Source organism: Mesorhizobium sp. 131-2-1, from assembly GCF_016756535.1.
GTDB lineage: Bacteria > Pseudomonadota > Alphaproteobacteria > Rhizobiales > Rhizobiaceae > Mesorhizobium.
Map to the genome: position 1 here is coordinate 4,873,846 of NZ_AP023247.1, position 56,772 is coordinate 4,930,617.

54 protein-coding genes and 1 tRNA gene (2 of these 55 cut by a window edge) are annotated in these 56,772 nt (G+C 63.3%); 28 read left to right on the forward strand and 27 right to left on the reverse strand.

Annotated features, from left to right (window positions below):
* Positions 1-1,809 carry the 3' portion of a putative bifunctional diguanylate cyclase/phosphodiesterase gene (locus JG743_RS23925; protein WP_202293178.1) on the forward strand. 330 nt of this gene lie to the left of the window's left edge, so only the last 1,809 of its 2,139 coding nucleotides appear in the window; its start codon lies off the left edge, out of view; the stop codon is at positions 1,807-1,809.
* 10 nt (positions 1,810-1,819) lie between these two features.
* On the opposite strand, the gene JG743_RS23930 is transcribed toward JG743_RS23925, so the two are convergent.
* Positions 1,820-2,710 carry a fatty acid desaturase family protein gene (locus JG743_RS23930; protein ID WP_202293179.1) on the reverse strand — a complete coding sequence of 297 codons (891 nt, stop codon included), beginning with the start codon at positions 2,708-2,710 and terminating at the stop codon, positions 1,820-1,822.
* 110 nt (positions 2,711-2,820) lie between these two features.
* On the opposite strand from JG743_RS23930, the gene JG743_RS23935 reads away from it, so the two are divergent.
* Entirely contained in the window at positions 2,821-3,753 is a 933-nt protein-coding gene (locus tag JG743_RS23935) for a LysR substrate-binding domain-containing protein (RefSeq protein ID WP_202293180.1), read from the forward strand.
* Between the two features lie 13 nt (positions 3,754-3,766).
* Here the strand turns inward: JG743_RS23935 and JG743_RS23940 are convergent, their stop codons facing one another.
* The 5 genes from JG743_RS23940 to JG743_RS23960 form a co-directional block, all read right to left on the reverse strand.
* Positions 3,767-4,039 (reverse strand): DUF3303 domain-containing protein, encoded by a 273-nt coding sequence (locus JG743_RS23940; protein WP_202293181.1) that lies wholly within the window; start codon positions 4,037-4,039, stop codon positions 3,767-3,769.
* A 19-nt stretch (positions 4,040-4,058) separates the two neighbouring features.
* Entirely contained in the window at positions 4,059-5,522 is a 1,464-nt protein-coding gene (locus tag JG743_RS23945) for a RimK family protein (protein WP_202293182.1), read from the reverse strand.
* Positions 5,523-5,526: 4 nt separating this feature from the next.
* Positions 5,527-6,624, reverse strand: coding sequence for a peptidase C39 family protein (locus JG743_RS23950; RefSeq protein WP_202293183.1), 1,098 nt, complete (start codon positions 6,622-6,624; stop codon positions 5,527-5,529).
* Between the two features lie 207 nt (positions 6,625-6,831).
* Positions 6,832-7,623, reverse strand: a complete 792-nt coding sequence (locus JG743_RS23955) for an anti-sigma factor family protein (protein WP_202293184.1) — start codon at positions 7,621-7,623, stop codon at positions 6,832-6,834.
* Positions 7,620-8,138 (reverse strand): sigma-70 family RNA polymerase sigma factor, encoded by a 519-nt coding sequence (locus tag JG743_RS23960; protein ID WP_202293185.1) that lies wholly within the window; start codon positions 8,136-8,138, stop codon positions 7,620-7,622. The genes JG743_RS23955 and JG743_RS23960 overlap by 4 nt, the downstream gene beginning before the upstream one ends.
* 217 nt (positions 8,139-8,355) lie before the next feature.
* Here JG743_RS23960 and JG743_RS23965 point away from each other — a divergent pair, with 217 nt between their 5' ends.
* Complete coding sequence (locus JG743_RS23965; protein ID WP_202293186.1) at positions 8,356-8,607, forward strand: prevent-host-death protein; 252 nt, start codon at positions 8,356-8,358, stop codon at positions 8,605-8,607.
* Entirely contained in the window at positions 8,600-8,995 is a 396-nt protein-coding gene (locus tag JG743_RS23970; RefSeq protein WP_202293187.1) for a hypothetical protein, read from the forward strand. Before JG743_RS23965 ends, JG743_RS23970 begins: the two co-directional genes overlap by 8 nt.
* A gap of 10 nt (positions 8,996-9,005) precedes the next feature.
* On the opposite strand, the gene JG743_RS23975 is transcribed toward JG743_RS23970, so the two are convergent.
* On the reverse strand, positions 9,006-11,753 hold the full coding sequence (locus JG743_RS23975; RefSeq protein WP_202293188.1) for a DUF2339 domain-containing protein: 2,748 nt from the start codon (positions 11,751-11,753) through the stop codon (positions 9,006-9,008).
* A 254-nt stretch (positions 11,754-12,007) separates the two neighbouring features.
* Here JG743_RS23975 and JG743_RS23980 point away from each other — a divergent pair, with 254 nt between their 5' ends.
* Complete coding sequence (locus tag JG743_RS23980) at positions 12,008-12,472, forward strand: NUDIX domain-containing protein (protein WP_202293189.1); 465 nt, start codon at positions 12,008-12,010, stop codon at positions 12,470-12,472.
* A gap of 9 nt (positions 12,473-12,481) precedes the next feature.
* On the opposite strand, the gene recO is transcribed toward JG743_RS23980, so the two are convergent.
* The gene (gene recO / locus JG743_RS23985; protein WP_202293190.1) at positions 12,482-13,231 is read right to left on the reverse strand and encodes a DNA repair protein RecO; all 750 of its coding nucleotides are present in this window, start codon (positions 13,229-13,231) and stop codon (positions 12,482-12,484) included.
* Positions 13,232-13,487: 256 nt separating this feature from the next.
* Here recO and JG743_RS23990 point away from each other — a divergent pair, with 256 nt between their 5' ends.
* A complete protein-coding gene (locus JG743_RS23990) occupies positions 13,488-14,288 on the forward strand; it encodes a CPBP family intramembrane glutamic endopeptidase (protein ID WP_202293191.1) in 801 nt (266 codons plus the stop codon).
* Positions 14,289-14,340: 52 nt separating this feature from the next.
* On the opposite strand, the gene era is transcribed toward JG743_RS23990, so the two are convergent.
* The 9 genes from era to rpoZ all read right to left on the reverse strand — a co-directional run bounded on the left by era (position 14,341) and on the right by rpoZ (position 21,901).
* Complete coding sequence (gene era / locus JG743_RS23995) at positions 14,341-15,267, reverse strand: GTPase Era (protein ID WP_202293192.1); 927 nt, start codon at positions 15,265-15,267, stop codon at positions 14,341-14,343.
* Complete coding sequence (gene rnc / locus JG743_RS24000) at positions 15,264-15,992, reverse strand: ribonuclease III (RefSeq protein WP_202293193.1); 729 nt, start codon at positions 15,990-15,992, stop codon at positions 15,264-15,266. The genes era and rnc overlap by 4 nt, the downstream gene beginning before the upstream one ends.
* 3 nt (positions 15,993-15,995) lie before the next feature.
* Complete coding sequence (lepB, locus tag JG743_RS24005; RefSeq protein ID WP_202293194.1) at positions 15,996-16,745, reverse strand: signal peptidase I; 750 nt, start codon at positions 16,743-16,745, stop codon at positions 15,996-15,998.
* 76 nt (positions 16,746-16,821) lie between these two features.
* Positions 16,822-17,235: a holo-ACP synthase gene (acpS, locus tag JG743_RS24010; RefSeq protein ID WP_202293195.1), complete on the reverse strand. Its 414-nt coding sequence runs from the start codon at positions 17,233-17,235 to the stop codon at positions 16,822-16,824.
* Positions 17,232-17,825, reverse strand: a complete 594-nt coding sequence (locus tag JG743_RS24015) for a DUF2062 domain-containing protein (RefSeq protein WP_202293196.1) — start codon at positions 17,823-17,825, stop codon at positions 17,232-17,234. Before JG743_RS24015 ends, acpS begins: the two co-directional genes overlap by 4 nt.
* 244 nt (positions 17,826-18,069) lie before the next feature.
* Complete coding sequence (locus JG743_RS24020) at positions 18,070-18,468, reverse strand: VOC family protein (protein WP_202293197.1); 399 nt, start codon at positions 18,466-18,468, stop codon at positions 18,070-18,072.
* An 81-nt stretch (positions 18,469-18,549) separates the two neighbouring features.
* A complete protein-coding gene (pyrE, locus tag JG743_RS24025) occupies positions 18,550-19,128 on the reverse strand; it encodes an orotate phosphoribosyltransferase (RefSeq protein ID WP_202293198.1) in 579 nt (192 codons plus the stop codon).
* Positions 19,129-19,147: 19 nt separating this feature from the next.
* Complete coding sequence (locus JG743_RS24030; protein WP_202293199.1) at positions 19,148-21,376, reverse strand: RelA/SpoT family protein; 2,229 nt, start codon at positions 21,374-21,376, stop codon at positions 19,148-19,150.
* A gap of 123 nt (positions 21,377-21,499) precedes the next feature.
* Positions 21,500-21,901 carry a DNA-directed RNA polymerase subunit omega gene (gene rpoZ, locus JG743_RS24035; protein WP_202293200.1) on the reverse strand — a complete coding sequence of 134 codons (402 nt, stop codon included), beginning with the start codon at positions 21,899-21,901 and terminating at the stop codon, positions 21,500-21,502.
* A 306-nt stretch (positions 21,902-22,207) separates the two neighbouring features.
* On the opposite strand from rpoZ, the gene JG743_RS24040 reads away from it, so the two are divergent.
* Entirely contained in the window at positions 22,208-22,789 is a 582-nt protein-coding gene (locus JG743_RS24040) for a LabA-like NYN domain-containing protein (protein ID WP_202293201.1), read from the forward strand.
* Positions 22,786-23,457: a uracil-DNA glycosylase gene (locus JG743_RS24045; protein ID WP_202293202.1), complete on the forward strand. Its 672-nt coding sequence runs from the start codon at positions 22,786-22,788 to the stop codon at positions 23,455-23,457. The genes JG743_RS24040 and JG743_RS24045 overlap by 4 nt, the downstream gene beginning before the upstream one ends.
* On the opposite strand, the gene JG743_RS24050 is transcribed toward JG743_RS24045, so the two are convergent.
* The 3 genes from JG743_RS24050 to dapA form a co-directional block, all read right to left on the reverse strand.
* Positions 23,426-24,172: a glycoside hydrolase family 25 protein gene (locus JG743_RS24050; RefSeq protein ID WP_202293203.1), complete on the reverse strand. Its 747-nt coding sequence runs from the start codon at positions 24,170-24,172 to the stop codon at positions 23,426-23,428. The two genes, JG743_RS24045 and JG743_RS24050, sit on opposite strands and share 32 nt — an antisense overlap.
* A gap of 159 nt (positions 24,173-24,331) precedes the next feature.
* Entirely contained in the window at positions 24,332-24,811 is a 480-nt protein-coding gene (gene smpB, locus JG743_RS24055; protein WP_202293204.1) for an SsrA-binding protein SmpB, read from the reverse strand.
* A 25-nt stretch (positions 24,812-24,836) separates the two neighbouring features.
* Complete coding sequence (gene dapA, locus JG743_RS24060; RefSeq protein ID WP_202293205.1) at positions 24,837-25,718, reverse strand: 4-hydroxy-tetrahydrodipicolinate synthase; 882 nt, start codon at positions 25,716-25,718, stop codon at positions 24,837-24,839.
* 409 nt (positions 25,719-26,127) lie between these two features.
* On the opposite strand from dapA, the gene JG743_RS24065 reads away from it, so the two are divergent.
* Together JG743_RS24065 and JG743_RS24070 are read left to right on the forward strand one after the other, a co-directional pair.
* Positions 26,128-28,167 (forward strand): lytic transglycosylase domain-containing protein, encoded by a 2,040-nt coding sequence (locus tag JG743_RS24065; RefSeq protein WP_202302921.1) that lies wholly within the window; start codon positions 26,128-26,130, stop codon positions 28,165-28,167.
* A 316-nt stretch (positions 28,168-28,483) separates the two neighbouring features.
* A complete protein-coding gene (locus tag JG743_RS24070) occupies positions 28,484-29,377 on the forward strand; it encodes an alpha/beta fold hydrolase (RefSeq protein WP_202293206.1) in 894 nt (297 codons plus the stop codon).
* 159 nt (positions 29,378-29,536) lie between these two features.
* On the opposite strand, the gene JG743_RS24075 is transcribed toward JG743_RS24070, so the two are convergent.
* The 3 genes from JG743_RS24075 to JG743_RS24085 all read right to left on the reverse strand — a co-directional run bounded on the left by JG743_RS24075 (position 29,537) and on the right by JG743_RS24085 (position 32,277).
* Positions 29,537-30,622 carry a tyrosine-type recombinase/integrase gene (locus JG743_RS24075; RefSeq protein WP_202293207.1) on the reverse strand — a complete coding sequence of 362 codons (1,086 nt, stop codon included), beginning with the start codon at positions 30,620-30,622 and terminating at the stop codon, positions 29,537-29,539.
* Between the two features lie 245 nt (positions 30,623-30,867).
* Positions 30,868-31,944, reverse strand: a complete 1,077-nt coding sequence (locus JG743_RS24080) for a porin (RefSeq protein ID WP_202293208.1) — start codon at positions 31,942-31,944, stop codon at positions 30,868-30,870.
* 242 nt (positions 31,945-32,186) lie between these two features.
* Positions 32,187-32,277, reverse strand: a tRNA-Ser gene (locus tag JG743_RS24085).
* A gap of 451 nt (positions 32,278-32,728) precedes the next feature.
* On the opposite strand from JG743_RS24085, the gene JG743_RS24090 reads away from it, so the two are divergent.
* Positions 32,729-33,880: a porin gene (locus JG743_RS24090; protein ID WP_202293209.1), complete on the forward strand. Its 1,152-nt coding sequence runs from the start codon at positions 32,729-32,731 to the stop codon at positions 33,878-33,880.
* A gap of 320 nt (positions 33,881-34,200) precedes the next feature.
* Here JG743_RS24090 and JG743_RS24095 read toward each other — a convergent pair whose 3' ends face one another.
* The gene (locus tag JG743_RS24095; RefSeq protein WP_202293210.1) at positions 34,201-35,877 is read right to left on the reverse strand and encodes a tetratricopeptide repeat-containing sulfotransferase family protein; all 1,677 of its coding nucleotides are present in this window, start codon (positions 35,875-35,877) and stop codon (positions 34,201-34,203) included.
* 261 nt (positions 35,878-36,138) lie between these two features.
* On the opposite strand from JG743_RS24095, the gene JG743_RS24100 reads away from it, so the two are divergent.
* The 9 genes from JG743_RS24100 to JG743_RS24140 all read left to right on the forward strand — a co-directional run bounded on the left by JG743_RS24100 (position 36,139) and on the right by JG743_RS24140 (position 45,487).
* Positions 36,139-37,251 (forward strand): pyridoxal phosphate-dependent aminotransferase, encoded by a 1,113-nt coding sequence (locus JG743_RS24100; RefSeq protein WP_202293211.1) that lies wholly within the window; start codon positions 36,139-36,141, stop codon positions 37,249-37,251.
* A 120-nt stretch (positions 37,252-37,371) separates the two neighbouring features.
* Positions 37,372-37,656, forward strand: coding sequence for an acylphosphatase (locus tag JG743_RS24105; protein ID WP_202293213.1), 285 nt, complete (start codon positions 37,372-37,374; stop codon positions 37,654-37,656).
* 71 nt (positions 37,657-37,727) lie between these two features.
* Positions 37,728-38,375, forward strand: coding sequence for a TetR/AcrR family transcriptional regulator (locus JG743_RS24110; RefSeq protein WP_202293215.1), 648 nt, complete (start codon positions 37,728-37,730; stop codon positions 38,373-38,375).
* Positions 38,376-38,426: 51 nt separating this feature from the next.
* Positions 38,427-39,590, forward strand: coding sequence for an isovaleryl-CoA dehydrogenase (locus JG743_RS24115; protein WP_202293217.1), 1,164 nt, complete (start codon positions 38,427-38,429; stop codon positions 39,588-39,590).
* 175 nt (positions 39,591-39,765) lie between these two features.
* On the forward strand, positions 39,766-40,590 hold the full coding sequence (locus tag JG743_RS24120) for a DUF1444 family protein (protein ID WP_202293219.1): 825 nt from the start codon (positions 39,766-39,768) through the stop codon (positions 40,588-40,590).
* Positions 40,591-40,599: 9 nt separating this feature from the next.
* A complete protein-coding gene (locus tag JG743_RS24125) occupies positions 40,600-42,207 on the forward strand; it encodes a carboxyl transferase domain-containing protein (protein WP_202293221.1) in 1,608 nt (535 codons plus the stop codon).
* A gap of 1 nt (position 42,208) precedes the next feature.
* Positions 42,209-42,739, forward strand: coding sequence for an O-acetyl-ADP-ribose deacetylase (locus JG743_RS24130; protein ID WP_202293223.1), 531 nt, complete (start codon positions 42,209-42,211; stop codon positions 42,737-42,739).
* 248 nt (positions 42,740-42,987) lie between these two features.
* Positions 42,988-43,236 carry a hypothetical protein gene (locus JG743_RS24135; RefSeq protein ID WP_342215666.1) on the forward strand — a complete coding sequence of 83 codons (249 nt, stop codon included), beginning with the start codon at positions 42,988-42,990 and terminating at the stop codon, positions 43,234-43,236.
* A 286-nt stretch (positions 43,237-43,522) separates the two neighbouring features.
* A complete protein-coding gene (locus tag JG743_RS24140; RefSeq protein WP_202293227.1) occupies positions 43,523-45,487 on the forward strand; it encodes an acetyl/propionyl/methylcrotonyl-CoA carboxylase subunit alpha in 1,965 nt (654 codons plus the stop codon).
* A 55-nt stretch (positions 45,488-45,542) separates the two neighbouring features.
* Here the strand turns inward: JG743_RS24140 and JG743_RS24145 are convergent, their stop codons facing one another.
* Positions 45,543-46,664 carry an ABC transporter substrate-binding protein gene (locus tag JG743_RS24145; protein WP_202293229.1) on the reverse strand — a complete coding sequence of 374 codons (1,122 nt, stop codon included), beginning with the start codon at positions 46,662-46,664 and terminating at the stop codon, positions 45,543-45,545.
* A 392-nt stretch (positions 46,665-47,056) separates the two neighbouring features.
* Positions 47,057-47,323, reverse strand: a complete 267-nt coding sequence (locus JG743_RS24150) for a sel1 repeat family protein (RefSeq protein ID WP_202293231.1) — start codon at positions 47,321-47,323, stop codon at positions 47,057-47,059.
* Between the two features lie 435 nt (positions 47,324-47,758).
* Here JG743_RS24150 and JG743_RS24155 point away from each other — a divergent pair, with 435 nt between their 5' ends.
* From JG743_RS24155 to JG743_RS24165, 3 genes are all read left to right on the forward strand, one after another.
* Positions 47,759-48,100, forward strand: coding sequence for a DUF2147 domain-containing protein (locus JG743_RS24155; RefSeq protein ID WP_202293233.1), 342 nt, complete (start codon positions 47,759-47,761; stop codon positions 48,098-48,100).
* Between the two features lie 55 nt (positions 48,101-48,155).
* A complete protein-coding gene (locus tag JG743_RS24160) occupies positions 48,156-49,655 on the forward strand; it encodes a recombinase family protein (RefSeq protein ID WP_202293235.1) in 1,500 nt (499 codons plus the stop codon).
* A gap of 626 nt (positions 49,656-50,281) precedes the next feature.
* Positions 50,282-50,938: a hypothetical protein gene (locus JG743_RS24165; protein ID WP_202293238.1), complete on the forward strand. Its 657-nt coding sequence runs from the start codon at positions 50,282-50,284 to the stop codon at positions 50,936-50,938.
* A gap of 392 nt (positions 50,939-51,330) precedes the next feature.
* On the opposite strand, the gene JG743_RS24170 is transcribed toward JG743_RS24165, so the two are convergent.
* On the reverse strand, positions 51,331-51,585 hold the full coding sequence (locus JG743_RS24170) for a hypothetical protein (protein ID WP_202293240.1): 255 nt from the start codon (positions 51,583-51,585) through the stop codon (positions 51,331-51,333).
* 199 nt (positions 51,586-51,784) lie between these two features.
* On the opposite strand from JG743_RS24170, the gene JG743_RS24175 reads away from it, so the two are divergent.
* The 5 genes in view from JG743_RS24175 to JG743_RS24195 are tightly spaced (each overlapping or abutting the next) and all read left to right on the forward strand, a layout consistent with a single transcriptional unit that may run on beyond the window.
* Entirely contained in the window at positions 51,785-53,620 is a 1,836-nt protein-coding gene (locus tag JG743_RS24175) for a type I restriction-modification system subunit M (protein WP_202293242.1), read from the forward strand.
* Positions 53,617-53,991, forward strand: coding sequence for a hypothetical protein (locus tag JG743_RS24180; RefSeq protein WP_202293244.1), 375 nt, complete (start codon positions 53,617-53,619; stop codon positions 53,989-53,991). The genes JG743_RS24175 and JG743_RS24180 overlap by 4 nt, the downstream gene beginning before the upstream one ends.
* A complete protein-coding gene (locus JG743_RS24185; protein ID WP_202293246.1) occupies positions 53,988-55,307 on the forward strand; it encodes a restriction endonuclease subunit S in 1,320 nt (439 codons plus the stop codon). Before JG743_RS24180 ends, JG743_RS24185 begins: the two co-directional genes overlap by 4 nt.
* Entirely contained in the window at positions 55,304-55,822 is a 519-nt protein-coding gene (locus JG743_RS24190; RefSeq protein ID WP_202293248.1) for a hypothetical protein, read from the forward strand. Before JG743_RS24185 ends, JG743_RS24190 begins: the two co-directional genes overlap by 4 nt.
* Positions 55,819-56,772, forward strand: partial view of a type I restriction endonuclease subunit R gene (locus JG743_RS24195; RefSeq protein WP_202293250.1) — the 5' end (the start) only. The gene runs 2,154 nt beyond the window's last position; the window shows 954 of its 3,108 coding nt (coding positions 1-954); the start codon lies at positions 55,819-55,821; the stop codon falls past the right edge of the window. The genes JG743_RS24190 and JG743_RS24195 overlap by 4 nt, the downstream gene beginning before the upstream one ends.

Below are 56,772 nucleotides of genomic sequence, written 5' to 3' on the forward strand. Positions count from 1 at the left end.
GGAGCGAAGCCCTCGACCTATGAGGAAGGGCTGTCGGACGGACGCATCATCGACATCTCGCACCGGCCGCTGGCTTCGGGCGGCTGGGTGTCGATCTACGAGGACATCACCGTGCAGCGGCGCGCCGAGCTGGAGCTGAAGGAGCAGCACCGCCGTTTCGACGCCGCGCTGGCCAACATGTCGCAAGGCCTGTTGATGTATGACGCGGACGGCAAGATGATCGTCCGCAATGAGCGTTTCCTGGAGCTCTACAACGTAACCGCCGCCGACTTTCCGCTGGGGACGACGCATCGCGATGCGCTCGAACGGCTGGTGGAACTCGGGATCTACACGAAGATCGATGTCGACAGCGAGGTCGCCAAGACCGAGGCCTGCCGCAAGGCGGCGAAAATACACTCGACATACCGCCATCTTGCCGACGGCAGGACGCTTCTGGTCACAAGACGGCCGATGAGGGGCGGCTGGGTGGCGACGTTCGACGACGTCACCGAGCGCCAGCTCGTCGAAGAGCGCATGACGCATCTGGCGCATCACGACACGCTGACCAACCTGCCCAACCGCTCGATGTTCCGCGAGCGCCTCGATCAGGCCTTGGGCGAGGCGACGGTCGCGCCGATGGCGATCTTCTCGCTAGACCTCGACCGCTTCAAGGCGGTCAACGACACGTTCGGGCATCCTGCCGGCGACTGGCTGCTGAAATGCGTGGCCGAACGGCTGCAGCGCTGCCTGCGCAATGAGACGGATGTCGTCGCCCGCTTCGGCGGCGACGAATTCGCCATCATCCAGTTCAACGTCAAGGGCGCCGACGACGCCGAAAGGCTGGCCAAGCGTATTGTCGAGGTGATCGGAAAACCCTATCGCGACAAGAGCCGCGACATGCATGTCGGCATCAGCCTTGGCATCGCGCTCTATCCCGACGATGGCAAGGATGCCGACACGCTGCTGAAGAATGCCGACATGGCGCTTTATCGGGGCAAGAGCGAGGGCCGCAACGTCTACCGCTTCTTCGAGCCCGGCATGGATGCCATGGTGCTGGCGCGGCAGGCGCTCGAAACCGACCTCGAGGCCGCGCTGCCGCGGCAAGAGTTCGAGCTGGAGTTCCAGCCGATCATGAACATCGCCTCCGGCGAGGTCGTCGGTGCGGAAGCCCTGATGCGCTGGCATTCGCCGACGCGCGGCCGGGTGTCGCCCGATGATTTCATACCGGCCGCCGAGGAAACCGGGCTGATCGTGCAATTGGGCGACTGGGCGCTGCGGAAGGCCTGCACGGCGGCGGCGGGCTGGCCACATGCGATGCGCATCGCGGTCAACGTCTCGGCCGTGCAGATCAAGAGCGGCACGTTCGCGCGCAGCGTGATCTCGGCGCTGGCCTTTTCCGGCGTGCCGGCCAACCGGTTGGAGCTCGAAATCACCGAGACGGTGCTGATGGACGAGAGCGACACGGTGCTGAAGACGCTCCGCCTGCTGCGCGATCTCGGCATCCGCATCGCACTCGACGATTTCGGCACCGGTTACTCCTCGCTGGGCTATCTCCGGCGCTTCCCAGTCGACAAGATCAAGATCGACCGCTCCTTCATCCGCGACATCGACAACCGCGACACCGCGGCGATCGTGCGCGCGGTGATCGGGCTTGGCGCGCAGCTCGGCATCACCGTCACCGCCGAAGGCGTCGAGACCGAAGCGCAGCTCGACATGCTGCGCGAGGCCGGCTGCGTGGAGGCGCAGGGCTATCTGATCGGCGTGCCATCGAAAGCGGCGGAGATCAACCGGCTGCTGAGAACGGGGACGGCGCTGCGCCAGTCGGGATAAGCGGGAGCGCTCAGTGCAGCGTCTCGATGTACTTTTCGTGGAAGCGGACATAGCCGGGCTCGATCACCTTGAGATGGCGCTCGATCAGCCTGTGGAACTCCGGCAGTTGATGGAACGGCACGCCGGGATAGGCGTGATGCTCGGCATGAAAGGGCATGTTCCAGGCGACCTTGCGCACCAGCCAGTTGGTCAGCGTCGTCCTGGTGTTCTCCAGCATGTTGGCAACCATCGGGCAACGGCCGTGCTCGGCCAGCAGATAGAGCCTGAGGAACGGCTGTCCGAGCAACGCCGGCACGATCCAGACATAAAGCAGCACCGTTGCCTTGAACCAGAACGCGAGCAGCAGCACGGCGGCGTATAAGGCGATCATAGCGCGTGCCTCGGCGCGCACCTTCGGCCGCCCCTTCGGCGGCACGTAGCTCTCCTGGCTGCCGCCACTCGCGTTTGAGTAGAGCGTCTTGAAATGGGCCCACCACACCGGCAGGCCCGAGACGTGGACAACGTATTGCCGCAAAGTCTCGGGCTTCGGGAAGGCGAGTTCCGGATCGTTGTCCGGGTCCTGGGTGAAGCGGTGATGGGCGAAATGGAAATAGCGGAACCAGTCGGCAGGCAACGCGATCGCCAGGCTGCAGAGACGCGCGACGGCATCGTTCAGTCGCTGCGTCTCGAAGGCGGTGCGATGCACCGTCTCATGCAGCAGCGTGAACAGGAAGACGATCAAAATGCCTTGCGGCAGCATCAACAACGGCCAGAACGGCACCTTGGCGGCGATCAGGCCGCCGAGCAGCAGGATCGCGCCGAAATGGGCAGCGAACTGGATGAGGCCCGGCCCGTCCGACTTGCCGGTCAGGCGACTGCGCTCCTCGTTCGTCAGCGAAGCGATGACGTCGCGATGATCCATTGCTCATTCCAGTTGCTTGAGTTCGGTGAGTCACAATAACCAACAAGAAACCTTTCTTAAAACGAGGATTTATGCAAAATAGATAAGCTGACCTTATCTATCGGATCATCATGGCCGCGCTACCGTCGCTGAAAGGACTGCAGGCCTTCGAGGCTGCGGCGCGCACGGGCAGCTTTGCCGCGGCGGCGGAAGAGCTGTCGATCTCGGCGGCCGCAGTCAGCCAGCTCATCCGCACCGTCGAGGAGCAGATGGGCCGCAAGCTGTTCCATCGCGTCAACCGGCGCGTCGTGCTGAGCGAAGCCGGCGTGGAGATGCTGCCGAGGCTGAGCATGGCCTTCCAGGAGATCGGCAGCGTCGCGCGCGAAGTCGGCGGCGACGCATTCCGCCCCAGGCTCGTCGTGTCGGTGCCGCCATCCATGGCGATGGGCTGGCTTTCCGAGCGCCTTGCAGGCTTCGTCGCCGGCCACGGCGCCGTCGACATCTCGCTCAGAGGCGACGACGATCCGGTACCGTTCGAGCGCGAGCTGATCGACATCAGGCTCTCCTACGGCCCACACTATCGCGAGCATCCGACCGAGGACATCGTCAGGGACGCCGTCTACCCTGTCTGCGCGCCGGCGCTCGCCGTAGCGATCAAGCGTGAAGGCCTCGCTAGCCTGCCGCTGGTCCACACGGACTGGGGCCCGACCGGCGCCTCCTTTCCGTCCTGGCGCAACTGGTTCGAGGCGGCGGGGATCGATCCAGGCCGGTCGGTGCGGCGCGGCCTTTCGGCAAACTCGTCGCGGGCCGCGCTCGATCTCGCCGTTTCAGGGCTGGGCGTGGCGCTCAGCCAGGGCGTCTACTGCGCCGCGGCACTGGAGGACGGCAGGCTGGTCCGGCCCGTCGCCCACGCGATCGAGCTGCGCCAACCCTATTGCCTGACGATACCGGAGCGAAGCGCCAGGCGAGACGTGGTGGCCGCGTTTCGCGAATGGCTGATCGCGGAATGCGTCCGCGCCGTCAAATCGCCGGCGCTGACCGCTACGGCATCCAACGGTCGGTGACGGCAGGCGCCGCTCAGAGGTGCCCGCTCAATGCCGCGACCATGTCCTTGCTGGTCGCCACGGGAACGATCTCGAACTCCACCAGGTCCGCCCATTCGACGACCCAGCGCTGCAGAAGCGTGACGTCGTCGGCCTCCACCAGCAGGAAGCAGCGGCTCATATCGGCAGGGATCCAGCTGTGGTGGACGACAAGCTCGTCCGGCTTCAGCCGGCCGCGGTCGCGGAAGCGGCGGTAGATCTCCTTGCGGTCGCAGCCGTGAAAATCCTCGATCACGAAAAACAGCATGCCTATCCTCAATTCGGATCTATCGCCCCGGCCGCTCCAGTCGGTCCAGGAACCACTGCGTCAGCCGCACCCAGACCTCGTCCTTCTCGCCGGAATCCTCCCAGCCGTGGTCGAGATTGGGATTGTCGTTGACCTCGATGACGAAGACGCCGTCCTTGGTCTCCTTGAGGTCGACGCCGTAGAGGCCGTCGCCGATGCAGCGCGCCGCCCTCACCGCCGTCTCGACGACATGGGGCGGCGTCTCCTTCAGCGTGAAGGTCTTGATGCCGCCCTGGTCGGGCTTGCCGTTGGCCTTGTGGTTGACGATCTGCCAGTGCTTCTTGGCCATCAGATAGTGGACGGCAAACAGCGGCTGGCCGCCGAGGACGCCGACGCGCCAGTCATATTCGGTCGGGATGAATTTCTGCGCGATCAGGAGGTCGGAATCCTCCAGCCACTCCGTCGCGAGCCGCGTCAATTCCTGGAGGTTCTCGCATTTCTTGACGCCGCGCGAGAAGGAGGAATCGGGGATTTTCAGCACCAGCGGGAAGCCCAGCGTCTGCGCCGCGACTTCGAGATCCGAAGTGCCGGCGATCATCACCGTCGGCGGCACCGGCACCTTGTTGTAGGTCATCAGCTCGTTGAGATAGACCTTGTTGGTGCAGCGGATCATCGACAAAGGATCGTCGATGACGGGCATGCCTTCCTGTTGCGCCCGACGGGCGAAGCGGTAGGTGTGGTTGGAGATCGAGGTGGTCTCGCGAATGAACAGCGCGTCGTAGTTGGCGAGCTTGGCCAGGTCCTTCCTGGTGATCGGCTCGATTTCGACCCCCATCTTCTCGGCGATCCGCGCCCAGTAGCGCAGCGAGGAAATCTCGGACGGCGGCAGTTCCTCATGCGGGTCGACCAGCGTCGCGAAGGTGTAGCGCGCCGGCGTGCGGCCCTTTGTGTCGCGCCATTCGCGGTTGGTGTAGGTCTCCAGGCACTGCAGGAAGAAGGCATCCTCCTCGTCGGTCATGCGGGCGAGCGGCAGGAAGCCGATCTTGCGGATCGAGGCCCATTCGGCGCTGTCCTTGATGTGGACTTCCAGCGCCGGCGCGCGGAACCAGTCGAAGAGCAGCTTGGCGAAACGGTCCCACACCTTGGAGGGGCCAATGCCGAAGAAGATGGCGACCTTGGCCGGGAAGACGCCGCCGAGATCCTTGCGGCATTTGTTGAGCGCAAGCTCCAGCTCGGGCAGCGCATGCTCATAGAGCTTGCGCTCCGACAGGTCGATCATGGTCTCGACCGTCGGGATCACCTTGTGGCCGCGCGAGCCGGCGAGCAGCGAGGCATAGTAGCCGCGGCTCTGGTAGCCGTAATTGTTCGAAAGGTTGATGACCTTCGGCCGCTGGCCGCGAAACAGCGAGGGATGGGCAAGATAATCACGGTTGGTGATGATCTTGTGCGGCGTCGCCACCTGGTCGAGGTCGTTCTGCCTTCCGGTAAGGATGACCCAGGTCATGTCTTCAGCGCTTCCCCAGAATGATGGCCGCACGCAGTCCGTCACGGCCGAACTGCGCCATGTTCATGAAGATGCCGTAAGGCACGGGAATATTGGCCGCATCAAGGATCGTCTCCTGCCGCTCGTCCTCGACCCAGGGATCGTGGATCAGGATATGGTCGCCGTCGTCGCCGATCGCCAGCACCCAGTGCGGAACCTTCTTGCCGAACATCAGGAAGCCGCTGATCAGCACCAGCACCAGCTTGCCTCCGGCGAGCGCGTCGCGGATGTCGTCGAGGGCGAATGGACGGTAATTCACCGGGATGCCGTAAAGTTCCGCGCGGCGGCGGAAGTCGACCTGGGCAAGCTCCATCACCCGGCGCTTGTCCTGGCTGCGCACCGACTGCAGGAACAGCGCGCCATAGAAGGAGACGAATATCTCCGCAGCGAGCCCGCTCTCATAGCCGGCCACAGCCAGGCCGAACGGCTCGCAGCCGCCGGGCCCCGACATCATGAAGACGGTGGTGGCCTCGCGCCACAGGCGGATTTCCATAACCGGGTCGGGCACGAAGCCATGGTCGAAATTGGCCATCGCCATCATCAGGCAGCATGGGCCGCAGGTGAACTCGCAGGTCTGCGGATAGAACGGGACCATGGTGGCGATCGGAACGTCGCCGCGCAAGGTCTTCTCGTAGCGCAGCGCGGTGGCGCCGTCCTCGTAGTAGTCCGGCTCGCGGCCAATCTTGCGGTAGCCGGCCTGCTCGTAGACGCGGATGGCGCGATGATTGTCCTCGCGCACTTCGAGGCGCAGCATCATGCGGTCGTGCTCGAAGGCCGCCTCCTCCGCGGCCGCCAGGAGCTGGCGGCCGATGCCGAGCTGGCCGAAGAAGGGACCGACGGCGATGGAATAGAGACGGGCGACGCCGCTGCCCTTGCGGAACAGCACCACGGCATAGCCGGCGACGCGGCCATCGCTTTCGGCGACCAGCATCTCGGCGGTCTCGCGCTCGATCAGCTGGCGGAAGGAGCGGCGCGACATGCGGTCGCTTGAAAAGACGGCCTTCTCGATGGCGGCGAGGTCATCGACGTCGGACACGCGGGCCTTGCGGATCTCGGCAGGCATGCGGGCTTCAGAAAACCTCGATTGGGTTGTGGAAACGGCCCCGGTCGAAACATCGGTATACCGGCGCAATCACCGGTATTCGTCAAGCGCTATCGCACCTCGATTAGGGCCGAATTGTGACAGGTTGAATAGTGGTCCAATGCTGAAAGAGCTCTGTACTGGCCCGCTGTTTTCGCAATGGCGCCGATGTCAGAAAAACGCAGGTTTTCAACTGGCAAGGCCGGCCAGAAGTTGGCCGTAGGCGCTCTTGGCGACGGCGGCCAGGCGCTCGCGCGGCAGCGAGCCGACGACGGCGCAGCCATAGCCCTTGTCCAGCCAGTAGACGGCTTCGGGACCATCGGCCTCGGCCGTGTAGGTGCCCTTGGACTTGCCGGCCGATTCGGCGGTGACGAACAGCGAGATGCGCTCGCCGCTGGCGTCCTCGTAGAGCAGCATCGCCGCTTTGCCCTGGCCGGCCGGCAGCAACCGGCCGCCGACGAGCTGGAAGCCCTCGGCCTCCAGATCGGGCGCGACCAGCCTCAGGCCGACGCGGTTGGAGAGCCAGGTCTGCAGATGGTCCTTGTCGCTGGCCGGCACCTCGACCGCATGGCGCTTCTCGGCGGCATAGATGACGTGGGCGGCGATCGCCTGTTCGGCCAGCAGGTCCTCGCTTTCATTTCCCCTGCCGATACCATCAATGCCGGCGACATAGCCGGCAAGCCCGCCGATCACCAGCACGGCGGCGGCCGCCGCCGAAAGCCACCAGCGTGAACGCAAGGCGGATGCCCTCACCGTCGTCTCGCCAAACACGGCCTGCTTGAGGCGCGCCGGCACCGGTTCGTCGAGCACGCCGGCAAAGGCGGCGCGAAGGGCCGCCCGGTCGGCGACGAAGCGGGCGCTCCTTGCCTTCATTTCGGGATTGGCCTCGAGCCAGGCGTCATAGGCCATGCGCTCCTCGCCAGGCAGCTCGCCGTCGAGGGCCATGTGGATGTCGCGTTCGGTGAAGTCGCGCCGGGTCATTTCTCGACGATCCTTATCGAGCGGCGGCGTGCCGTGTCGTCGAGCAGCCCGCGCAGTTCCTCGCGCCCGCGCGCGATGCGTGACATGAGCGTGCCGGCCGGCACGCCGAGGATGTTGGCCGCCTCGGCATAGGAGAAGCCTTCGATCGCCACCATGACCAGGGCCGCGCGGCGATCGGGGCTGATCGCCTGCAAGGCATCGATGATCTCGCGCGAGGCGATGCTCTCGACCTGGTCGGCGGGAGCGGCCTGCGCCTCGCCTGCCTCGAGCGGCAGCATTGCCGCCTCGCCGCGTCGGTTCACCTTGCGCATCTGGTCGATGAACAGATGATGCATGATCGTAAACAGCCACCTCCTGGGGCTTTCTCCCGTCTGCCAGTTGTCGAGCCTGACCAGAGCCCGCTCGAGGCAGTCCTGGACGAGATCGTCGGCGGAATCACGGTCGCGCAACAGCGAGCGCGCGTAGCGGCGCAAACGCGGTATTTCGCCAAGGATCGCTGCCTTCTTTTCGTCCATGACCGCTGGTTTCGAGGTCGTTTCCCATTCCGATTGAACGCGCCTTTCCGGCGCGGCGCAAGCAGCCAGCGCGAAGCGGCCTACCGCTCCGGTTACCCAAGCAGAGGTATAACGCACGCGGGTGCCGGTTTATTCCCGGATCCGCGGCAGAGAGCAAATCGATTGCTCAATTACGTAAAATATGCACAGTATGTAAAATACGTACGAGGATCGTTCGATGAAGCAATTCACCTTTTCAGACATGAACCGGGCGTCCGGCGAAATTCTCGAAACGGCAATGATCGAGCCTGTCGCTCTCACAAAGCGCGGCAAGGAGAAGCTGATCATCCTGTCAGCTACCCAATATCGGCAACTCGTCGGTTCGCCCCATGCCGTCGCCTACACGCTTGAGGACGCGCCGGACGATATCCACGACGAACTCATGTCCGGGTTGGAGGCCATCACAACTGACGACGAGTCGGATGCTTAAGCCCGGCGATTTGCTCCGGTATTATTATCTGTGGGCACGGCAGGCTGACACAGGCGAGGAATCCGGTCGCAAAGCGCGGCCTGTCTGCATTGTGGTCCGAACGCCGGCAACGCCTGCCGCGCTATTCTTGTTCCCACTCACCTCGCAAAAGCCCGACCTGTCCCGCGCGAATATTGCCATCAGCGAAATCGAATGCCGAAGGGGTGGGCTCGATTTTCCGTCATGGTTGATCCTCGACGAGTACAACCGGGTACAGGTTGATGAAGCCTATGATCTCGTGACCACGAAGCCAATCGGCTCTTTCAGCCCGGCATTTGTCCGCAAGATCGCGGTCCTCATCAAAGAGGCAGTAGCGCAACGCCGCGTGCGTGGCGTCGTCCGAAAATAGCAAGCGATCGTCAGCTCTCCTTCGCCGCCCGCGTCAAGAGCCGCTGGTAGAACAGGCCGATGCCGATCAGCACGGCGCCGAGGCCGATGAAGGAGAGCGCCCGCAGCACCCCTTCTAGCTCCGACATGTCGAACAGGAAGACCTTGAGCACCGCGACGGCGATCAGCACGGCCGAGGCGATGCGCAGCACCTGCGATTTCAGCCAGACGCCGGCGGTAAGCAGTGCCACGCCGATGGCCAGCCAGAGCGCCGAATAGGTGTAGGTCTCCACCTGGCCGAGCCCGCTCCACAGACCGATGAACTCGCCCTTGAACAGCCGCCTGACCGACAGCGTCGCGTAGGCGAAGGCGAGCAGGGACGCGACCAGCGCCAGCATCTGCGCATACCATTTCGGCCGCTTATCCCTCGCGTAAAGTGCCAGTCCCCCGGCGGCGACGGCCGGCAGGAGATAGGCGAGGAACAGGAGGTTGAACACTGGGATCGCCCCGGTCGATTCGTCGGTGAACAGCGGGTTCAGCACCACGAAATGCCGCACGGCGATGAAAGCGACGGAGAGCACGCCGACTGCCATCGAGCCGTAGCGCAGCACCGAGCTTGGCGAGCGCATGTCGATCGCGACCAGGATGGCGCCGGCACCTATGGCGATCAGGGTGTAGATCGCCTGCTCGGCGAGCGTGACCGTGCCGGTGTCCAACACACCGCCATGCATGGCGTGGCGCACCAATATGGCGAGCGTGAGCAGCGCGAAAAGCGCTGCTCCCGCTTCCATGGCAAGGCGCGGTCGGCCATCGGTGGTACGGGCAAGCTGCCAGGCGGCGAAGCCGAAGGCCAGCGCCGGCACGCCGTAGCCCGGCAGCAGCCAGTTGAAGACCGGCGTCGTCGACAGGGCCGTGGCGCCGACGATGGTCGGGTCGTAAGCGACGCGGCCAAGCGTTGCGATGACGGCGCCGACCGAAATCCAGCCGAGCACCGGATAGGAGCGCTGGCGCGTGGCGAGCGCCGGCACCATGGCCGCGGCGCCGACAAGCACCGTCGTCCAGCCGGAGCCGAACGCCATGTGCAGCATCAACAGGCCGGCGATGGCCGCGCCGCCGAGCGCGAAGGAGACGGCGGCGTCGCCCTTGAGTGGCGGCTGTTCAGCGCGCGCAATCCATTCGCCGCCCGCGGCGAAAGCCACGACCAGAAGCGCCGCGGCTGCGGCGTAAAGGAAGTCGCGGTCGAGATTGCCGAAGGTGAACCACAGCGCCGTGAGCACGACCAGCGGCACAATCACGCCCCAGGCCGCCCAGGACGCCGACCGGATCCGCGCGGTTGCCACCCATTTGCGCGCGGCCCAGAAGCCGGCGGCGATGAAAAGCAGGCCGAGCCCGATACCGATGTTGCGCGTCAATTGATCGGACACCACCACCGGCTGGCCGTCGAAGCCGAGGCTGCCACCGACGATATCGGAGCCAATGGAGGTCGGCGGAATGATGCCTAGATAGATCATCGCCGTCACCAGGCCGGCGGCATGGAGAAGCGGCAGCGCGCGGGGGCGATAAAGCGCCACTGCCAGCATCGCTGCAAGGACGGCGGCGCCCGCCAGGGCGTCCCCGGCGACAGTGAAGGCCGGGTCGACCGAAAGCCCCAGCGCCGAAAGCCCGATGAAGACGGCTGGCGCGATCGACGGCCAGTCGAAACCGCCGGCGGATTCCGTCTCGGCGCCACGAACGCCCAGCCAAATGAAGGCGAGCACGGCCAGGGTCGCGGCATCGATGAACAGGATGGCCGAGAGGTTCGCTGCGGGCGCGTTGGCCATGTAGAGGATGGTCCAGATGCCGGTGCCGACGAAGGCCGCCGCGACGAGCGCCTTCCAGTCGCGCAGGCGGGCAATCGCCGCGGTGGCGGCCAGCACGATAGCCAGATAGACGAACAAGGCCCAGGGATTGGGCGCCTGCGAGGAGACGAGCGCCGGGGTCACCATGGCGCCGACGAGGCCGATGCCGGCCAGGGCCAGGCCGTGGACCAGGCTCGCAGCGATCGTGGCAACGCCGATGGCGCCAAGAAGCGTGAAGGCCAGGGCCGGACCGATGAAGCCGTAAATGCCATACGCGGCATAGACGGTACCAAACAGGATGAAGGCGCCGGCCGCCGTCAGGATCGCCGGGATATAGGCGCCGGCGGCGCCCTGCACCGGCACCTTGAAGCCGGTGCGGCGGATGAATTCGCCGCCGCCGACCAGCACCAGGCCGAGGACGCCGGCCATGGTGAGGCGCACGCCAGGGCCGAAAATGCCAGCCTCGATCGTGTAGCGGATGAGGAACAGGCCGCCCAGCGCCAGAGCGATGCCGCCGACCCAGACTGCCCAGCGAGTGCCGAGCGCGGTCTCGACGTCGGTCTGCCTGGCGGCCTTCGCCGGTTGCGCCGCCTCGGCCGGGCCGGCCGCAGGCTCTGCCGCTTGCGGCGGCGCCTCATCCTTGGCCCACGGTCCGGACACCACTTCACCGCTGGCAGCCGCGGCCTCGGCCGGCGCTTCGGCGGCCGCTTCGCCCGTTGCCGGAGGAGCCACGCCGGCGACTTCCGCCGTTTCTGCCTCGGCCGGCTTGCCGTCGGCTGTCGCCTGCTCCAAGGGTTTTGCGGCAAATGGCGAGGCGCCGGAAAGCACGAGGCTGCGCAGAGCGCCAAGCTCGCGCTCGATCAGGCCGATGCGGCTCTGCTGGCGCGAGATGATGACGAACAGGGCGATGATGGCGGCAAGGCCGATCAGGCTCTCAAACATGGCGGTTCCCCCAAACCAGGCCGGTTGTCACTGACAATTGCGGCGGCCAGACGGCCGGTTCCTCCAGGCAAACGCGCCGCCGGATCGGCGACAGCAAAGATCGAGCATGTTTCAGGACCAAATGCCAGCAACTTGCAGCCTTTATCCAATGCCGCGGTGTCTAAGCGGCCAATAATGGGCTTGCACGGCGAGGTCGCGTGCCACGTGCCGAAAGTACTCGTGCTATCCTAAGCCGAATTTGATGAGGATGATCGATGCCGCAACGAAGCGCGGGCCTGCTGATCTACAGGCTCACCAGCGGTTTTTTCGAATTTCTGCTGGTCCATCCCGGCGGGCCGTTCTGGGCAAGGAAGGACGAAGGGGCGTGGTCGATCCCCAAGGGGCTCATCGACGAGAACGAGGACGAATTGGCGGCCGCGCGGCGCGAGGCCGAGGAGGAACTCGGCGTCGCCATCGACGGAGATTTCCAGCCGCTCGGCAGCTACCGGCAACCGGGCGGCAAGATCGTGACGGCGTGGAGCGTTGAATCGGACGTCGATACGGACGCCGTCAAAAGCAATTTTTTTACCATGGAATGGCCGCCCAGGTCAGGCTCCAGGAAGGAATTTCCTGAAGTCGACAAAGCCGGCTGGTTTTCATTGTCCGAGGCCAGGCTGAAGATCCTCAAAGGCCAGCGCGCCATGCTCGACGATTTCATGGAGCGGAGAAACGCCGGTTAGCTGCCAGCGCTACCCTCCGCCGATTTCTTTGAGCGAGGCATGATGCCGGCGCAGCGCGGCGAGAAAGCCGGCGCGGGCATCGGGCGGCTCGATGCCGCGTGGCTCATAGACATGGCGGGTGAAGAAGAAGCCAGTCAGCCGGAAGGCATCCTCGAGCGCCGCCTGGTCGGCGCGGGGGCCCGAACGCTGCAGGAAGGCCGGCAACGCCAGCATCTTGTCGTGCCAGGGGGCGCCCGCCTCGCGCGATACGGCGCGGCCGGATTTCGGCGAGACATAGGCGAGGTCCTGCCTGGAGCCGGTCGCCGCGCACTGGCTGAGATCGAGGCCGAAGCCGAGCTCGTCGAGGATCAGCAGCTCGAAGCGCGCCACCAGCTCGCCCGCCGCATCGGCATCGTCGAGATGGGCGATCATCACTGCAAGCGTCTCGTAAAGCGCGCCATGGGCGTCGCGCTCGGGCAAAAGCCGGAGATGCGCGGCCATGGTTTGCAGGCCGTAGACGGCGACGGCGCTGTCCATCAGCCGGGCGGCGTTCATCTCGATCGCCTCGGCCTGGAAGGTGCCGAGATGCTCGTCGAGGCGCGCCCGCCATAAAAGATCGACGCGGTTGCCCGGCTGCAGCACCGGCTGCTGCTTGCGCGAGCGGCCGCCGCGCACCAGACCGAGATGGCGGCCATGGGCGCGCGTCATCACCTCGAGGATGGCGCTGGTTTCGCCATGCTTTCGGGTGCCGAGAATGATTCCCTCGTCGCGCCATTCCATGATGGGAGCTTTTCACCGGTTGGGTGGCGAAATCAAGCTTGGACCGGGCCGGGCACGCAGAGTGCTGCCAACAGCAAATATCGGAAAACCTTCAGAAAGCGATCGGGATTCTTGGACCGAACAGGCGCCATGTAGGGGCGCGTTGACCGGTGGCCGGCGTTATCAGCCGGAACGGTCCGGCCGGTCTTATGCTGATGTGTCGACCTCCCGGGCAGGCGGCCTCTCGCAACCAATCAGCCCGACGAGAGGACCTGACATGACTTCCTTCCTGAGCCTGGTGCGGACGCACCAGCTGCCCGCGTTCTTTTCGCTGGCGCTCGGCCTGACCTGGCTGGCGTTCATCCCCTTCTGGCTCTCCGGCGGCGACAGCATTCCCTGGTTCACTTTCGGGCCGATGGTCGCCGGTTTCACTGTCGCGGCGATCGCCGGAGGCTGGGGATCGGTCAAGCCTATCCTCGCCTCCATGGTGAGATGGCGGGTCCGCGCGTTCTGGTATCTGGTGGCGTTCGGACTGCCTTTCGGGGCACAGCTTGCCTCGATCCTGATCAATCCGCTGTTCGGCGCGGCCGCACCCGCCTGGGGCAATATTCCGCCGTTCTCTGAGATACTGCCGATCATCGGCCTCTATGCGATCTTCAGCGGACCGCTCGGCGAGGAACCCGGCTGGCGCGGTTTTGCAACGCCGCGCCTGCTCGCCGGTCACTCGGCGCTGGCCGGCAGCCTGATCCTCGGCGTGATCTGGGCGATCTGGCATTTCCCGCTCGGTCTGGTCGGCGACCTCAGCCTCTACAGCACGATCAACGTCGTCCTGGCCGGCATCGTCTTCACCTGGCTCTACCAGAACACCGGCAGCGTGCTTCTCGCCATTCTGATGCACGTCACGCACCAGAACAGTGTGCGCTTCCTTGGCAAGGTGTTCCTCGACGACGATTACATCCAGCAGCAGTGGATCGGGGTCGCGATCTGGGCTGTCATTGCGGTGGCGATTGTCGCCTACTACGGCACCGAGAGCTTCGTGCGCCGACCCAAGGCAGAGCTTTCCGTCGCCGCTGCCTGAGGCAGATAAGCAAACAAACGCGGCGCCCTCCCCGGGGCGCCGCGTTCTTGCTTCAGTGCGGAAATTCCAGGCCCATCTCGCGATAGCGCTCTGGGTCGTCGCCCCAGTTCTCGCGGACTTTGACGAACAAGAAGAGATGCACCTTCTGCTCGAGGATGCCTGCGATCTCCATGCGCGCGGCCTGGCCGATAGCGCGGATCGTTTCGCCCTTGTGGCCGAGAACGATCTTCTTCTGGCTGTCGCGCTCGACATAGATGACCTGTTCGATGCGCACCGAACCGTCCTTCTTCTCTTCCCATTTCTCGGTCTCGATATGGGAAGAATAGGGAAGTTCCTGATGCAGCCGCAGGTAAAGTTTCTCGCGGGTGATCTCGGCCGCTAGCTGGCGCATCGGCAGGTCGGAGATCTGGTCTTCCGGGTAGTACCAGGGCCCGGCCGGCAAGGTCTCGGCGAGGTAGTCGAGCAGATCCTTGCAGCCGGAGCCGGTCAGCGCCGAGACCATGAAGGTGCGCTTGAACGGCACGCGCTCATTCGCTGTCGCCGCCAACGCCAGGAGAGTCTCCGGCTTGACGCGGTCGACCTTGTTGAGGACCAGAAGCATCGGCTGCCGCACATCCTTCAGTCTGTCGAGGATGGCATCGGCGTCGCCGCGGATACCACGCTCGGCATCGATCAGGAGCACCACGACATCGGCGTCCTTGGCGCCGCCCCAGGCGGTCGTCACCATCGCCGTGTCAAGCCGCCGCTTCGGCTTGAAGATGCCGGGCGTGTCGACGAAGACGATCTGCGCATTCTCATGCGTGGCGATGCCGCGCACGATGGCGCGGGTGGTCTGCACCTTGTGGGTGACGATCGACACCTTGGCGCCGACCAGCTGGTTGACCAGCGTCGACTTGCCGGCATTGGGCGCGCCGATCAGCGCAACGAAGCCGGAATGCGTCGCGGAGGCCTCGCCCGCCGGTGCCGCGTCTTCGCTCATGCCGCACTTCCTTCATTCAGCCAGATACCTTCGCGCAGCAGCAGCGCCGCAGCCGCTGCCTGCTCGGCCTCGCGCTTGGAGCGGCCGCTGCCGATGGCAGGAGCGAACTGGCCGACCTTGACGCTGACAGTGAACAGCGGATCGTGGTCCGGCCCCTCGCGGCCGTCGATGCGATAGGCCGGCGTGGCGCCCGCCGCTGCCTGGTGCGCCCATTCCTGCAACTCGGTCTTGGCGTCGCGGCGGGCGGCGCCTATCGCCTGCGAGCGCGGCCGCCAATAGCGGTCGATGAAAGCGCGGGCCACCGCCAGGCCGCCGTCGAGATAGAGCACGGCGATCAGCGATTCCAGCGCGTCGGCGCGCAGGTTGACGCGCTTGCGCCCCTCGAGGCCGCGCACATCCGAGCCGGCGCGGATCAATTCCGGAAGGCCGATCTCCTCGGCGATCTCGGACAGCGCCTCCGCATTGACCAGGGCGTTCAGCCGCAGCGACAGCTCGCCCTCGGCCGCGTTCGGGAATGCCGCGAGCAGCATGTCGGCCACGACGAGGCCAAGCACGCGGTCGCCGAGGAATTCGAAGCGTTCATAGTCGACGCCGGCATGGCTCGAGCGGGCGCTGGCATGGGTCAGCGCCCGCTGCAGGCGCTGGCGGTCGGCAAAGGCATGGCCGGTGCGCTGCATGAGCGCCTCGGCGAGCGCATCGGCGGTAAGCCGCTTGGTTGTCGCCATCACCTAGCTGACGAAATGGAACAGGCGCGCGGCCCGCATCAGCGACGGCCACTTCCAGATCTCGAGCGGGCTGGCGCCATCGGCGATCGAGAAGAAGATGATGTTGGCGCGGCCGACCAGATTCTCTTCCGGCACGAAGCCGACGGTGAAACGGCTGTCGGAGGAATTGTCGCGGTTGTCGCCCATCATGAAATAATGGCCGGGCGGCACGTCGAACTCGCGCGTGTTGTCGCCGATCGAGTTCGGCGTCAGGTCGAGCGTGTCATAGGTGATGCCGTTGGGCAGCGTCTCACGATAGACATCGACCGGACGATCCACCTCGGTGATGTCGGGGTTGTCGATCTGGCCGACCTTTGCGCGCGGCACGCCGACACCGTTGATGAAGAGCTGGCCGTCCTTGACCTGGATCTTGTCGCCGGGCAGGCCGATGACGCGCTTGATGTAGTCGATGGACGGGTCCGGCGGGAACTTGAACACGACGACGTCGCCGCGCTTCGGCTCGGAGCCCCAGATGCGGCCCGAGAAGATGTCGGGGCCGAACGGCAGCGAATAGCGCGAATAGCCATAGGACCATTTGGTGACGAAGAGATAGTCGCCCTCGAGCAAGGTCGGACGCATCGAACCGGACGGGATTGAGAAGGGCTGGAACAGGAAGGTTCGGATGACCAGCGCGAGCAGCAGCGCCTGAATGATGACGCTGACGGTTTCGCCAAGCCCGCCGGATTTCTTCTCGGATTTTTCAGCCACGCTCATGTCGTCCTCGATTGTGCGTTGGTTGGTATAGAGTCTCGGCGCGCGCTGGGCAACGTCAGCCGGAGGTCAGAAGCAATCAATGTGGCGCTTCTTCGGCGGGCAACGCCTCGATGATCACAAAGGCTTGAGCGAGCGGGAAATCGTCGGTGATGGTGAGGTGGATCGCCGCCTTGTGTCCCTTCGGCAGAATCTTGTCCAGCCGCGCCGCTGCGCCGCCGGTCAAGGCCATGGTCGGCTTGCCGCCCGGTAGGTTGACGACGCCCATGTCGCGCCAGAAGACGCCATGCGCCAGACCGGTGCCCAGCGCCTTGGCGCAGGCCTCCTTGGCGGCGAAGCGCTTGGCATAGGAGGCCGCGCGTGCCGCGCGGTTCTCCGAGCGCGCCTGCTCGACCTCGGTGTAGATGCGCTGGATAAAGCGCTGGCCGTGCCGCTCCAGCGACTTCTCGATGCGTCTGATGTCGATCAGGTCGCTGCCAATGCCGATGATCATTCCGCGGGGACTTCCCGTCCGCCGTGTCCAGCGTGCGTGGCCTTGCGCGCCCTTTCGGCCATGCGCTTCTTGCGCCGCTCGCGAAAGACGGTCATGCCCCATCGGGTGATGCCGTAGAAGAACAGGCCGAAGACGAGGCCGAGCGGCACCGCGCCAATCAGCATCGGCTCCAGCACCGGATGCCACAATTTCGCGAACGAAAGCGTGTGCATCATTTCCCCAAGGTGCTCAGGCGGCCCATTCTTGGGCAGGCGCTCATGCAGGATGAGCTTGCCGGTCTCCCAAGACGCACCCCAGAGCAGCGGAAAGGTGAGCGGATTGCCGAAGAACACCGCGCCGAGGGCGGCAGCCACCAGATTGCCGGCGATGACCCAGCACAACACGGCGGCAATGATGAAGTGGAAGCCGAGCGGGAAAAACGAAGCAAACACGCCGGCCGCGACGCCAGCGGCGACGGCATGCGGAGTGGCCTTCAGCCGCAGGATACGCTTCGAAAAATACTGCACCGAGCGCGAGAACGAGCGGCGCGGCCACAAATAGGTACGCACCCGCTCGAAAAGGCCATCAGGCTTGCGGCGTCGAAAAAGCACTCAGTTCCGGTTCCTAGTACCCAACATCAGCTGTTCCGGCGACCCTGAGCCGGCAGGCGAAAGCCATATCTTGCGCTTCGAGGCCGGCTGAAGGCAACAGCGACTTTGATATAGCGACGCGCCAGCCTAAGGACAACGCTGGCGATGCCACATGCGTCGCACCCGCCATACGGCCAGCGTCTCGGGACATCGAGCATATTAGAAACACGGCGGATTTGTGGAGGCGGCGCCTTCACACTTCGGCTCAAGCCCCTCCGGTCTTGCCGGAACCGTATTCACTGACCTCGACCAGGTTGCCGTCCGGATCGCGGAAATAGACCGACAGCATCGGCCCGCGCGCGCCGATGCGCTCGACCGGCCCGACCTCGATGACGACATCGTTGGCCGCAAGGCTGGCGCAGATCTCGGCGAGCGGCCTTGCCGCGACGAGACAGAAGTCGCCGGAGCCCGGCGTCGGCGCCTTGGCCTTCGGCTCGAAGGTGCGGCCGACCTCGTGCAGGTTGATCTTCTGCGATCCAAACAAAAGCGCCGTCGGCCGGTTCGACTGGTCCAAGCGTCGCAGACCGAGCACACGCTCGTAGAAGGCGCAGGTCGCTTCCACCGAGCGGACCGTCAGCACGAAATGGTCGATGCCGGCGATCATCGCAGCGCCGCGGTCAGCGGACGTCGCTGCCGACGAGAGTCAAGCGACGCGCCCAACTGCTTGTTTCCATGCATGGCGAGATCAGATGTTGCGGCTGCCGGGCTTGACGGCCGGGATTGCGGCAAGCTCGGGTGGCAGCCGGTCGGCCGGATAGGCCGGAACCTCATATTCGGCGAGCGCAACCAGCGGCACGCCGACATCAGTCTTGCCGGCCGAGCGGTCGATGATGCAGGCGGCCGCCGCCACCTCGGCGCCGAGCTCGCGCAGGCATTCGATTGTCTCTCGGATCGACAGCCCGGTGGTGACGATGTCCTCGACGATGACGACACGCGAGCCCTTTGCGATCTCGAAACGGCGCAGCCTGAACTCGCCCCCTTCCCGCTCGACCCAGATTGCCGGCACGCCGAGATGGCGCGAGGTCTCGTAGGCGGGGATCAGGCCGCCGATGGCCGGGCCGACGACATAATCGATCCGGCCGGGCACCGCCTTGCGGATCTTCTCGGCCAGCGCCTTGCACAGGCGTTCGGTCTTGTCGGCGTGCATGAAGACCCTCGCCTTCTGCAGGAAGACCGGACTGCGCAAGCCCGACGTCAGGATGAAATGCCCTTCCAGGACGGCGCCCGCCTCGCGGAAAATGCCCAGCACTTCATCGGTGTTCATTCCATCCCCCAGCGGTAGCTTAACCGTTCACGCGTCGCGCATCGCTGACGCTCGAATTGTCCTTGAGCTGCGACAGCAGCCGGTTGAGATGCTTCAGATCCCAGACCTCAAGATCGATCAGCATTTCGGTGAAGTCGGGCGCGGTGCGCACCATCGACAGCGTATGGATGTTGGCATCGTTCGCGGCTACGACCTGGGCGATGTCGGCGAGCGAACCCGGCGCGTTGATGGCAGTGACCGAAATGCGTGCCGGGAAGCGCTCCTTGGTCCGCTCGTCAATGTCCCAGCGCACATCGATCCAGCGCTCAGGCTGGTCGTCGAAGGCCTGCAGAGCTGGCGACTGGATCGGGTAGATGGTGATGCCGGTGCCCGGCTGGATGATGCCGACGATGCGGTCGCCAGGCACGGCGCCCTCCGGCGCGAAGCGAACCGGCAGATCGCCACGCACGCCGCGGATCGGAACTGCGCCATCGCGCGGCTGGTCCTTGTCCTTGCGCGCGGCGCGGCCCGGCATCTGGAACAGCATGCCAGCGGCGTTGCGGATCTTCGACCAGCCTTCCTCGCGCTGTTTGGGAGCGGCGACGGTGACGCGCTCGTCCTTGTAGTCGGGGAACACCGCCTTCATGACATCGGTCGAGGCTAGTTCGCCACGCCCGACAGAGGCCAGCACGTCTTCTATGTCCTTGCGCGCCAGCCGGTGAAGCACCGGCTTCAGGCTCTCCTTGGTGAAGTTCTTGCCGGCGCGCTCGAAGGCGCGCTCCAGGATGCGGGCGCCAAGCCCGGAATACTGCTTGCGGATCGCATTCTTGGTGGCGCGGCGAATGGCGGCCCGCGCCTTGCCGGTGACGACCACCGATTCCCAGGCCGCCGGCGGCACCTGCGCCTTGGAGCGGATGATCTCGACCTCATCGCCGTTCTTCAACTCCGTCATCAGCGGCATGATGCGGCCATTGACCTTGGCGCCGACGCAAGTGTCGCCGACATCGGTGTGGACGGCATAGGCGAAGTCGATGGGGGTGGCGCCGCGCGGCAGCGCGATCAGCATGCCCTTGGGCGTGAAGCAGAACACCTGGTCCTGGAAGAGCTCCAGCTTGGTGTTTTCGAGGAAGTCTTCCGGGTTGTCGCCCTCGGCCAGCTGCTCGATGGTGCGCCGCAGCCAGGCATAGGCGTTGGTCTCCTTCGAAATGGCATGGCCGGCGCCATTCGTCTTGCCACCGGTGTCCTTGTAGATCGAATGGGCGGCGACGCCGTATTCAGCGATCTTGTTCATCTCGCGGGTGCGGATCTGCAATTCGACGCGCTGGCGCGACGGGCCGACGATGGTGGTGTGGATCGAGCGATAGTCGTTCTGCTTCGGCGTCGAGATGTAGTCCTTGAAGCGGCCTGGCACCATCGACCAGGTGGTGTGGATGGCGCCGAGCGCGCGGTAGCAGTCCTCGACCGAGTCGACGACGACGCGGAAGCCGAAGATGTCGGAAAGCTGCTCGAAGGACAGCGCCTTGGCCTCCATCTTGCGGAACACCGACCACGGCTTCTTCTGCCGGCTCTTCACGCCGGCCTTGATCGCATGCTTTTCGAACAGCGCCGACAACGACTTCTCGATCTCCGAGAGAACACCCTTGTTGCGCTCGAAGATCTCGGCCAGCCTCGCGGTGACGGCGCGATAGGCTTCCGGATTGATGTAGCGGAAGGCGATCTCCTCCAGCTCCTCGCGCATGCCCTGCATGCCCATGCGGCCGGCGAGCGGCGCATAGATGTCCATCGTCTCCTCGGCGATGCGCAGGCGCTTGGCTTCCGGCACATGGTCGAGGGTGCGCATGTTGTGAAGGCGGTCAGCAAGCTTGACGAGCAGCACGCGCACGTCCTCGGAGATCGCCAGCAGGAGCTTGCGCAGGTTCTCCGCCTGCTCGGCTTTCTTGGACACGAGGTCGAGCTTCTTGAGTTTCGTCAGACCCTCGACCAGCTTGCCCATTTCCGGGCCGAACAATTCGTCGATCTCGGCCCTGGTCGCGGTGGTGTCCTCGATCGTGTCATGCAGCAGGGCGACGGCGATCGTCGCCTCGTCCATGTGCATCTCGGTGAGGATGGCGGCGACTTCGAGCGGGTGCGAGAAATAGGGATCGCCGGAGGCGCGCTTCTGGTGACCATGCTTCTGCATGGCGTAGACATAGGCCTTGTTGAGCAGCGCCTCGTTGACGTCAGGCTTGTAGCGCTGGACGCGCTCGACAAGCTCATACTGACGCATCATGGGCGGGATCTCGCGGTGCTGAAATGAATCATGCGCCGCACTGGCGTGCGGCGCATGTCATAGATAGCCACGAAACTGCCGATACGGAAGTGCCGGATGCTTGATCCAGGCAATTCCAAGAGCTTAGTAGTCGTCGCTCTTTTCCGGCGGCACCAGGCCTTCGATGCCGGCCAGAAGGTCTTCCTCGGTCATGCGGTCGAAAGCGATGTTGTCCTCGGCATCGTCGGCATCGGTCGCCGCGACGGCAACACCGGTCTGGTCCGCGATCACCTCGCCGTCAGCTTCCGGCTCGTCGACCTCGACATGCTTCTGCAGCGAGTGGATCAGGTCTTCCTTGAGATCGTCGGGCGACAGCGTCTCGTCGGCGATCTCGCGCAGCGCGATCACCGGGTTCTTGTCGTTGTCGCGCGGGACGGTGATCTGCGCGCCCTGGCTGATCTGACGGGCGCGGTGGCCGGCCAGAAGCACCAGTTCGAAGCGGTTGTCGACCTTGTCGATGCAATCTTCAACGGTTACGCGGGCCATGAATTGCCCCTTTCATGCGATGGATTTGATGGAAAACAGGCGCGGTCCATAACCTGAACGCCGCCAAAACACAAGCTTCTTGGCAAGGCGGGTGCGGCTCCACGGGTTATCCCGGCTCGGTGCGGGACAAGACCCGCGACGATGGCACCGCCGATCACAATTGCTTGCGAGGCGCCGACACTGCTTGGATTGCCGTAAAACTGGCGCTATCTCGGATGATACAGGCCGTATGGTCCTTTATGGGGCCGCGGGCATGGTCGCCGACGCATTTAGACGACCGCCTATTTTGAAAAAGGACATTTTTCCATGTTCGACCCTCGTGAGAAAATCGCTCTTTTCATCGACGGCGCCAATCTCTACGCCACCTCGCGAGCGCTTGGTTTCGACATCGACTATCGCAAGCTTCTGTCGAGCTTCCAGAAGCGCGGCTATCTGCTGCGCGCCTACTACTACACCGCGCTGGTCGAGGATCAGGAATATTCCTCGATCCGGCCGCTGATCGACTGGCTCGACTATAACGGCTTCAAGGTGGTGACCAAGCCGGCCAAGGAGTTCACCGACTCGACGGGCCGCCGCAAGATCAAGGGCAATATGGACATCGAGCTGACCGTCGATGCGCTCGAACTCGCCGACGTCGTCGACCACTATGTGATCTTCTCCGGCGACGGCGATTTCCGCACGCTGGTCGAGGCGCTGCAGCGGCGCGGTCGCAAGGTCTCGATCGTCTCCACCATGGCCTCGCAGCCGCCGATGATCTCGGACGATCTGCGCCGGCAGGCCGACCACTTCATCGACCTGATGAGCTTGAAGAACGAAGTCGGCCGAGATCCGTCCGAGCGGCCGGTGCGCCGGCCCGAGCCGGCCGAGGCCGACGAGGGCGACTATTGACTGCGGCGGCCCAGGTGGCCGCGCCCTCCCCTGAACCCAGCCGCGACTGCCCGCTCTGCCCGCGGCTGCATGATTTCATCGCCGACTGGCGGCGGCGCGAGCCGTCCTGGTTCAACGCGCCGGTGCCGACCTTCGTGCCGCCGGAAGGCGAAGACGCGGTGCGGCTGCTCATCGTCGGGCTGGCGCCCGGGCTGCGCGGTGCCAACCGCACCGGGCGGCCGTTCACCGGCGACTATGCCGGCGACCTGCTCTACGGCACGCTGATCGCGCAGGGTCTTGCGCGCGGTGAATTCAAAGCAAGGCCCGACGACGGGCTGGAGCTGGTGCAGACCGCCATCACCAATGCCGTGCGTTGCGTGCCGCCGGAGAACAAACCGGTGGGCGGTGAGATCGCCACCTGCAGGAGCTTCCTGGTGCCGACGATCGGGCGCTTTCCCAATCTGCGCGCCGTGCTGGCGCTGGGCTCGATCGCGCATCAGTCTACCGTGCGGGCGCTTGGGCAACGCGTCGCCGCCTATCCATTCCGCCATGGCGGACGGCAGCAGGCCGGCGGCATCACGCTGTTCTCAAGCTATCACTGCTCGCGCTACAACACCAATACGGGCGTGCTGACGGAAGCAATGTTCGTCAACGTCTTCAAGGAGATCGCGGCGTTTCTGCAGGAATAGAATCGGGAGCCGTCGCCGCGAACAACTCGGCCAACTTCTCCGGCCCGCCCTTGAGCACGTTGAGATCGACATCGCCTTCGATGCCGTCGACGCGGCCCCGATTGTGGTACTGCCAGTAGATCCAGTCGTCCTCGCCGGGCAGCATCGCCAGCGAGCGCAGCCAGCGCGGGCGAGCGGCGATATGCGCCGAATAGGCCTCGGCCGCCTCGTCGGTCAGATAGACGATCGCCGGTTTGCCGAAGGCCGCCTCGACCGGGCCAAGGAATGCCCCGAGCTCGGCGCTCAATTGCTCGGGCGACGGGCGCTGCGGGCAGTTGCCTCCGAATTCGATGTCGACCACCGGCGGCAACAGCGGCTCGCCGCGCGGCACCACCGAGATGAAATTCCTCGCCTGGTCGGCGCCCGGCCGGCAGAAGGTGAAGAAGTGGTAGGCGCCGACCGCCAGGCCCGCCGCCCGCGCCTCGCGCAGGTTGGCGGCAAAGGCATCGTCGACATGATCACCGCCCTCGGTCGCCTTGATGACGGCGAAAGCGACATCGTCGGCGGCGACACGCCGCCAGTCGATCCGGCCTTGGTGGTGGGAGACGTCGATGCCGCGGACCGGGAACCGGCCGCGGTCGGGCGAGAAAGTGTGGAAATAGATGAGCCCGCCCACGACGACGACGCACGCCAGAACAAGGCAGGCCAAGGTCCAGAGGACGATCCGCTTCTTCAAGACTATCCCCGCTGTCTGCTCCGCGTTTCCGGAAGCTGAAGGCCGACTGTAGGCTTTTTTCAGGCCGCCGCCGGATGGCCTGCCCTACGCTATGGCTCCGGGCGTTCGTCGCTCGAAAAGCCAAATCGTTGGCTTTTCGTCCGCTACGCGGACCACTCCTCACCCACGTTGCTTGAGCAGCCGGCCCTTCTCGCGCGACCAGTCGCGCTGCTTCTCGGTCTCGCGCTTGTCGTGCAGCTTCTTGCCGCGAGCGATCGCAAGCAAAAGCTTGGCGCGGCCGCGATCGTTGAAATAGATCTTAAGGGGCACCAGCGTCATGCCTTCGCGATCGACGCTCTGCGACAGTTTCGCCATCTCGCGCTTGGACAGCAGAAGCTTGCGGCGCCGGCGCGGCTCATGGTTGAAGCGGTTGGCCTGCAGATATTCCGGCAGATAGGAATTGATCAGCCAGATCTCGCCACCCTCGGCCGACGCGTAGGATTCCTGGATGTTGGCCTGGCCCTGGCGCAGCGACTTGACCTCGGTGCCGGTCAGCACCAGGCCGGCCTCGACCGTGTCGAGCACCTCATAGGAGAACCGCGCCTTGCGGTTCTCCGCAACGGTCCTGTTGTTGGGATCGGCTTTCTTGACTTGATTCATAATGCGGAGAGGTGGCGCCTCATCCTCAGTTTATCAAGCCGGCGTGCTTCATCGCCTGGTCGATCTTTTCGGCGGTCGAGGCCTCGATCGTGACCAGCGGCGAGCGGACGACATTCTCGACCTTGCCAAGCTTGGACAGCGCGTATTTGGCGCCGCACAGGCCTGGCTCAACGAAGATCGCCTTGTGCAGCGGCAGCAGGCGGTCCTGCAATTCGAGCGCCTGGGCGCTGTCGCCGGACAGCGTCGCTTCCTGGAACTCCGAGCAGAGACGCGGCGCGACGTTCGAGGTCACCGAGATGCAGCCGACGCCGCCATGCGCGTTGAAGCCCAGCGCCGAGGCATCCTCGCCGGAAAGCTGGATGAAGTCCTTGCCGCAGGTGGCGCGCTGTTCGGAGACCCGCTCGACCTTGCCGGTGGCATCCTTGACGCCGACGATGTTCTTGAAGTCGTGCGCCAGCCGACCCATCGTCTCGGGCATCATGTCGATGACCGAGCGCGGCGGGATGTTGTAGATGATGATCGGCAGCTTGGTCGCGCGGGCGACGGCTGCGAAATGCTCATAGAGCCCGCGCTGCGTCGGCTTGTTGTAATATGGCGTGACGACGAGGGCCGCATCGGCGCCGGCCTTCTCGGCAAACTGCACCAGGCCTACCGCCTCTTCGGTGTTGTTGGAGCCGGCGCCGGCAACGACCGGAGCGCGACCCTTGGCGACCTCGATGCAGACCTTGACCACCTGGCGATGCTCGTCATGCGACAGCGTCGGCGACTCGCCGGTGGTGCCTACCGGAACCAGCCCCTTGGTGCCTTCGGCGAGCTGCCATTCGATGAACGCGCGAAAGGCTTTCTCGTCGAAACGCCCGCTCTTGTCGAACGGTGTAACGAGCGCGGTCAGCGAGCCTCTCAGCATATCGTCCAAACTCCTTGGGACTTCGTTGGTTTATGCACGTCGTTGTTCCCAAAACCGGTATCCACTTTTGGGCGACATGCGTTGTTGGTCTATGCATGTCGTTACCCCAAAACCGGTATCCACTTTTGGGCGACATGCATTGTTGGTCTATGCATGTCGTCACCCCAAAACCGGTATCCGCTTTTGGGCGACATGCATCGGTCGGTCTATCGTGCGCGCCTTCTAGCCGAAAGCGAAGCCGCGCACCATAGTCTCGACACTGTTCAGCGGCAAGCATTGCAATGGTGCCAGCAAGGGCAATTCGAACGACCTCGATAACCTTTTGTTTACGGGCTTTTCACGACCTGCGCTTAGCTTCGAGGCGCCTTGCCCTGCTGGTAGTGTGCACGAACAGGAAATGACGAAACCCATGTCAGGCCGGCGGCCACGTCTTTTCGCGCTTCTCGGCACAACTCTTGTGCTGATGCCGGCCGCGGCTATCGGCGGCGTCGACGTGCAGACGACGTCGGCCGTTCCGATACCCCCTTTGGCCTACCAGGGCCGGCCGGACGCACCCGCGTCGCCTTCGACGGATGTTGCCCTTTTGAAGAGCGGCCTCGACAGGCTGGCTGCCAACGACATTACCGGCGCGCGCCAGGTGCGCGAGGCGCTGCCAGCCAATTCGCTCGACCGCCACATCCTGGCCTGGGCGATCGCGCTCTATGGTGGCGACCAGGTTCCGAGCGGCGATATCGCCGACGCCGCGCAGATGCTGCCGAACTGGCCGGGCACGATCGCCCTGCGCAAGAACAGCGAGCGCGCGCTTTACCGCGAGAACCCCTCGCCGCAGGTCGTGGTGCAGGCGTTCAAGGGCAGCCAGCCGCTGACCCCGGAAGGGGTGATCATCCTTGCCCGCTCCTATGTCGCGCTGGGCAACGCCAATGCGGCGCGCTCGGTGCTGTCGCCCTTCTGGCGCACGGAAAGACTGGAAGCCAAGGACGAGGCGACCATCATCAAGGAGTTCGGCGCGCTGATTCCTGCCGCCGATCATCGCTTCCGCATGGAGCGCATGTTCTATGCCGATCGGCCGTCCTCGGCGCTGCGCGTGGCCGCACTTGCCGGCGCCCAGCCGTTGGCCGATGCCTGGGCGGCGGCTGGCCGCGGCGACAAGAACGCGGCCAAGCTGCTCAAGGCCGTTCCCGCCGCGCAGCGCCAGGCCGGCTATTTCTTTGCCGAGGCCGAGTATCTGCGCAAGCTGCAGAAGTTTGCCGACGCCGCCGCTGTCGTGATGAAGGCGCCGACCGATCGCGAGGCACTGGTCGATCCCGACGCCTGGTGGGTGGAGCGCCGGGTGCTGTCGCGCGAACTCGTCGACCAGGGCGACATGAAGACGGCCTACAAAATCGTCTCCATGCACGCGGCCGAAAGCCCGGCCAGCGCCGCCGAAGCCGAGTTCCACGCCGGCTGGTATGCGCTGCGCGGCCTCAACGACCCGGCCGCCGCAGCCACACACTTCGCACGCATCGCCGACCTCGCGCAGGGGCCGGTGTCGCTGTCGCGCGCCTATTACTGGCTCGGCCGCGCGGCGGAAGTCGGCGGCCCGGGCGACTCGAAGCAGTACTTCACTCGCGCCGCCGCGTTTGGCACGACGTTCTACGGCCAGCTCGCCGGCGAGCGCGTGGGCTTGCGGACCCTCAACATCGTCTATCCGCAGCCGAGCGCGGCAGACCGGCAGAATTTTGCCGGCCGCGAGGCCGTCAGCGCCATCAAGCGGCTGCAGGAGGCCGGCTATGACCGCTACGCCGAGACGCTCTATCGCGACCTTGCCGGGCAGTTGACCAGCCCGGGGGAACTGGCGCTGCTTGCAGTGCTCGCCGAAAAGCAGGGCAACCATTTCATGGCGCTGAAGGTCGGCAAGATCGCCGCCCAGCGCGGCATCGATGTCGGCGCGCTGTCGCACCCGCTTGGCGTCATCCCCGACACCGCCAATATTTCCGGTTCCGGCAAGGCGCTGGCCTACGCGATTGCCCGCCAGGAAAGCGAGTTCAATGTCGGCGCCGTCTCCAGCGCCGGCGCGCGCGGGCTGCTGCAATTGATGCCGGGCACCGCCAGGCAATTGGCGAAGAAGGCCGGCCTGACGTTCTCGCAGACGCGGCTGACCAGCGATGCAGGCTACAATGCGACGCTGGGCGCCGCCTTCCTCGGCGAGCAGCTCGACCGCTTCAGCGGATCCTACGTGCTGACCTTCGCCGGCTACAATGCCGGCCCCAACCGCGCCGCCCAATGGGTGGCCAAGTATGGCGACCCGCGCGGCAAGGACGTGGACGCCGTCGTCGACTGGGTCGAGCGGATTCCCTACACGGAAACAAGAAGCTACGTGCAGCGCGTGATGGAGAATTACGAGGTCTACAAGATGCGTATTTCGGGGAAGTACGACATCGTCGGAGATCTGGTGAACGGGCGGAGCTGAGCGTGCCCGTTTTGGCATGACAATTTCGTTCGATCGAGTTCCGTCACACCCCCCTCTCGCCTGCCGGCCATCTCCCCCGCAAGGAGGGAGATCAAATGTCACCACGACTTTCGCCAATCTTCAACGTCGCAAAATGGGCGGAGCGGCCGAGTTGCCAATCTCCCCCCTTGCGGGGAGATGTCCGGCAGGACAGAGGGGGGGGTGCTGTCCCGCCATCTCTCAAAATTTCCCAGCCGACGCCCTACCGATTTGACCGCCCCTGCCCTCGCCTGTAGCACTCGCGGACGATCCGACAACGGCAAGGAATCGAGCCCGCATGCCAAACCACGAGGGGTTTTCCGACTTCTTCTATGACGCGCCGGATGGGCTCAGGCTCCACGCCCGACTCTATGCCGCGACCGATTCCGGCCGTTGGCCGGTCGTCTGCCTGCCCGGCCTCACCCGCAATGCGCGCGACTTCCACGAATTGGCGCTGCAGCTGTCGAGACAGGCCGGGCGCAAGGTTGTCGCGTTCGATTATCGCGGGCGCGGGCAATCGGACTATGACCCCGATATCAGCCACTACACCGTCGGCGTCGAGGCCGGCGATGTCCTGGCCGGGTTGGCGGCACTGGACATTGAGGGCGCGGGGTTCATCGGCACCTCGCGCGGCGGGCTGATCACCCATGTGCTCGGCGCGATGGCACCGTCCATGCTGAAGTCGGTCGTGCTCAACGACATCGGGCCGGTGATCGAGGCCTCGGGCCTCGCCCATATCCGCACCTATCTCGATGGCGCGCCGAAACCGAAGACATTCGCCGAGGCGCTCGGCGCCCAGCGCGGCGTGCATGGCTCGGATTTTCCGGCGCTGACCGACGCGGATTGGGAACGGATGGTCTCGGCGCTCTATCGCCAGACCGGAGTGGGACTGGTGCCGGATTTCGACCCGAGGCTGGTGGACACGCTGGCAGGTCTCGACCTCAGCAAGCCGCTGCCCGATCTGTGGCCGCAATTCGAGACGCTGACGGCGATGCCTCTGCTTGCCATACGCGGGGCCAACTCGAGCCTGCTGTCAGCGGCAACGCTTGCGGAGATGCAAAGGCGCCATCCCGGCATGGAAGCAATCACGGTCGAGGGCCAAGGCCATGCGCCGTTCCTCGAAACCGGCACGTTGCCTGTCGCCATCGCCGCGTTCCTGGATCGCGCGGAGCGGAAAATTCAAAAGAAGTAATCCTAAGCTCAAAATCGGCGGCTGAGCTATTGCAACAGTATAGAAGCCATTAGAACGGCAATCGCTTGAGGAAAATGGCGGCGACCGATTCCGAACGTCGGCGCCGCCCCTCATCCGCCTTCGGCACCTTCACCCCGTGAACGGGGAGAAGGACTCAAGCTAGTTGGCCTTGGAGCTTTTCCCGCGTGCCTTGACCGCAGCTTTCGTCGTGCCCGCTTGGCTCTTCGGCTTGCGCGCCGGCTTTGAGGATGTGGGCGTGGTCACGGGAGAGGAAAACATGGAGTTTTCCGCGCCTTTCGCCGCCCCGTCGCAGCGCGGCGTTTCCAGCACGAAAACGCAGCCGTCGAGATCGTTGGTGGCAAGATGCGCATAGCGCATGGTCATCGACAGTGTCTGGTGGCCGAGCCACATCTGCACGCGTCTGATGTCTATGCCGCCCTGGACGAGCCGCGAGGCGCAAGTATGGCGCAATATGTGCGGCACCACCTGGTCGTCGGCGGCAAGGCCGACCTCGGCCTTCGCCTCGTTCCAGATGGCGCGGAATTGCGCCTGGCTGAATGTGGTGAAGGGCCCCTTGGGGAGGCGTCCCTCGGTGACCGGCAGCTTGACCACTTCCTTGACGCGAGCGGTCATCGGAATGGTGCGGCTGCGGCCGGACTTGGTGATCCAAAAGGAGACGCGATGCTCCTGGATGTCGTTCCAGATCAGGCCGAGCGCCTCGCCGAGGCGGCAGCCGGTGTCGACAAGAAAGACCGAGAGCCGGTAAGCGTCTTCGCTGCGGCTCCTGATGGCCGCGAACAGCCTCGCCTCTTCGTCCTTTTCGAGGAAACGAATCCGTCCCGCCCGTTCCTTCTGGCGGCGGAATTCGGGCAGGCTATGGATATCCCCCATCTTGTGAGCCTTGCGCAGCAGTTTGCTAAGGGCAGCCATCTTGCGATTGATGGTTGCGTTGCTGTTGCCGCGCTGGCGCAAGGTTCCGATAAGGTTGTCCAGGGTGCCCTGGTCAAAAGCGCTGAAACGCTCCCCGAGGAGAATCTCATCGATTTCGCCGATGAAAGAGCTGACATTGTATTTATGTCGCCCATCATCCCAGAGTATATCCCGATATGCTGAAAACAGCTCTCCGACCCGGTACGACTTTACTTCTCTTATCTTGTTGTAGCTGTATTTTATTTTTGCAGTCTGAGAAGAAAATATCGCGAAATGGTCAGAGGGCATTCCCTCTTGAATCGCTTCGTTCGTCATTTTTTTAGCCACACCCCCGAGTGGATAGGCGACACCTATCCGCTTGGAAGCGTCCTTTCAAGAGCTTATGTCAGACAAAACGATTCCATCCGCCATGACGGCGGATCCCACGAAACCGTTCCGCAGACTTCAGTTCAGCTACCGAACCCCCTTCTTTCCTTCAGTTCACCCGACCCAGTCACGAAAACAAAACAGCCCGGGCGTTTAAACGCCCGGGCTGGATTTCACCTGTGGACAACCAGCCCTTAGAACGAGCGCTGGAAGCGGAGGATACCGCCGACGCCGTCGTCGCTGACGTGCCAGTCGCTGTCGTCCTTGTTGAAGTAGTCGACTTCGGCCGTGACCGTGAAGCCGGGGACGATGTCGTAAGCGACGTTGGCGGCGAGACCGAAGGTCTTGCCATCGTCATACGACGCCTGCACGTTGAACGAGGCCTTCTCGTTGAACTTGTAGCTGGCGCCACCCCAGACCGCCCAGCTGCCGTCCCAAAGCTTGAAGAAGCTGTGGCCGGTGTTCGGATCGACAAAGTCGGAGTCGCTTCCGTAGCCGCCCATCACGAACAGCGAGATTGCGTCGTTGACGGTAACGTCCAAGCGAGCCTTACCAGCCCACGATTCGTAGTTGCTGTCGTAACCAACGACGCCGCTGATGGCGCCCCAGCCCTGCGTGTACTTCACGCCGCCGACGATATGCGGAACATAGCTGTCGATCGTATTGACGCCAGCGCCGTCTTCGAGCGAGACCACGGCCGAGAAGCCATTGCCGGCGTCGAAGTAGTACTGGATGACGTTCGTGTCGAATTCGCCGTAGGGGACGATGGTATCGTCGATGACGTTGCCGGCATAGCCGTTGAACGTGTTGAAGGCCGATTCGTCCTTACCGACGCGGAAGCCACCGAGCTGGATCCAGGCGAAGTTCAGCGACGTCGAGCTGCCGGCGTCGTCATGGTAACCGTCCTTGAAGTTGAAACGGGTCTCGGTGAAGGTCTTCAAGGTGCCGAGCTCGGTTTCCTGGCCGGTCCAGGTCTTCAGCGTGAAGCGGGCCTGCTTGTGGTAGGTGTCGTTGGTGCCGTCACCCAAAACGTCGTCCACATCCTGGTGACCTTCGCGATCGCCAATGCCGATGTCGTAGCGGACAAAGCCGCCGATGCGCAGGCAGGTTTCGGTGCCGGGGATGTAGAAGTAGCCCGAGCCGTAGACGTCGCAGATCTTGACGTATTCAGCCGGTTCCGGCTCGGCGACGACGACGGCGTCGGCGGCGCGCGCACCGGAAACTGCGATCAGGGCCGCAGCTGAGCCGAGAAGAAGGCTCTTGATGTTCATTTTCTGACCTCCAGTCAGAATCGAACGAAATGTCGGATTTGGAAGCGGCTGCTCCACCGATAATTATTTGATATTGTTATTTTTTTCGAACAAAATCGCGAGAGGGCTTCGGCACCCGCCCCGGTGCGCCGACGCAGCTGCTGCGACAGACGAAGCGGCATCAAGTGCGCCGCAACGAGCTACGCCGAGTCTGGATTGCAAGGGATTCGCCAGGCTTGTTCTGCGCGCAACGCGAAGCACGATGGCGGAGAGGATGGGATTCGAACCCACGAGAAGCTTTTGACCTCTACTCCCTTAGCAGGGGAGCGCCTTCGACCACTCGGCCACCTCTCCGTTGCGCCGCTGGATAAAGAAAAGCGCCGGCACAATCAACAAGCTGGCCGCATTATCGCGGAAAAATCGGCGCTTCGCCGCGCCGCCGCCCCGCCATGCGGCGATTCTGCGGCGATTCCCTGGCTCGCGACTCGGCATGCATGCCGCAATTCAGTCGGCTCACCGCCGGATTCGCCCCGATTGCAAGGGGCGTGGGAGCCTCGAAGGTTAACGAGAGCTTTCTGAGTGAGGCCAAATCGTGTCATTTGTGCAACAACGCTCAGGGATAGCGCCCGGACAGCCCGTTTGCCGGTACGATCGTGGTTGAACGCCGCCGCCTCATGGGTAATGTCGGGTTTGAAGGAGCGGCGCGGTGCGCATCTTTTTCGGTAGTGGGGATGGGGCAGGGAACGCTGTCCTTCAGCAAAGAATACCCAGACCCGTTTTTTAACTTTTGACTGGAGGTCAGAAAATGAACATCAAGAGCCTTCTTCTCGGCTCAGCTGCGGCCCTGATCGCAGTTTCCGGTGCGCGCGCCGCCGACGCCGTCGTCGTCGCCGAGCCGGAACCGGCTGAATACGTCAAGATCTGCGACGTCTACGGCTCGGGCTACTTCTACATCCCCGGCACCGAAACCTGCCTGCGCATCGGCGGCTATGTCCGCTACGACATCGGCCTCGGTGACGTCGGCTCGTTCGACGGCGCGAAGTCGTTCGACCACGAGGATGGTGATGAGCAGGATACCTGGTACAAGAACGCCCGCTTCACGCTGAAGACCTGGACCGGCCAGGAAACCGAGCTCGGCACCTTGAAGACCTACACCGAGACCCGCTTCAACTTCGGCAACCGCAACAATTATGGCCTCACCACCGACGAAGGCGGTCCCGGCAATCCCGCCTTCAACAAAGGCGTGTCGCTGAACTTCGCCTGGATCCAGCTCGGTGGCCTCCGCGTCGGTAAGGACGAATCGGCCTTCAACACGTTCATCGGCTACGCCGGCAACGTCATCCAGGATACGCTGGTTCCCTATGGCGATTTCGACACCAACGTCATCCAGTACTACTTCGACGCCGGCAACGGCTTCTCCGCCGTCCTCTCGCTCGAAGAAGGTTCGGGCGTCATCGGCACGATCGACAGCTACGTTCCGCATGTCGTCGGCGGTCTGAAGTGGACGCAGGGCTGGGGCGCCATCAGTGGTGTCGTTGCTTACGACAGCAACTACGAGGAAGTGGCCGGCAAGGTCCGCTTGGACGTGAACGCCACCGACGCGATCTCGCTGTTCATCATGGCCGGCTACGGCACCGACGACAACCTCAGCGACCCGACCTGGGCCATCCCGGCCGGTGGCCGCGGCTACTACAAGCAGTGGAGCGGCAACTGGGCAGTGTGGGGCGGCGGCACCTACAAGTTCAACGAGAAGACCTCGTTCAACATTCAGGCGTCGACTGACGAGGGCAAGAACGTCGGTGTTGCTGCGAACGTCGCTTACGACATCGTTCCCGGCTTCACGGTCACGGCCGAAGTTGACTACTTCCATCTCGGTGACGACACCGTCTCCAACTGGACCAACGCCGACAAGAAGAACAGCGTCGGCGGTCTCCTCCGCTTCCAGCGCTCGTTCTAATCAGCAGCGTCTGACTGAAATCGAACCCGGCGGGCAACCGCCGGGTTTTTTCGTTTCGGGAACGGCTCGCTGGTTCGATTTCCAGAGCTAGAGCGGTTCAACTTTTCACAGAATCGCCGACCCGCTCTAAGTATTTGTTTTTACGCAATTCCGGACGGAAAACCGCTGCGCACTTTTCCTGGAATTGCTTTAAGGCAAGCGCGCGCTAAAGCTGCCTTGCGACGAAGGCAGGTCGAGATGCATTTCAGAAGAGTTTCGCCGATGAGCAACTTCGAAGGACGTACGGCGAATGAAAAGTGGTCCCGGCCCTGCCGCACTGCTCAGGTTGCCGCGAGATCGCCCAACGCGTCGATCAATGGCTGGATTTTGTTGCCATAGTTCTTCCAACGTTGGACCGACGAGGTGTAGATCGGTTGCCGAACCTGCCAGCGGCTGAGGGTTCTGACAGATCCCTCCTTTTCGAAGAAACGAAGACACGCGTCGTCCCAGGTCAAGCCAAGGTGGCCTATCAGGCGGCGCGATTGCCCCTCCTGATCCGAAATGAGATCTTCATAGCGATTTTCAAAAATCCGCCCGGGCAGAACCGCCTGCCAATGACGCATGAGGCGATCATACTCGCGGTAATACAGACCGAGGCTTTTGAGATCGTAGCTGTAGCTGTGGCCCTGCTGCAGGCTTGAAATGAAACACGAAACGCAATTGTCGATGGCGTCACGCCTGCAATGAATAATTCGAGCATTCGGGAAAAGAATCGCGATCAGCCCGATCAGCTCGAAATTATGAGGCATCTTGTCGACGATTCGCGGTGCGGTCGAGGTGTACAGAGCCAGATTGGCAAGATAGTCCTTGGCCAGCGCGTGCGACTGCTGCATGGTCAGCGATCGAATGGGTTGTCCAAAGGCGTCCGCCGAGCCCAGCTTCAGACCGTTGGCGGCAGCGATCCGCCCCAGTTTGGTCAGTTCGCCTGCCCCGTGTACATCCGGATGGCTTGAGCAGATTTGTTCCGTCAGGGTTGTGCCTGAACGTGGCATCCCCACAACGAACACTGGGGCTTCGGACGGGTCGCCACAACCTACCTTGGCGGCCAACAGCTTCGGATCGAAGAGCTCAATCAGAGCGTCGATCCGCTTGCGATGGGAATCGATGTCGAAGTCGCGGACCTTGAACGTTCTGGCCCTCAGGAAATGGTCCATTGCCTTGTCGTAATGCCGAAGGTCGTTGAAAACCTTTCCCGCGGCAAAGTTAAGTTCATGCGCCTCGTGCGCCGAAATCGCGGAACTGCCCAGTTCGTCGAGGATTGATGCGAGTTCGGGCGGCTCGGAGGAAAATTTTCGGGTGCCCACGAGAACGCTGTAGGAATCAGCCACGGCAACGCGCCGGGCAATATTTTCTTTCAAGTAGATCGCTGCCTCGTCCATCCGTCCCAGGTTGATGAGAGTCCGCGCCGCGCCGATTCGAGCGAGGGAGTGATCTCTCTCGATTTCAAGCGCCTTGTCATAGGCAGGCAGGGCCAGCTCGCCCTTGTCAAACTTTCCATAGGCCTGTCCCAGGCTGCAATGCGCCTCCACCAAATCGGGCTTCAATTCGCAGGCCCGCTGCAAATGCCTGACCGCCGGCGGGTAGTCGCCAACCTTCAACCAGGCTTCACCCAGACTAAGCTGATAGTATGGATTATTCGGCGCCTGGGCTGCCGCTCGAGAGAAATATTCGATCGCCAATTCGTCGTCGAAACCCAGTCCAAGCGTGCCGAGAATATACAAAGCAAGCGGGTGTTCGGGCGTTCTTGCCAGAACGCGATGACAGAGTTCCTCGGCCTCCGGCAGCCGCTCCGCCTTCTGCAGTTCGAGCGCTTGCCTCAACAGCATGTCGTCGGCCTGCGCTCGCGATGGGCCGGCCTGCGTCTTGGCTTTCGGCAGTGGAACCTTCGGCGGTGCTGCCCTAACCGAGGGTTGGGTTTTCAGGTGCTTGGCCCAGGCGGGCGGCAATCGGTTATTCATCCTGTCTCGCTAGCAAAACGAGGTGGGAGAATCCAGCCTTTGGACGGATCAAGGCCGCTGGCGAAAATCCACAAACCTTCCGTACAGGCGCCCGCCCGGCCGCCAGGTCATGCCGCCCCACAGAAACGCACGAGTGCTGGGTGACTGTTCGATCTGTCCCTCAGGGATTCCCCGTTCGCTCTGTCCTCCAGTCCCGCAACAAACTTGCGCGACCTACCTGTCCACGCTAGCAAGAGACCCCTTTCAACCGAGCCTCTTGCCATGCGCCAGCGCCCTCCCCTCACCTCGCTCATCGCCGCGCTTCCCTCGACGGTGCCGTTTGTCGGCCCAGAGGCGCAGGAGCGTGACCGCGGGCGCGCCTTTCGCGCCCGCATCGGCGCCAATGAGAGCAGCTTCGGGCCCTCGCCGCGTGTCATTGCCCGCATGGCCGCGATCGCCGGCGACATGTGGATGTATTGCGACCCCGACAATTTTGACCTCAAGCAGGCCGCGGCAGCGCATCTCGGCGTCGGCGCCGACAATGTGGTGGTCGGCGAAGGCATAGACGGACTGCTCAGCCTGGTGGCGCGCATGTATGTGGCGCCGGGCGACGCGGTGGTTACCTCGCTTGGCGCCTACCCGACCTTCAATTTCCATGTCGCCGGCGTCGGCGGAAGGCTGGTCGCGGTGCCTTACGAGAACGACCGGGAAAGCCTCGACGCCCTGCTCGCGGCAGTGGTCAGGGAAAAGGCGCCGCTGGTCTATCTTTCCAACCCCGACAATCCGATGGGCAGCTGGTGGGAGGCAGCCGAGATCATCCGCTTCATCGAGGCGCTGCCCGAGACCACCATGCTGGTGCTCGACGAGGCCTATGGCGAGCTTGGGCCAGCCTCGGCGCTGCCGCCGATCGACGTGTCCCGCCCGAACGTCATCCGCATGCGCACCTTCTCAAAGGCCTATGGGCTGGCCGGCATACGCTGCGGCTACGCGGTGGCCGAGCCGCAGGTGATCCGCGACTTCGAGAAGATCCGCAACCATTACGGCGTCAGCCGCATGGCGCAGATCGCCGGTGTCGAGGCGCTGGCCGACCAGGCCTTCCTGGACAGCGTGGTGGCGCGCGTCGCCGCCGGCCGGCGGCGCATAGCCGAGATCGCCGAGACCAACGGGCTGAGGCCCCTGCCCTCGGCGACCAACTTCGTCACCATCGACTGCGGCGGTAACGGTGCCTTCGCGCTCAAGGTGCTGCAGGGGCTTTTGTCGCGCGACGTGTTCATCCGCAAGCCGATGGCACCAGGGCTCGACCGCTGCGTAAGGGTCAGCGTCGGGCTCGACCACGAGCTCGACATCTTCGCCGAGGAACTGCCCGGCGCGCTGGCGGCTGCAAGAGGGAACTGACAGCGGCTCGGGCGCCTATCTTCCGGGCGCCGACCCCACCTCCATCAAATCGTGGCAATATCCCCTCAAGCCGGTTGCTTTCGCTCGATCCCGCGCCAGACTCTGTGCAGGGAGCGAGTCATGACCAACCAGCAAAGAGCAGTGCGGGCCCGCATCCATGGCAGGGTGCAAGGCGTCAGCTACAGGGTCTGGACGCGGAGCGAAGCCATGCAGCTCGGCCTCGCCGGCTGGGTGCGCAACGAGAGCGACGGCACGGTGACGGCCATGCTGGCCGGGACCGACGCAGCGGTTTCGACCATGATCGACCGTTTGTGGCAGGGGCCGAGGGGCGCCGTGGTCTTGAAGGTCGAGACCGAGCGATTGGAACCGCACAGCCTACCCGCCGACTTCCGGATAATCGTCTAGTCGCGGCCGTTTCACCCCCCCCCTTGAATTAATTGAACGTTTGTTTTATTAGTTCGACCCAGGGAGCGACCATGGCGCGCACGACAGGTTCCGACGGGGAAAAGACCGAAGCGGCCGTCCGCGAGGCGGCGGTCAGCCTGATCGCGCGCCTCGGCTACGAGGCGATGTCGATGCGTCTGCTGGCGGCGGAAGTCGGCGTGCAGGCCGCCGCGCTCTATCGCTATTTCCCAACCAAGGAAGACCTGCTGTTCACGCTGATGCGCGAGCATATGGAAGGGCTGCTGCAGGCCTGGGACGCGGCGCGTCCGGCCGGCGCCGATCCGGTGGCGCGGCTTGCCGCCTATGTCGAAAACCATATCGCCTTCCATATTGAACGCCGCCACGCCACGCATGTCTCGAACATGGAGCTGCGCAGCCTTTCGCACGACCGACTGACGCTGATCCTCAAGCAGCGTACGGCTTACGAGAAGGAACTGCGCGCCATCCTGCGCGACGGCGCCGAGGATGGCGTATTTGCGATCGACGACATCGGGCTCACCGCCATGGCGCTGATCCAGATGATGACCGGCGTCATCGTCTGGTTCCGGCCGGGCGAGCGGCTGTCGATCGACGAAGTCACCGCGTCATATCTGTCGATGACAATGCGCCTGGTCGGCGCGACAATCAGCCATGGCACCGCGCGCCCGTCGGGGCGCGCCAGGGACGCCGTGGCACTCTGAGTTCACGCATGATCCCGGGCGAAGACCGGGACATGGGCAGGGAGGAGCGGCATGTACACGAATACGTTGAGCTTCGGACTCGATCCGGACATCGAGGCGTTGCGCGACCTTGTGCGGCGTTTCGCGCAGGAGAAGATCGCGCCGATCGCGGCCGAGATCGACCGCGCCAATGAATTCCCGGCGCATCTGTGGGCCGAGCTCGGCGCGCTCGGCCTGCTCGGCATCACCGCCGATCCGGAATTCGGCGGCAGCGGCATGGGCTATCTCGCCCACGTCGTGGCGGTCGAGGAGATCTCGCGCGCCTCGGCCTCGGTCGGCCTGTCCTACGGGGCGCATTCCAACCTGTGCGTCAACCAGATCAACCGCTGGGCAACGCCGGCGCAGAAGGAGAAATACCTCCCTGCACTCTGCTCGGGCGAGAAGGTCGGCGCGCTGGCGATGTCGGAATCGGGTGCCGGCTCCGATGTCGTGTCGCTCCGGCTGCGCGCCGAAAAGCGCAACGACCGCTATGTGCTCAACGGTTCCAAGATGTGGATCACCAACGGCCCGGACGCCGAGACGCTGGTGGTCTATGCCAAGACCGACCCGGATCGCCATTCGCGCGGCATCACCGCCTTCATCATCGAGAAGAGCTTTGCCGGTTTCTCGGTGGCGCAAAAGCTCGACAAGCTCGGCATGCGCGGCTCCAACACCGGTGAACTGGTGTTCGAGGATGTCGAGGTGCCGTTCGAGAACGTGCTGCACGAGGAAGGGCGCGGCGTCGAGGTGCTGATGTCGGGCCTCGACTACGAGCGCGCGGTGCTGGCCGGCGGCCCGATCGGGCTGATGGCGGCCTGCCTGGACGTGGCGATCCCCTACGTGCACGAGCGCAAGCAGTTCGGCCAGCCGATCGGCACCTTCCAGCTGGTGCAGGGCAAGCTCGCCGACATGTACGCGACGATGAACGCCGCGCGCGCTTACGTCTATGCCGTTGCCGCCGCCTGCGACCGTGGCGAGACTACGCGCAAGGACGCCGCCGGCTGCGTGCTGTTCGCGGCCGAGAAGGCGACGCAGATGGCGCTCGACGCCATCCAGCTGCTCGGCGGCAACGGCTACATCAATGACTATCCGACCGGGCGGCTCTTGCGCGACGCCAAGCTCTACGAGATCGGCGCCGGCACCAGCGAAATCCGCCGCTGGTTGATCGGGCGCGAGATCATGGCGGAGGGGGCGTGATGCCCGCCAAGATGATGCAGGCGCGTGCCGGACGTACCCAAGGACTGCGGATTTCTTGACACATCAAACACCTATCTCATGGGGGGCTGTGGTTTTGCGAGTATTGAAAGACAAGCAGGGGCGATAGATGGTTCCGTCATCGGCGCATCTAGTCACAAGGCGGGGGATATTTGCGGTGGCTTTGTTTTCCACAATTGCGGGCCTTCTCGGGCGCGCCAAAGCACAGAAGCGGCGCTTCTCTAATGTTGCGGAATTCAGAGATCTCGTAATCGCCGCACTCAAACGGCACCCGGGTGTCGATAGCGCTACTGCAGACCCATCGGATCCCGCAAAGATCGATGCAAAAATCGGCGGCGTGGAAGTGACGCCCGACGTCACAAATGTGTTCGGCTACTTGAACTCATATCCCGACGAGGACGCCGATGCGGCCATAGACAGACTTGTCCGAGGCCTTACCGAAACGCGAACCAAGGCGAGCGAAGAAAATCTCATCGCAGTGATCCGGACCCAGCAATATGTCGAGCACCTCAAATCGATGGGTTTGGATTTGTTGTATGAACCGCTGGTTGGTGAAATTGCGGTCGTCTACATGGCCGACCTTCCGGATTCGGTATCGCCCGTGGCACCGAAGGATTTCCCGGGCCGGGCGCTCGCGGATTTGCGCACTGTCGCGCTGGACAATGTAAGGAAATGGCTTCCCAAAATTGTTTCCGACGGCGAAGCCGCGGTAGCCTGCCTGTACTTTGTCGATGGCAATACTATGTTGTCCACGAGCTTGATCCTTATTGACGAGTTCTGGCTGTCGATCAAACCTCAGTTTCCTGGCGATGTTTTGTTCGCGCTGTCACGTCGAGATCAGCTGTTCGTCTTCGACGCGGGCAATCCACAAGCCCAAAGCGCCGCCAGGCAGATGATCGACGTCACATTCAAGGACGGTTTCAATCTGCTGTCCGACAAGATTTTCGAACGTCGCAACGGCAAACTCCTGGCGCAGGTATAGAGCCCACCGATGGCCACATTGCAAACCCAAATCTCCCCCGCCTCCGACACCTTCCGCGCCAATGCCGAGCGCATGCGGGCGCTGGTCGCCGACATCGCGGAGAAGGCGGCGAACGTAGAGCGCGGCGGCTCCGACGAGGCGCGTGAGCGCCACCAGGGCCGCGGCAAGCTGTTGCCGCGCGAGCGCCTTGCCCAGCTACTCGACACCGGCTCGCCCTTCCTCGAGATCGGCCAGTTCGCTGCATGGTCGATGTATGGCGAGGACATTCCCGCCGCCGGCATCATCATCGGCATCGGCCGCGTCGAGGGCACGGAGGTGATGGTCGTCGTCAACGACGCCACGGTGAAGGGCGGCACCTACTACCCGCTGACGGTGAAGAAGCATCTGCGCGCACAGGAGATCGCACTGCAGAACAATCTGCCCTGCGTCTATCTGGTCGACAGCGGCGGCGCCAACCTGCCCAACCAGGACGAGGTGTTTCCCGACCGCGAGCATTTCGGCCGCATCTTCTACAACCAGGCAAACATGTCGGCGGCTGGCATCCCGCAGATCGCCTGCGTCATGGGTTCTTGCACGGCGGGCGGCGCCTATGTGCCGGCGATGTCGGACGAGACGATCATGGTGCGCAACCAGGCGACCATCTTCCTCGGCGGCCCGCCGCTGGTGAAGGCCGCCACCGGCGAGGATGTCAGCGCCGAGGAGCTCGGCGGCGCCGATGTCCATACCAGGCTTTCCGGCGTCGCCGACCACTACGCGATGGACGACGAGCATGCGCTGGCCATTTGCCGGCGCATCATCAGGAATTTGAATCGGAACAAGGCGGTAAGACTGAACTTACAGAAACCGATTCCGCCGCTTCATGACCCGCATGAACTCTACGGCATCGTGCCGACGGACCTGCGCCAGCCCTATGACGTGCGCGAGGTGATCGCGCGCGTCGTCGACGGCTCGGAGTTCGACGAGTTCAAGCAGAATTACGGCACCACGCTGGTCACGGGCTTTGCCCATCTGCACGGCATGCCGGTCGGCATCATCGGCAACAATGGCGTGCTGTTCTCGGAAAGCGCGCTGAAGGGCGCGCATTTCATCGAGCTCTGCTGCCAGCGCGGCATTCCTCTGGTCTTCCTGCAGAACATCACCGGCTTCATGGTGGGCAAGAAGTACGAAGCCGGCGGCATAGCCAAGGATGGCGCCAAGCTGGTGATGGCGGTCGCCACCGCCAAGGTGCCGAAGGTGACCATGATCATCGGCGGCTCGTTCGGCGCCGGCAATTACGGCATGTGCGGGCGGGCCTATTCGCCCCGCTTCCTGTGGATGTGGCCCAACGCGCGCATCTCGGTGATGGGCGGCGAGCAGGCGGCGACGGTGCTTGCCATGGTCAAGCGCGAGGGCATCGAGCGCAAGGGCGGCGAATGGAGCGCCGAAGAGGAAGCCAAATTCAGGAAGCCGATCCTGATGAAATACGAACATGAGGGCCACCCGCTCTATTCGTCGGCAAGGCTCTGGGACGACGGCATCATCGATCCGGCAAAGACGCGCGAGGTGCTGGCGCTCAGCCTTTCCGCCGCGCTCAATGCCGGGATCGAGGAGACGCGCTTCGGCGTGTTCAGGATGTGAGATGAGCGACACCGGCGACAGGATCCGCATCCATACCGGCGACATCACCAGGCTGGCGGTCGACGCCATCGTCAACGCCGCCAATTCGTCGTTGCTCGGCGGCGGCGGTGTCGACGGCGCCATCCATCGCGCGGCCGGACCCGAGCTGGTCGCCGAGTGCCGTACGCTCAACGGCTGCAAGACCGGCGATGCCAAGCTGACCAAGGGCTACCGGCTGCCGACACGCTACGTCATCCACACGGTCGGACCGGTCTGGCAGGGCGGCGGCAAGGGCGAAGCCGAGCTGCTCGCGTCCTGCTACCGGCGCTCGCTTGAAATCGCCGCCGGCAAGGGTTGCCGGACGGTGGCGTTTCCGGCGATCTCGACCGGCATCTACGGCTATCCGAAAGACGAGGCGACCAGGATTGCTGTCGGCACCGTAGATGCCTTGCTGGGCCAGACAACGGTACCGGAAATCGTCACCTTTTGCTGCTTTGACGAGCAAATGGCGGAACTATACCGTCAGGCCGTTGCTGCCCTAGGGGAAGGCTGAACTGATGGACCAACGGTTTCGTCAGCATAGGCAGGTGGCAATTTTGGCCGTGGAACTAGCGGCGACCAAAGATATTGGCTATTGCTCACTCTGCATTGGGCAATGGGCATGGGGTCAAAATGAAACCGAACTATCTTCGACGGACGACTGTTTCGATACTTGCAGGATTGCTTATATGCGCTGCAGCCGGGGCCGGCGCGGCGCAATCGCTGGCCGGGAAGGTCGGCGACAAACGATTCTCTCCGTATTTGCCGGGCAGCGCGAAGGACGAATGCACCAGGGCCTACAAGGACTATGTGGCTGCAAGTGGCCATTCGGCCTATGCGACGACCTTCTATTCGCGCGTCGTCGACCTCTACATCATCTGCGGCTCGGGGCTGAACGCTCCCTCGCAAAAGGCCGCGGAAGAGCGGGCGCTGCGATCCTGCCAGGCGGGCTTGAAGAGGTGGAAGGTCAGGACCGCGAGCGGCGGCTGCGAAATCGCGGCTTCGAAGTAGGTCGGACCGTGCATCGCGGAGAGCACTCCCTTGGTAAGGGAGAGGCCCATGCGCGAACACTTGCAAGGACAGGCTGGCGGGACAGCGCCCCCCTCTGTCCTGCCGGACATCTCCCCCACAAGGGGGGAGAACGGACGTCGCCGCCGATTTCGCCAATCGCGCGCGTTGCAGGAATAGGCGGTTCGCCGAAGTTGCCAATCTCCCCCCAAGTGGGGGAGATGTCTGGCAGGACAGAGGGGGGCGCGAAGGATCGCCAACGTCGCCCATCGCAAGCTTGGGGGGCCCCATGTTCGGCAAGATCCTGATCGCCAATCGCGGCGAGATCGCCTGCCGCGTCATCCGCACGGCACGAAGGCTGGGCGTGCGCACCGTCGCCGTCTATTCGGATGCGGATGCGAAGGCCCTGCATGTCGGGATGGCCGACGAGGCGGTGCATATCGGACCCTCGCCGGTCGGCGAGAGCTATCTGCGCGGCGACAGGATCGTCGCGGCAGCGCTTGCCACCGGCGCAGAGGCCATCCATCCCGGCTACGGCTTCCTGTCGGAGAACCCCGATTTCGTCGACCAGGTGACGGCGGCAGGCCTCGTCTTCATTGGCCCGTCGGCGGCCTCGATCCGCGCCATGGGGCTGAAGGATGCGGCCAAGCGGCTGATGGAGAAGGCCGGCGTGCCCGTGGTGCCCGGCTATCACGGCGAAGCGCAGGAGATCGTGCTGCTCGCCTCCAAGGCGCGCGAGATCGGCTATCCGGTGCTGATCAAGGCGCGCGCCGGCGGTGGCGGCAAGGGCATGCGCCGCGTCGACCACCCGGACGATTTCTCCGAGGCGCTGTCCGGCGCGCGGCGCGAGGCCAAGGCCGCATTCGGCGACGACCGTGTGCTGGTGGAAAAATACGTCGACAAGCCGCGCCATATCGAGGTGCAGGTGTTCGGCGACAATTTCGGCAGTGCCGTGCATCTCTTCGAGCGCGACTGCTCGGCGCAGCGCCGCCACCAGAAGGTGATCGAGGAGGCGCCTGCCCCGGGCATGACGCCGGCGCTGCGCAAGGCGATGACCGAGGCCGCGGTCAAGGCCGCCAAGGCGATCAGCTATTCAGGCGCCGGCACGATCGAATTCATCGTCGACGCCTCGCAGGGGCTGAAGGCCGACCGCTTCTGGTTCATGGAAATGAACACGCGCCTGCAGGTCGAGCATCCCGTTACCGAAATGGTCACCGGCGTCGATCTGGTCGAATGGCAGCTTCGCGTCGCTGCCGGCGAGAAACTGCCCAAGACGCAAGGCGAGATCCAACTCGCCGGCCATGCCTTCGAAGCACGCATCTATGCCGAGGACGCTGCCAAGGGATTCCTGCCGGCGACGGGCACGCTGCATCATCTGAAATTCCCGGATGCCGGGCCGGAGGATGCCGCCATACGCATCGAGACCGGCGTGCGCGCGGGCGATGCGATCTCGCCCTTCTACGATCCGATGATCGCCAAGCTGGTGGCGCATGGCAAGGACAGGCCCTCGGCGCTCGAAGCGCTGCGCAAGGCGCTGGCACGAACCGAAGTCGCCGGCTCAACCGTCAACACCGCCTTTCTTGCAGCGCTCGCCGCGGATGCCGATTTCGTGGCGGGCGATGTCGACACCGGGCTGATCGGCCGGCATCAGGATGAACTGGTGGCGGTCGCCCCTCCGAACGGCGAGATCATTGCCGCCGCGGCGCTAGCCGCCTCCGGCGCCAGCGCGCAGGCACCGAGCAGCGATCCCTGGTCGTCGCTCGCCGGCTACGCGCATTTCCACACGGTGGAGCGCCGCACCCGGCTGCGCCTCGGCGAGGAGGATATCCTCGCGCGCGTTTCGGTGCGGCCGGACGGCCGCTTCCAAGTGGCGCTCGAAGCGCCCTACGAAGAGGTCAATTCCCACGACCTCAGGACCGCCCCTCGCCTCGCCCGCTGGCCAGGCCACGTCACCGTGTTCGACGATGCCGTCGGCTACAGTTTCGTGGTGCCAGACCCGCTGGCAAAGGCCGACGAGGCCGCAGCCGCCTCGGGCAGCCTACGGGCGCCGATGCCGGGCCTGGTCAAGCTGGTGCGCGCGGCAAAGGGCGATGCCGTCATCAAGGGCCAACCGCTCTTGATCCTGGAGGCGATGAAGATGGAGCACACCATCGCGGCCCCGCATGACGGGGTGATCGCCGAGATCGCGGCCGAGGGCGCGCAGGTCAGCGACGGCACCGTGCTGGTGCGCTTCGCCGAAGAGATGCAGACATAAAAAATGGAAATGGCCGGAATAGATCCGGCCATTTCCAACTGTCAGGCAGGCAAGATTACGGCTGGATCGGCGCGTATTTGCCGTCGTGCCACTGGTTGATGTCGTAGCTGGCGTTCTTCAGGTCGCCCTTCTCGTCGAAGATGACGTCGCCGACAACGGTGCTGATCGGCTGGCCGTTCTTCAGCGCGTCCGCCACCTTGGCCGGGTCGTCGCTGCCGGCGCGCTTGATGCCCTCGGCGAAAGCCTGGACCACGGCGTAGGAGAACAGCGTGAAGCCTTCCGGCACGAAGCCGCCTGCCTTGATCTTGGCGACGGCGTCCTTGGCTTCCGGCTTGGCCTGCGGATCGGACGGGAAGACGAACATCGTGCCTTCGCCGGCCGGCCCGGCGACCTGCCAGAATTCCGGCGAGGCGATCGAGTCCGGCATGATCAGCTGGAACTTGACGTTCTGCTCGGCCGCCTGGCGCAGAATAAGGCCGGCTTCAGGGTGATAGCCGCCGAAATAGACGACGTCGGCCTTCAGTTCCTTCAGCTTGGTGACGAGGGCCGAATAGTCCTTCTCGCCGGCATTGATGCCTTCATAATCCACCTCGGTGAGGCCGCCGGCATTCATCGTCGCCTTGACGGCGTCGGCCACGCCCTGGCCGTAGGCGCTCTTGTCATGCAGGATGACAACGTTCTTGCCGGCATATTTCTTGGCGATCCACGGACCGATGAAGGCGCCCTGCGCGTCGTCGCGCGTGTAGAGGCGCATGATCGTCGGCCAGCCGGCCTTGGCGGCGGCGTCGGTAAGCACCGGGTTCGACGAGGCGGGGCTCATCATCAGCGTGCCGGCTTCGGCATAGACGGCGGAGGCCGGAATGCTGGAGCCCGAGCAGGCATGGCCGTCGACGAATTTGGTGCCGTCGGCGACGATGCGGTTGGCGACCGAAACCGCCTGCTTCGGATCGCACTGGTCGTCCTGGATGTCGAGCTTGATCTGGTTGCCGTTGACCCCGCCGGCGGCGTTGATGGCGTCGGCGGCGGCCTGCGCGCCCTGCTTGAACTGGTCGCCGATCGTGGCAAGCTGTCCGGTCATCGGGCCGACCACCGAAATGGTGATGTCGTCGGCAAACGCCAAGGGAGCGCTCATCATCAGGCCCAATGCGGCCGCGCTCAAAATACCCAATTTTTTCATAGCGATAACTCCTCCACTATCGCGCGGCCGGTCCGGCCGCGCTTCTTCTCAGAGAGGCCGGACAATTTCACCCTTCGTCCGGCATGTCTTGGCGCATCGACGGTACTCGATTGGGCCTGTGCGCGTGGCTGGAAACTCTTGTTTGACCCTGATCTTTCCGAAAGCCGGGTCCCACTTTTTGGGATCATGGCCCAAAACGGCAAAAGCCGCGCCGGCCTTGTCCCGGCCGGTCGCGGCTTTTGCCAAACGAGCTTCCCCGAACGCCCCCGCGCCCGAAAACCCCACTCGCTTCCCTGTCTTCCTGTTCGTCCAGCCGTCTTGCCGCGGCCTTGTCCCTGGCACCGGCCGTCTTGCGCGGCCTTGGCCCGAAGCGTTTCCGCCCTCGTTATTCCTCAGTGCATCGTCATCCATTCGCGCGCTTCGCGCAGCGCCCGGGCGATCTCGGCCTTGGACATGGCCGCCGATAGTTCCGAGCGCAACGCGGCGGCGCGGACCGAACCCTTGATCGCGGCGATGTTGAACCATTTGTGGGCGGCCACGACGTCGGTCTCGCAATCGCGGCCGGTCGCATACATCATGCCCAGTTCGAAAAGAATGTCGGCCTGGGCGGTTGCCCCCATGGCGCCGAAGCCGGCTTCAAGCATTTCAAAACGTGCCATTTCAATCCCCTGTCTGGCTCCCGAGAGCTGCCTCCTTCTGTCCCTTGGTATCCCTCGGGGGGCCGCTCTTTCGATGCTTTCGAGGATGAAGCCGAGCCTTGAATCCGTCGTTAAATGGCGTGCTTAATTTGAGGAAAACAAAGCTAAAACAAGAGGTAAACGCTCAAATTCGTTAAGCATACAAAGCCCGCAATTCAGCCTGTTTGCGGCAAATTTGACGAAAACTTCGAACGACCGGGTCAAGACTCCGCTAACCACGGGAACCAAAGACGACGAAGCGATCCGTTCATTTCCGCGTTGAAGGGGGGGCGGCAAAATCCTGCAACCTTCCCCGGCGGCACCGCTTTCGTTTTGCCGGAAGCTGGATTAGCTTACGTTTGCGTAAGGGGTAGGAAGGCGGGACGGAGCCCACCGAAACCTATAGGGAGGACAGAAATGTTGCGAAAAGTGAGCCTGGCCGTAGCGGCCACCTTGATCCTGGCCGGCACGGCCTTTGCCGATCCGATCGAAGGCAATTGGAAGACGCAGGCCGGCGATACGGCGGCGATCGGCGGGAGCGACGCGTTTTCCATCACGCTGAAAACCGGCAAATATGCCGGCAAGACCATCGGCTCGCTCAAGCCGGCAGGCGACAACAAATATGCCGGCAGCATCACCGATCCGGCAAATGACAAGACCTATTCCGGCAAAGCGACGCTTTCGGGCACGTCGCTGAAGATGAGCGGCTGCGTGCTTGGCGGCCTGATCTGCAAGAGCCAGACCTGGACTAGACAGTAACTCTGCAGACTGATATCCCCGGCGTCTCCAGACACCCACGGAGACGCCATCCGCTATGCTACAACCCCGAGACCTCAAGGGCCGCACCGCGATTTCGTACGCTCGCTGGAGTTCCGGCAAGCAGACACAGGGCGACAGCCTTGCCAGACAGACTAAGAATGCCGAGGAGTTCTGTGCGGCGCATGGGCTGACGCTGGACCAGAAGTTGACCGACGAAGGTATCTCCGCCTTCAAGGGCGCGAACCTTGAAGCCAGCCTTGGCCAATTCGTCAGCGATGTCAGGACCGGCAAGATACCCAATGACGTGGTCCTGATCGTCGAGAACATTGACCGCATCACCCGCGTGAAGCCTACACGGGCAATCCGCTACTTCCTCGACCTCTTGGACACCGGCCTCACGCTCGTGACCCTGACGGATCAACGTATCCACACCAGCGAGGGCTATGACGACAGCTTCGCCAACCTCATGATGTCACTCATGGCAATGCAGGCGGCTCATGAGTACAGCGCCAAGCTGTCCTACCGTGTCCGCGAGGCGTGGCAACGCAAGCCAGAGAAGGCACGGGCGGGACGCATCAAGGTCTCCAAGCTGCCCTTCTGGATTGACCGCGAAACGAACGGGCTGAATGAACGAGCCGATGACGCCCGGCTCGTCTTCAAGCTTGCCGAGGAGGGCCACGGACAGCAGGCAATCACACAGATATTGAACACTCGCGGCATCCCCTCGCCCGGAGGGAACACTTGGGCACAAGCCGTCGTCGGGGATGTTCTTCGGTCCCAAGCTGCCTACGGGTGCCTTGTCCTCAAGGGCGAAGAGGTCCCCGGTTATTTCCCGGCGCTGATCACCGAGACCGAATGGCTGGCCACTCGCCAGCGCACCAAGGCCCGTCGCCACAGCAGACAGGTGGGGCGGACATCGAACCTGTTTTCTCGCATGGTCCACTGCGGACACTGCGGCTCCCCGATGGTTCTCACGTCCTCCAAGAAAGGCAGTGCGGTGTGGGGCTATTTCACCTGTACGGGCAAGACCTTCAAGCGCACCGGATGCACCGCCCCCAACTGGCGATATGACCAGTTCGAGCGAGAGTTGATTGACCGCATTGGTTTCCTGGCTGTTCCTGTACCGCAGGACCAGACAACCCCCGATCTCGCAGGGAAACTTGAGGAGACCATAGGTGCCCTTGAGGCCAAGCAATCCAACGTCCTTGCCGGTATCGCCGAGGCTGAAACCGCCGACGTGCGCAAAGTCCTGCTGGGGAAGGCCGATGAACTGGCCCGGCAAATAGAGGCGAAGCGGAGGGAGATGATGGGCATCCGAGAGAATGACGCACGGTACCGTGAGAGTGCGTCGGCTGTCGTCGACTTCGAGATGGATCAGGAGGAGATCAAGCGGCTGGCCAAGGAAGACCGGAAGGGAGCCCAAGGGCTCATCTCCAATCTCGTGCAGCGCATCGACCTTGAGAGCGACAGCAAGACCCTCAGGCGGGCGGTCGTCACCATGCGAAGCGGCTACAGCCACCCCCTTGTTTTCGACAGCACCGGGGAGCCGGGCTGATTAAGTCGTCATATAGCACATAGAACCTCCGCCGCTTAAAGGCGCTATGAGAAAATTGTTCCTCAAACACCCCCAAAAAGCAGCGGCGAATAGAACAAAATAATTACCCCCTCATATGGGACATAGAACGGGAAAATTTTCTTTCCTCCCCTGCCGTAATACCCCATAGAGCTGCTCATTAGTGAGAGCTAATTAGGGGCCCATATTGGACATAGAAGCCGTTCATTAGGTTGCCATATAGAGGGATAGAACGCCCTCCTGCAGCGACTACCCGGCATCATGGCAAAGCTCTCCGCTGCGCGTCCGCTTCCTGTTTCCTCCCCTGCCTTCTACGCTGTTGTCTTGGTGGTCTCCTGTGATCACCCGGGAACCCCTCCTATCGTCAGCGGCGGGCAGCTTTGTGGTCGAGGGCACCTGACGTCCCAAAGACACCCAACCTTATGCCTGACTGGTTCACCCGCCGCCATTCGGTCGATGAACTAAGGGCCCTTCTTCGGGACGGCAACGCCGCCTGACCCCAGAGCGTGGCCTGAGAAGCGTCAAGCCCTGGCCAGTTCCTATACTGCCAACCTCAGCCAATCGACTCCCAACGCGCCGTACGGCCCGAAGAAAGGCATTCCATCGCCATGACTATGCATACCAATCCCACGCCCGGCCTCAAGGGATGGGTCAAGCAACACAAGTCGGCAGCCATTGCCCGTGGCGGTCGGTCACTCACCGCCGCAGAGGTGATCGCCGAGAGTGTCCGCTACAAGGCCGAGAGCGGTCGGCCCATCCTTGCTCGCGGAGAAATCTTCAACCCCATCACGGGCGAGATCGTCACCGGCTGCCTCTCACTCTCCAATGCCCTCGACGTCCTTCGGGAACGCTACGGCATCGATACCACCGTCCGAAAGCTTATCCCAAAGCTGGAACGCAAGGGGCTTCTGGAGCGCCGCCTTGCCTGGCGCATGGTGCCCATGGTGACTGACACGACCGCAAGGAAACCAGAGTATCGCCATGACGCAGTAGCCACCACAGCAGCGATGGGCGCTGGCCTTCTGATACCCATTCACTACGGACGGAAGGAAGAGAAGTGGGTCCGAACCTTGGTCACCCCAGATGGACTTGAGTTTCTCGCGCGGCTCCTGAAGGCACCAGCGGGAGCCGTCAAGAAACCCAAGGCTCGGGATACCGTGTGGGCACTATTGTCCGAGGGCAGAACGCAGGCAGAGATCGTTCAACTGAGTGGCATGTCCAAGCAGGCGGTTTGGTACCACGCAAGGTCCATTAGCAACCTCTAAGTCAAAGAAACTGGTCGTCGCTATACTATAGACGAGAGGTAACTGGGGGGCAGACTCCCTCGAGGAGATAGCTGGCGGCCCAGTCGGGAACCCATGGATGAGACGGCTTCGCCGTTCATGGGATAATCGACCGTGCTGCCAGCTTCGCTTTGGAGACAAGTTTCGGAGACAGGATTGATGGTCATCATTGATGATCATTTCTTTTGTCTCACCTGAGCCACAGCTTCAGGACCGTCAGGAGCCTCTATCGATACGGGCGAAGCCCGTCTCTGCGATAGCCTACCTGACGATAACCTGAAGTTGGCTCACGGGCTCGCTTTGCGTCCTGCATCCTTGCCCCCACCTTTTTTGTCGCTGGCTCGACAGCACCACGACGGCGACGCCCGACGCACTCACGTTAGCCCTTTGGTCAGCCCCGCCCGCTTTCTGAGAATGTGAAAAGCTCTCAGGATTATCAGGTCATTCTCCCGCTCGGACTCCTCCACCTTTTCTTCGTACGAGGCTTCCTCGGTGTGAAAATCTTCCGCTTTTGAAGGCATATTTTTCCATCCCCATTGACATGCATCCCAGTAGCTCTCGCAGGGGATGGTGCGCTCTGCCACGACCCGGCCTCTGCTCCCAAAAAACACGATCTTGAAATGTGTCATGCCGTCGGCTCCAATCATTTGGCATTATTGCCGACAGCCGATGTTTCACACATTTGAACAGGAAAAAAGAGCGACTACCAAAGCCTCCCCGTTAGCGCAGAGAGCAACCGCGTTGCGTGGAAGACCGCTGCGTTGCCGTTGCCATTTGTTGACCTGTAGTCTTTAGTCTTCCCGGACTGATTTGGGGGGGTATCTGTAATTGAACCAGCAGGCACTATCGGCATTCATCTGGTCTGTCGCGGACCTCCTCCGAGGAGACTACAAGCAAGCCGACTACGGCAAGGTCATCCTGCCCTTCACGGTGCTGCGGCGTCTCGACTGTGTGCTGGAGCCGACCAAGGACGCCGTGCTGGCCGAACAAGCCGCAAAGGCCGCGCAAGGCATGAACCCCGAGCCGTTCCTTCTGCGCAAGGCCGGGCAGACCTTCTACAACACCTCTAAGCTCGACCTGCGGAGGCTCATGGGCGATCAGGACAACATCGCCCAGAACCTGTTCACCTACATCCGGGCCTTCTCACCTGATGTCCGCGACATCTTCGACCGTTTCGAGTTCGCGGTGCAGGTCGACAGGCTGGCCAAGGCGGGGCTGCTCTATCAGGTCACAGAGAAATTCGCACGCATCGACCTGCATCCCAGCAAGGTCGACAATCACCAGATGGGCCTCGTGTTCGAGGAGCTGATCCGCAAGTTCTCGGAACTCTCCAACGAAACCGCCGGTGAGCATTTCACGCCGCGCGAGGTCATCCGTCTGATGGTGAACCTCCTGTTCGTCGAGGACGACGACATCCTTTCGAAGCCCGGCGTGGTGCGTACGATCTATGATCCGACGGCTGGCACCGGCGGGATGCTGTCGGTGGCCGGTGAGCATCTCGTCGAACACAACGACAAGGCCTCGCTGGTCATGTACGGGCAGGAGCTGAACCCGGAGTCCTACGCCATCTGCAAGGCCGACATGCTCATCAAGGGGCAGGACGTAGCCAACATCGTCTTCGGCAACACGCTGTCCGACGATGGCCATCCGCATGAGAAGTTCGACTACATGCTGTCCAATCCGCCCTTCGGCGTCGAGTGGAAGAAGGTCGAGAAGGAGGTCCGTCGCGAGGCCGAGCAGCAGGGCTTCAATGGCCGTTTCGGTCCGGGCCTCCCGAGGGTCTCCGACGGGTCGCTGCTGTTCCTGCTGCATCTTCTCTCCAAGATGCGACCAGCTGTCGATGGCGGCAGCCGGTTCGGTATCGTGCTGAACGGCTCGCCCCTGTTCACCGGCGGCGCGGGCAGCGGCGAGAGCGAGATCAGGCGTTACGTGCTGGAGAACGATCTGGTCGAGGCCATCGTCGCGCTGCCCACTGATATGTTCTACAACACCGGCATCTCCACCTATGTGTGGGTGCTGTCCAACCGCAAGCCAGCCCACCGCAAGGGCAGGGTGCAGTTGATCGACGCCTCCAGCTTCTGGCGCAAGATGCGCAAGAGCCTTGGCTCCAAGCGCAAGGAGATGGGCGACGACGACATCGCCACCGTGACGAAGCTGTTCGGCGGCTTCCACGAGGCAAGGCTGGCTACGGTGACGGACGCCGACGGCAAGGAAGTGGCGCGGCAGGTCGTGCTGGAGGGCGAGCAGCCCCCGGCGGCCCCCGAGGGCGGCAAGGTAAGGCTCGCACCCTTGTCGCTGGTCTTCCCCAACGAGGCGTTCGGCTACCGCACGATCACGGTCGAGCGCCCCTTGCGCGACGACAAGGGCCGGTTGGTCCTTGGCGAGCGCGGCAAGAACAGGGGCAAGCCGCAGGCCGACAGTGGGCTGAGGGGCACCGAGAACGTGCCGTTGGCCGAGGATGTCGACGTCTATTTCCGGCGCGAGGTTCTGCCCCACGCGGAAGATGCCTGGATCGATCACGAGAAGACCAGGGTCGGCTATGAGATCCCCTTCAACCGGCACTTCTACGTCTTCGAGCCGCCGCGTCCGCTGGCCGAGATCGACGCCGAGCTGAAGCAGGTCACCGACCGCATCCTGACGATGATCGGGGAGCTATCGGCGTGACCGGCGAAGAACTGAGGGAAGCGATCCGGGCGTTGCTGGCAGACCATCCGGCTATTTCCATTTCGTCCAAAGGCCATGCGACACACGCCGAGCGTTATGTTGCAACCAACGGGGCACCGCTTGGCTTTGAACCCGCTCGGGTCAGGCACCAGAACCTCTGGGTTCGCGCCGACAGTGTGCGCGTCAACCGCCTGAGCGACATTGACAGCGAACCCTACGACCATTCGACATTCGCTGAGAGCAAGCCGAACCACAATCTCTTTGGAGAAGCTGCCTTCAAGGACGCCGATCTGATCTGCTTCAAGGTTACAGACTTGTGGCAAGCGGTGCGGATAGTCGCCGAAGTTGCCGGGTTGAAGGGCTCACCATGAGCTTCCCATCGTATCCGAGGCTAAAGCCAAGCGGGGTGGAATGGATTGGCGACCTCCCAGACCATTGGGACGTAATGCCACTCAAGCGGATTGTCAGCCTCCGCAGCGGAGAGATGATCCGACCGGACCAAGTCGATGAAACTGGGACCTATCCCGTCTACGGCGGAAACGGATTGCGCGGCTACACTTCCACCTACACCCATGAAGGCACCTATGCCCTCGTAGGGAGACAAGGTGCGCTTTGTGGCAACGTCAACTACGCGTCTGGACAGTTTTGGGCGTCGGAACACGCGATCGTCGCAACTCCCCTTTGTGGGATGCCTGTGACTTGGCTTGGCGAACTGCTGCGAACAATGAACCTCGGCCGCTATTCTACTTCCGCTGCGCAGCCAGGCATTTCGGTTGAGATGATCGCGAACCTCGTCGTGGGTGTGCCGCCCCTTCCCGAGCAAACCGCCATCGCCGCCTTCCTCGACCGCGAGACGGGCAAGATCGATACGCTGGTGGAGGAGCAGAAGCGGCTGATCGAACTGCTCAAGGAGAAGCGCCAGGCCGTCATTTCCCACGCAGTCACCAAGGGGCTCAACCCCGATGTCCCGATGAAGGCCTCGGGCGTCGAGTGGCTGGGCGAGGTGCCGGAGCATTGGGACGTCAAGCCCCTAAAATTGGCTGCCTCAGTCCAGACCGGGACAGCCAAGGGGAAGGACAATTCGGGTAAAGACACAGTGAGAGTACCGTATCTCAGGGTAGCCAACGTTCAAGACGGCTACCTCGATCTTACAGACGTTGCAGAGATTGAAATACCAGCCTCCGATCTCGACCGTTACCGCCTTCGCAAAGGCGACGTCCTCATGAACGAGGGGGGCGACTTCGATAAATTGGGTCGGGGACATGTCTGGTATGGAGAGATCGATCCTTGCATCCACCAGAACCATGTCTTCGCAGTTAGACCAAGAGAGGTCTCGCCCGAATGGCTCAATGCAGTGACCAGTTCAGCGTATGCTCAATTCTATTTCATGAGCCGCTCAAAACAGAGCACAAACTTAGCGTCGATTTCATCCACCAACATCATGGAGTTGCCGCTCGTTCTTCCTTCGCGCGACGAGCAAGTAGAAATCCTTCAACAGGTAGACCGACAGCTCAGCAGGCTCTCGCAGCTTTCCGCTGAATGCAACTTGGCGGTGCAGATTTTGCTGGAGCGCCGAGCATCCCTCATCTCTGCCGCCGTCACCGGCAAGATTGACGTGCGGCCATTTGAAGATCGCAGCCAGGCCGATGCCGCTCCCGCCCAGACAGATCGAAGGGTGTTTGCATGAATGTTTCAAAAGTCATTTCGTCCATCCGGTCCAAGAGCCAGAAGGAGCGCGACACGATGCGCGCCCGTGCGAACGAGGCGTTGGCGAAAGGTTCGGTGGAAGCGAGGCAACTTCTCGATGCTTTGGACCAGTACGAAGCGGAGGAACGGCAGCAGCGTATCGATCATGCAAGCAGCCTTCCAAGGGCACAGCTGGTCATTGAGGCCTTTAAGGGTCACCCGATGACCGAGAACGAACGGAATGTTGTACAGGCCTTGCTCGACAATCCGGGCCTCACGTCCACGGGCCTGAGCGACAAGCTGGGCTGGGGCGGGCAAATCTGGCACAAGAATTTCGGCACCTTGTGCAAAAACCGTATCGGATCACTGTGGCCAGCGCCCTACGCCGAGGAACGTGATGCCGATTTCTATTGTGGCGTCCTCGCCGACCTCTCCGCCGACCATCGCTGGACCATCAAGCCGGAGGCGGCTGAAGGGTTTGCCGCGCTCGGCCTGCGCCCTGCGAAGACGACATGACACTCCACAAGGAAGTCAGTTTCGAGACCGAGATGTGCGAGTATCTCGCCGCCAACGGCTGGCTCTACGCCGAGGGTGACGCCGCCGCCTATGACCGTGCACGCGCGCTCTTTCCCACCGACGTCGTCGCGTGGATCAAGGCCAGCCAGCCGAACGCCTGGGACACGCTGAGCAAATCCCATGGCGCTGCGGCGGAAACGACGCTGCTCGACCGCATCCGCAGGCAGATCGATGAGCGCGGGACGCTCGACGTGCTGCGCCACGGCGTCGAGATGATCGGCCTCAGGGCACCCCTGGCGCTCGCCCAGTTCAAGCCAGCCCTGGCGATGAACGCCGACATCCTCGCCCGCTACCAGGCCAACCGGCTGCGCGTGGTGCGGCAGGTGCGCTATTCGCTCGCCAACGGGAACGCCATCGATCTCGTGCTGTTCTTCAACGGGCTTCCGGTGGCCACTGTCGAGGTGAAGACGGACTTCACGCAATCCGTCACTGACGCGGTGGACCAGTACAAGTTCGACCGCCTACCAAACCCCAAGGGCCAGGCCCCCGAGCCGCTCCTGAGTTTCCCAAGCGGGGCGCTGGTTCACTTCGCGGTCAGCAACGCCGAAGTGATGATGACCACGAGGCTCGAAGGCCCGCAGACGCGCTTCCTGCCCTTCAACAGGGGCAACGACGGCGGCAAGGGAAATCCGCCGAACGCCAAGGGGCACCCGACGGCGTACCTGTGGGAGGACATCTGGCAGCGGGACTCGTGGCTGGAAATCCTCGGGCGCTACATGGTGGCCGAGCGGGACACCAAGAAGAAGATCAAGGGCGTCATCTTCCCGCGCTTCCACCAGCTCGACGCCACGCGCAGGCTCAGGGCCGCAGTGCTGGCCGAGGGTGCTGGCGGCAAATACCTGATCCAGCACTCGGCAGGCTCGGGCAAGACCAACTCGATTGCCTGGTCC

Bases quoted from the DNA above. Each gene is read 5' to 3' on its own strand.
- JG743_RS23930 (WP_202293179.1), bottom strand. From the start codon at position 2,710: ATGGATCATCGCGACGTCATCGCTTCGCTGACGAACGAGGAGCGCAGT.
- JG743_RS23935 (WP_202293180.1), top strand. From the start codon at position 2,821: ATGGCCGCGCTACCGTCGCTGAAAGGACTGCAGGCCTTCGAGGCTGCG.
- JG743_RS23940 (WP_202293181.1), bottom strand. From the start codon at position 4,039: ATGCTGTTTTTCGTGATCGAGGATTTTCACGGCTGCGACCGCAAGGAG.
- JG743_RS23945 (WP_202293182.1), bottom strand. From the start codon at position 5,522: ATGACCTGGGTCATCCTTACCGGAAGGCAGAACGACCTCGACCAGGTG.
- JG743_RS23950 (WP_202293183.1), bottom strand. From the start codon at position 6,624: ATGCCTGCCGAGATCCGCAAGGCCCGCGTGTCCGACGTCGATGACCTC.
- JG743_RS23955 (WP_202293184.1), bottom strand. From the start codon at position 7,623: ATGACCCGGCGCGACTTCACCGAACGCGACATCCACATGGCCCTCGAC.
- JG743_RS23960 (WP_202293185.1), bottom strand. From the start codon at position 8,138: ATGGACGAAAAGAAGGCAGCGATCCTTGGCGAAATACCGCGTTTGCGC.
- JG743_RS23965 (WP_202293186.1), top strand. From the start codon at position 8,356: ATGAAGCAATTCACCTTTTCAGACATGAACCGGGCGTCCGGCGAAATT.
- JG743_RS23970 (WP_202293187.1), top strand. From the start codon at position 8,600: ATGCTTAAGCCCGGCGATTTGCTCCGGTATTATTATCTGTGGGCACGG.
- JG743_RS23975 (WP_202293188.1), bottom strand. From the start codon at position 11,753: ATGTTTGAGAGCCTGATCGGCCTTGCCGCCATCATCGCCCTGTTCGTC.
- JG743_RS23980 (WP_202293189.1), top strand. From the start codon at position 12,008: ATGCCGCAACGAAGCGCGGGCCTGCTGATCTACAGGCTCACCAGCGGT.
- recO (WP_202293190.1), bottom strand. From the start codon at position 13,231: ATGGAATGGCGCGACGAGGGAATCATTCTCGGCACCCGAAAGCATGGC.
- JG743_RS23990 (WP_202293191.1), top strand. From the start codon at position 13,488: ATGACTTCCTTCCTGAGCCTGGTGCGGACGCACCAGCTGCCCGCGTTC.
- era (WP_202293192.1), bottom strand. From the start codon at position 15,267: ATGAGCGAAGACGCGGCACCGGCGGGCGAGGCCTCCGCGACGCATTCC.
- rnc (WP_202293193.1), bottom strand. From the start codon at position 15,992: ATGGCGACAACCAAGCGGCTTACCGCCGATGCGCTCGCCGAGGCGCTC.
- lepB (WP_202293194.1), bottom strand. From the start codon at position 16,745: ATGAGCGTGGCTGAAAAATCCGAGAAGAAATCCGGCGGGCTTGGCGAA.
- acpS (WP_202293195.1), bottom strand. From the start codon at position 17,235: ATGATCATCGGCATTGGCAGCGACCTGATCGACATCAGACGCATCGAG.
- JG743_RS24020 (WP_202293197.1), bottom strand. From the start codon at position 18,468: ATGATCGCCGGCATCGACCATTTCGTGCTGACGGTCCGCTCGGTGGAA.
- pyrE (WP_202293198.1), bottom strand. From the start codon at position 19,128: ATGAACACCGATGAAGTGCTGGGCATTTTCCGCGAGGCGGGCGCCGTC.
- JG743_RS24030 (WP_202293199.1), bottom strand. From the start codon at position 21,376: ATGATGCGTCAGTATGAGCTTGTCGAGCGCGTCCAGCGCTACAAGCCT.
- rpoZ (WP_202293200.1), bottom strand. From the start codon at position 21,901: ATGGCCCGCGTAACCGTTGAAGATTGCATCGACAAGGTCGACAACCGC.
- JG743_RS24040 (WP_202293201.1), top strand. From the start codon at position 22,208: ATGTTCGACCCTCGTGAGAAAATCGCTCTTTTCATCGACGGCGCCAAT.
- smpB (WP_202293204.1), bottom strand. From the start codon at position 24,811: ATGAATCAAGTCAAGAAAGCCGATCCCAACAACAGGACCGTTGCGGAG.
- dapA (WP_202293205.1), bottom strand. From the start codon at position 25,718: ATGCTGAGAGGCTCGCTGACCGCGCTCGTTACACCGTTCGACAAGAGC.
- JG743_RS24065 (WP_202302921.1), top strand. From the start codon at position 26,128: ATGTCAGGCCGGCGGCCACGTCTTTTCGCGCTTCTCGGCACAACTCTT.
- JG743_RS24070 (WP_202293206.1), top strand. From the start codon at position 28,484: ATGCCAAACCACGAGGGGTTTTCCGACTTCTTCTATGACGCGCCGGAT.
- JG743_RS24075 (WP_202293207.1), bottom strand. From the start codon at position 30,622: ATGACGAACGAAGCGATTCAAGAGGGAATGCCCTCTGACCATTTCGCG.
- JG743_RS24080 (WP_202293208.1), bottom strand. From the start codon at position 31,944: ATGAACATCAAGAGCCTTCTTCTCGGCTCAGCTGCGGCCCTGATCGCA.
- JG743_RS24090 (WP_202293209.1), top strand. From the start codon at position 32,729: ATGAACATCAAGAGCCTTCTTCTCGGCTCAGCTGCGGCCCTGATCGCA.
- JG743_RS24095 (WP_202293210.1), bottom strand. From the start codon at position 35,877: ATGAATAACCGATTGCCGCCCGCCTGGGCCAAGCACCTGAAAACCCAA.
- JG743_RS24100 (WP_202293211.1), top strand. From the start codon at position 36,139: ATGCGCCAGCGCCCTCCCCTCACCTCGCTCATCGCCGCGCTTCCCTCG.
- JG743_RS24105 (WP_202293213.1), top strand. From the start codon at position 37,372: ATGACCAACCAGCAAAGAGCAGTGCGGGCCCGCATCCATGGCAGGGTG.
- JG743_RS24110 (WP_202293215.1), top strand. From the start codon at position 37,728: ATGGCGCGCACGACAGGTTCCGACGGGGAAAAGACCGAAGCGGCCGTC.
- JG743_RS24115 (WP_202293217.1), top strand. From the start codon at position 38,427: ATGTACACGAATACGTTGAGCTTCGGACTCGATCCGGACATCGAGGCG.
- JG743_RS24125 (WP_202293221.1), top strand. From the start codon at position 40,600: ATGGCCACATTGCAAACCCAAATCTCCCCCGCCTCCGACACCTTCCGC.
- JG743_RS24130 (WP_202293223.1), top strand. From the start codon at position 42,209: ATGAGCGACACCGGCGACAGGATCCGCATCCATACCGGCGACATCACC.
- JG743_RS24140 (WP_202293227.1), top strand. From the start codon at position 43,523: ATGTTCGGCAAGATCCTGATCGCCAATCGCGGCGAGATCGCCTGCCGC.
- JG743_RS24145 (WP_202293229.1), bottom strand. From the start codon at position 46,664: ATGAAAAAATTGGGTATTTTGAGCGCGGCCGCATTGGGCCTGATGATG.
- JG743_RS24150 (WP_202293231.1), bottom strand. From the start codon at position 47,323: ATGGCACGTTTTGAAATGCTTGAAGCCGGCTTCGGCGCCATGGGGGCA.
- JG743_RS24155 (WP_202293233.1), top strand. From the start codon at position 47,759: ATGTTGCGAAAAGTGAGCCTGGCCGTAGCGGCCACCTTGATCCTGGCC.
- JG743_RS24160 (WP_202293235.1), top strand. From the start codon at position 48,156: ATGCTACAACCCCGAGACCTCAAGGGCCGCACCGCGATTTCGTACGCT.
- JG743_RS24165 (WP_202293238.1), top strand. From the start codon at position 50,282: ATGACTATGCATACCAATCCCACGCCCGGCCTCAAGGGATGGGTCAAG.
- JG743_RS24170 (WP_202293240.1), bottom strand. From the start codon at position 51,585: ATGACACATTTCAAGATCGTGTTTTTTGGGAGCAGAGGCCGGGTCGTG.
- JG743_RS24185 (WP_202293246.1), top strand. From the start codon at position 53,988: ATGAGCTTCCCATCGTATCCGAGGCTAAAGCCAAGCGGGGTGGAATGG.
- JG743_RS24190 (WP_202293248.1), top strand. From the start codon at position 55,304: ATGAATGTTTCAAAAGTCATTTCGTCCATCCGGTCCAAGAGCCAGAAG.